This window comes from Brevibacterium sp. LS14 (assembly GCF_012027885.1).
Lineage (GTDB): Bacteria > Actinomycetota > Actinomycetes > Actinomycetales > Brevibacteriaceae > Brevibacterium > Brevibacterium casei.
The window spans coordinates 1-57,671 of record NZ_SJXG01000060.1 but is presented as its reverse complement, the minus strand read 5'-3'; the positions used below and the strand labels follow the sequence as shown (position 1 = coordinate 57,671).

The window sequence follows — 57,671 nt, the reverse complement described above, 5'->3', positions numbered from 1 at the left end:
TTCGAGAGGAAGTCGACGTGGGCGCCGTCGATCTCGCGGGTGCGCTCCCCGATCCACAGGAAGTGGCCGGAGACGTCGTAGGGCAGGCCGGTGCGGGAGTCGATGCGGGTGAGCGCCCGCTCGTACTCGAGCAGCAGCGCTTCGTGGGCGGAGTAGAACTCCGTCGTCCGCAGGGCGTCGAAGTCGGCGCCGCAGGCGTCCATGAAGCGGATCGCGCGGTCGATCTCCCGGGCGGTCTGCTCGTAGCGCTGGTAACCGGGGTTCGAGGCGAGGAAGCCGCGGTTCCATTCGTGGACGAGGCGCAGGTCCGCGAAGCCGCCCTGGGTGAAGGCGCGGATGAGGTTGAGCGTCGACGACGACACGTGGTAGCCCTGGAGCAGCCGCGCGGGGTCGTGGCGTCGGGACTCCTCGGTGAATTCGTAGCCGTTGACGATGTCCCCGCGGAACGAGGGCAGGGTCACTCCGTCGCGGGTCTCCATGTCCGCCGAGCGGGGCTTGGCGAACTGCCCTGCCATGCGCCCGATCTTCACCACCGGCATCGAACCGCCGTAGGTGAGGACCGCTGCCATCTGGAGGACCGTCTGGACCCGGGCGCGGATCTTGTCCGCCTGGGCACCGGCGAAGGATTCGGCGCAGTCGCCGCCGGCGAGGACGAACGCCTCACCGCGGGAGGCCGCCGCGATCCGCTGCTTGAGCACGTCGGCTTCCCCGGCGAAGATGAGCGGCGGGAGGCTGCGCAGCTTCGTCAGGGAGTCCTCGAGCGCCTCGGCGTCGAGATACGTCGGCTGCTGTTTGGCGTCCATCGACCTCCAGTCGTCGAGACCGGTGAGGTCGTCGGTGCCGGCTGCGGTGATGTCGGTCTGAGCGAAGACCGGATCGATGTGGAGGCTCACGCTAGTTCTTTCTTCATTGCTCGTCGCCGGTCTCGAAGTCCTCGGCGGAGACGTTGTCGAGGAAGTCGCGGAACTGGGCGACCTCCTCCTCGTCTGCTTCGGGCGCTTCGATGCCGGCGTCTTTGAGGAGGTCGGAATCGACGTAGACCGGGCACTCGGCTGTCAGGGCCAGGGTCACGGCGTCCGAGGGTCGGGCGGAGATCGTCCTGCCGTCCTCGGTGTGGAGTTCGGCGAGGAAGATCTGACCGTCGCGGCCGGTGATCGTGACGTCGGCGAGCTCGTCGTCATGGGCGGCGAGGACGTCGAGCAGGAGGGCATGCGTCATCGGCCGCGGCGGGGTGAGACCGCGCTGCGCGATCGAGAGCGCGTTCGCTTCGATCGCCCCCACCCAGATCGGCAGGTAGTAGGCGGGCTCGGTGGCCTTGAGCAGGAGGATCGGCTGATTGGCGGGCAGCTCGATGCGCACCCCGACGACCTCGACTTCGACGTTTGGCATTATCCCCTTCTCAGGAGCGCGGACGCTGCTGGAAGATCATCCGGAACTTCCCGATCTGCACGTCCGCGCCGTTCTGCAGTTCGATGGAGTCGATGAGCTGACGGCCGACATAGGTGCCGTTGAGCGATCCGGTGTCGCGCAGCGTGAACCCGCTCGGCGTGCGGATGAACTCCGCGTGCTTCCGCGAGACGGTGACATCGTCGAGGAAGATGTCGGCGTTGGGGCTGCGGCCGACGGTGACGACGTCGGTGTCGAGCAGGATCTGCGAACCGGAGTCCGGTCCGGAGACGACGACGAGGAGCGCATCGGTGTCCTGGAGACCGTCGAGGTCGGGCACCGGGTGGATCTCACCGGTGTGCGGATCGAGGATGCCCTGGAACGGCTGCCGACCCGAGTCGGTCATGCTCTGTCCACCGGGAACCGGGTACTGCTGCTGGTTGGTCTCGCCGCCCGAGCTCGGCTGCTGGGCGTACTGCTGCTCGCGGGGATCGTGACCCTGCTGGCCCGCCTGCTGCGGATAGCCGCCGTCCTGCTGGTACCCGCTCTGCTGGTACCCGCCTGGCTGCTGGTATCCGTCCTGCTGCTGGTATCCGTCCTGCTGGTACTGGGCATGGCGGCCCTGCTGGTCGTCCTGTCCCTGGTATCGGCCCTCGTCGTACCGGCCTCCGGGCGCCTGCTCACCGGTCGGGTGATCGGCGTGCCGGCCGTGGCCCTGCCCACCGTCCTGCTGGTGCTGTCCCTGCTGGTCGCCGCCGTAGTTCGGTGCCTGCGGGGCGCCGTCGACGGAGGGCTGGCCGTAGGCCGGCGTGTTCGGCCGGGCGTCTCCGCCCTGGTCCTGCGGGGCGCCGTCACCGGGGCCGAAGGGGAACTTCTTCGACTGCGGGACTTCGCCGTTGTCGTACCACGGCTGCGAGGGATTCCGGCGACCTTGGTCATTGTTCTGCGACATCATGCCTCCTCGCTCTGCACGAGCTTGTGGTACTGCTCCTCATCCATCAGACCGGTGACCTGCTCAGGATCGCTCGCCTCGACGAGGTACATCCATCCGTCCTCGTAGGGCGAGGAATTCACGGTCTCCGGTCTGCCTTCGAGGGCATCGTTGACGTGGGTGATCGTTCCCGACAGCGGTGCGATGAGGTCGGACACGCTCTTCGTGCTCTCCACCTCGCCACAGGACTCCCCCATGGTGATCGCATCTCCGACGGCAGGCAGGTCGACATAGACGACGTCGCCCAGCTGAGACTGGGCGAAGTCCGTGATGCCCACGCGGTAGACGGCGTTGTCCTCCGTGGTGTGGACCCACTCGTGGTCCTTCGAGTACAGGTAAGACACTGGAAAATCCAGTTCCGCCATGTCGACTCCTCTTAGCTTGTCGGTGTTCCAAGCATAGCCGCCTGGGGTGCTTGCATAACAATCGCGAAACAGAAATGTTACTGACCCCCTGAAAGGGAGTCCGCAGACACCTGTTTCTCCGGTGATTACCTGGGATGATACTAGTTTGTCGAAGGTCACGATCGGCAATTTTGGCAGTTGGACGACGATCGTTATAGGCTAGTTCTCGTTGCTTCGGCCCAGGTGCTGGACAACGGGCTATGGCGCAGCTTGGTAGCGCGCTTCACTGGGGGTGAAGAGGTCGTGGGTTCAAATCCCGCTAGCCCGACTTACTGATCGTTCGATCACTAACGCCTCGAACCACGGGTTCGGGGCGTTTCTGCTTTGCCGGCGGTCATCGACGAGTCGCCGGCCCGATCCTTGTCACGCATTCGCGGCTCACCCGTGATCGGCTGCCGCTCCCCGGCTCCCGGGACCGTCGAGGCTGGGTGCGAAGACCGCCGTGACCACCCCGATGAGGACGAGCAGCCCGAGCCCCCAGCGCAGGCTCGCCGCCGTCGCGATGATCCCGACGAGGGGACTCGTGGCGAGGAAGCCCGCCCGCATCATCCAGTTGACGAGCGTGACCCCGCCCGCACCGCCGACGCCCGGGATCCGTGAGGCCGCCGTGATCGCGTTCGGCACGAGGGTCGCCGCCCCATAGCCGAGGGCTGCGAGCGAGACGAGCAGCTGCACGGTCCCGGTGGACGTCGCCAGTCCGAGACCGCCGAGGGCGATGAGGATCCCGCCGAGGCGGCCGATCCGTCCCGCGCCGAAGCGCTGGACGAGGACGTCCCCGGAGAACCGTCCCAGGCAGTGGGCGCCGATGACGGTGCTGAAGGCGATGCCCGCCTCGGCCGCAGGCATCCCGCCGAGCTCGACGGCGGCGAGCGCCGACCAGTTGTTGGCGATGTCCTCGACCGCGATCCCGCACACCGCGACGACCGCCAGCGGCAGGGCGATGCGCATGATGGCGCGACGCCGACCGGGCATCGCCGTCGGGGTACCGTCCGCAGAGTCGTTCACGAGGCGCCTGCCCCACTGCCGTCCCTCCGCACCGAGAAGCAGTCGGCCGATGACGACGAGGACGATGCAGCCGAGCGCGACGACGACGAGGTGGAGGCGCATGTCGACCCCCGCGGCCGAGGCGGCCGTGGCCAGGGCTCCGCTGAGCAGACCGCCCAGGCTCCACACGGCGTGCATCGAGGAGAGGATGACGCGGTTCCGGTTCTCCTGCACCCCGATCCCGACGACGTTCTGGGCGACGTCGACGACGGCGTCGCAGACACCGGCGACGAAGAGGCACGCTGCCATCATCCACCCGTTGACCGACCACGGAGTGAGCGCGGCCGCGGCGACGAGGGCGACGGTGCCGCCGAGGACGACGGGATTGGGACCGAAGCGCGCGATGAGGCGGGCGGGCAGCACGGAGGAGAGGACGGCGCCGAGGGCGAAGCAGGAGACGACGAGCCCGAACTCGATTGAGTTCAGGCCCAGCCTCTCGACGAGCTGGGGATACCACGGGAGGAGACCGGCGAAGGCGGCGCCGTTCGACCCGAAGTAGATCCCGGCACCCGCGATGCCGGAGAATCCCGGCTTCCGCTGTCCGTCCACGCCCGCCTCCCTCCCGTCCCCTGCGTGGGGATTGCCGTCTCCGAGCACACTGCCGCCCACTCTACCCACGCCCCGGACACACCCGTTCACGTGCGCACCCCGCCCCGGGACCGCCTCGGCGAGGGACCCCAGCGGGAAATCCCCGCCGAGGATGTCGTCCATCACCTCCGACCTGGCGTAGCCTGGGGGACGATCCGCAGTCGGGACGCCCGTCCCGGCGACCACATGAGCCAAGGAGACCTCCCGTGTCCACGTCACCGAAACCAGCCGACGACCGGCTGCACGGAATGGAGCGGGTGTCCTCCCGCATCATCGGCATCTCGATCGCCGCAGCCCTCGGCGGGTTCCTCTTCGGCTTCGACACCGCCGTCATCAACGGTGCCGTCGACGCCCTCGCCGAGGACTTCTCCCTCGGCGCAGCCCTCAAGGGCTTCGCCGTCTCCTCGGCCCTCATCGCGTGCGCGCTCGGAGCATGGTTCGCCGGCAGCCTCGCCAACCGCTTCGGACGCCTGCCGGTCATGGTCGTCGCCGCGATCCTCTTCTTCGCCTCGGCGATCGGCTCGGGACTCGCCTTCGGGGTCACCGACCTCATCATCTGGCGCATGGTCGGCGGCCTCGGTGTCGGTGCGGCCTCGGTCATCGCCCCCGCCTACATCGCCGAGGTCTCCCCCGCCCGCGTGCGCGGCCGCCTCGGATCGCTCCAGCAGCTCGCGATCGTCACCGGCATCTTCGCCGCCCTCCTCTCCAACGCGCTCCTCGCCTCGGTCTCCGGCGGGGCGGCCGCACCGTTCTGGTTCGGCATCGACACGTGGCGGTGGATGTTCATGGTCGAGGCGGTCCCCGCCCTCGTCTACGGTCTCGCCGCCCTCGGCCTGCCCGAGTCCCCGCGCTTCCTCGTCGCCCGCGGACGCGAGGAGGAGGCCGCGAAGGTCCTGCGCGACTTCACCGGCGTCGTCGACACCGATGCCCTCATCGCACGCATCCGCGATTCGCTCAAGCGGGAGGAGCGCGAGTCCTTCCGCGACCTCCTCGGCAGGGCGTTCGGGCTCAAGCCGATCGTGTGGATCGGCATCCTCCTCTCCGTCTTCCAGCAGTTCGTCGGGATCAACGTGATCTTCTACTACTCGACGACGCTGTGGAAGTCCGTCGGGTTCGACGAGTCGAGCGCCCTGCTCACCTCCGTCATCACCTCGGTGACGAACATCCTCGTCACCATCGTCGCGATCCTCCTCGTCGACCGGGTGGGACGCCGGAAGATGCTGCTCGCCGGCTCCGCCCTCATGGGGCTGTCGCTGGCGACGATGGCGCTGTCCTTCTCCTTCGCCGAGCTCGTCACCGCCGCCGACGGCACGCAGAGCGCGGAACTCGGCGCACCGTGGTCGATCATCGCGCTCGTGGCCGCGAACCTCTTCGTCGTCGGCTTCGGCGCGACATGGGGGCCGCTCGTGTGGGTGCTCCTCGGCGAGATGTTCCCCAACCGGATCCGCGCCGCCGCTCTCGCCGTGGCCGCGGCCGCGCAGTGGGTGGCGAACTTCGCGATCTCGACGACGTTCCCCGTCTTCGCCGACATCAGCCTCACCTTCGCCTACGGCTTTTACGCGTTCTTCGCCGTCCTCTCCTTCTTCTTCGTGTGGTGGAAGGTCCCGGAGACGAAGGGGATCGAACTCGAGGACATGACCGAGGACGCCGCCCCTGTCCACCACGGGCGCGAAGGCTGAGCCCCGTTCCCCTGCGTCAGGGGTGTCCCCTTCCTCAGGGGTGCCGTCCCTCAGGGGCGTTGCCCCTTTCAGGGGGTGTCGTCGCCGGACCGCGCCGAGGCGGGGCCGGTCGCGGTCTCGTCCGTGCCCTCGGGTGCCGCGCCCGTCTTGCCGGGTGCCGCGTCCATGCCGCCGGGCGTCTCGTCCGTATCGCCGGGCGTCTCGTCCGGATCCTCCCCGTCCCCGCTCTTCGGTGACCCGTCCCCGCGCCTGAGGCCGATGACGAGGCCTGCGATTGCGAGGACGAAGAAGACGCCGAGGCCCACGGTCAGACCCGGAGCGGCGGCATAGGCCATCGCGAGGGCACGGAACCCGATGAGGCCGACGGTCGAGTAGATGAGCGCCCACAGCGACCCGCCGAGGATGAGGGCGGGGACATAGCGGCGCGCGCTCATCCCCGTCGTCCCCGCGGCGAGGTTGACGACGGTCTGGAGTCCGACGGTGAGGAAGGAGACGGCGACGACCGGGGCGCCGAAGCGTTCGATCATCGCCTCGGCCCTGCGGTATCGGGGTCCGGACATGATCCTCTCGACGCGGTCGATGCGCTGCATGCCCTTCCGGGCGAGGCGCCCGAGGAGGTAGGTGCCGCCGGCGCGGGCGAGGATGATGCCGAAGAGGATGAGCCAGGTGACGGCGATCGGCAGCGACCAGTCGAGGGGGTTCATCGGTGCTGCGTGCCTCCGTGCCGGGTGCGGTGTGCTCACACCGATTCTACGCCGATGTTAGCCTCACCTCACACCGCCCGGGAGCCGGCCTCGCCCGGTCGGCAGCGCGTGCTCAGACGCGGGTGCCGTCGAGCCAGACCTCGCTCACCCGGTCTTCGATGCCGCGGACGTCGTCGCTGCTCAGGTCCCCGTCGACGAGGACGAGGTCGGCGAGCGCGTCCGGGGCGATGCGCCCCCGGTCGTCGTGGCCGAGGAGGTCGGCGGCGACCGAGGTGCCTGCGGCGAGCGCCTCGGCGCTGCTCAGACCGGCCCCGGCGAGCAGGCTGATCTCCTCGAGGTTCTTCCCATGGGGTCCGACCCCGGCGTCGGTGCCCATGGCGATGCGGATGCCCGCCTCGTGTGCCCTGACGATCGACTCGTGATGGGTCTCGATGACGGCGTGGGCCTTGTCGATGACGGACTGGGGCAGGCTCGCCCCCGCCTCGGCGGCCTTGATGACGGCCCGCGGCGCCTGGAGGGTGGGGACGAGGAACGTCCCGTGCTCGAGCATGAGGTCGATGGCCTCGTCGTCGAGGTAGATCCCGTGTTCGATCGAGCGGACCCCGGCCCGGACGGCGTTCTTGATCCCCGGCGCCCCCTGGGCGTGGGACATGACGTGCGCTCCCTGGGCGGCCGCCTCGGCGACGATGACGGCGATCTCCTCCTCGGTGAACTGGGAGTGCCGGGGATCGTCGCGCGGGGAGAGCACTCCCCCGGTCGAGCAGATCTTGATGTGGTCGGCTCCCGCCCGCAGCAGCTCCCGGGTCTTGCGCCGGACCCCGTCGACGCCGTCGGCGACGCCGGAGGGCCGTCCCGGGTGCGGGGCGAGGAACGGGGAGTCGGAGCCGGAGACGAGGTGGAAGTCCCCGTGCCCGCCGGTCTGGGACATGATCGTCACGGCGATCGTCATCCGCGGTCCCCGGACGACGCCGGTATCGACGGCGACCTTGGCGCCGAGGTCGGTCCCGCCTGCGTCGCGCATGGTCGTCACCCCGCCCGCGAGCGTCTCCTCCATGTGACGGACGGAGGAGTAGAACGGCAGCGAGAAGGGGTCGTGGAAGGCCGAGGTGCTGGCCGCGCCGGCGCTCATGAGGTGGACGTGGCAGTCGATGATCCCGGGGACGAGGGTGCGCTCAGAGCAGTCGACGAAGGTGTCCGAGGCGTTGTGGGAGCCCTGCCCCGCCTCGGTGATCGCCGTGATCCGCCCACCGTCGACGACGACGTCACGACGGCCCGGGATGAACCGGGTCCCGTCGAAGACCTGCGCATTCGTGAACACTGTGACCATCGGCAATCTCCTCATCATCGGTGTCGGCTTCCTCACATCTATCACGTCCGGCGGGGCCGCGTCATGTTCACCGGTTCGACACCTTGACGCAGTATGATCAGGGCCGATACGGGTCGTCTGCCTCGGCACCGGCCCCTGGTCGCTCGATCCGGAAGAACTGTGACTGACTACGCCGCGCAATTCCCTGCTCAGCCTCGCCCGCGCGAGGACCGCACCCTCATCGACGTCCTCCTCGAGACGGCGGGTGCCCACGGTGATCAGCCGGCGATCGACGACGGGCACACCGTGCTCAGCTACTCCGAGCTCATCGTCGAGATCAGGGATCTCGCGCTCTCCCTCGCCGAGGCGGGCATCGGTCCCGGTGACAAGGTCGGCATCCGCGTGCCCTCGGGGTCGGTCGACCTCTACGTCGCGATCCTCGGCACGATGATGCTCGGGGCCGCGTACGTGCCCGTCGACGTCGATGACCCGGAGGAACGGGCGCGCACGGTCTTCTCCGAGGCGGCCGTGACCGGGGTGATCACCGCGGGACGGGTGATCGAGGCCCGCACCGACCGGGGACCCCTCGACCGTGCCGAGCTGCGCAGCCCCACCCCGGACGACGACTGCTGGGTGATCTTCACCTCCGGCTCGACGGGCACCCCCAAGGGTGTGGCCGTGAGCCACCGTTCGGCCGCCGCCTTCGTCGACGCCGAGGCGGCGCTGTTCTGTCAGGACGATCCGCTCGGTCCCGGCGACCGGGTGCTCGCCGGACTCTCCGTGGCCTTCGACGCCAGCTGCGAGGAGATGTGGCTGGCGTGGCGCCACGGTGCGTGCCTCGTGCCGGCCCCCCGCTCCCTCGTCAAGTCCGGAATGGACCTGGGCCCCTGGCTGTCCTCGCGCGGCATCACCGTCGTCTCGACCGTGCCCACCCTCGCCGCACTCTGGCCCGCCGAGGCGCTCGACGCCGTGCGGCTGCTCATCTTCGGCGGCGAGGCCGCCCCACCCGAGCTCGGGCGACGACTGAGCGAGGAGGGGCGCGAGGTGTGGAACACCTACGGTCCCACCGAGGCGACCGTCGTCGCATGCGGGGCGATCCTCGACGGCACGGAGCCCGTGCGCATCGGCCTCCCGCTCGACGGCTGGGCGCTCGCCGTCGTCGACGCCGCAGGCGTGCCCGTCGCCGAGGGCGAGACCGGTGAGCTCATCATCGGCGGCATCGGGCTCGCCCGCTACCTCGACCCGGCCAAGGACGCCGAGAAGTACGCCCCGATGCCCACACTCGGCTGGGACCGCGCGTACCGGTCCGGCGATCTCGTCGTCAACGACCCACGGGGACTCATCTTCGTCGGTCGCGCCGACGAGCAGATCAAGCTCGGGGGTCGGCGCATCGAACTCGGAGAGATCGACGCGGCCCTCCAGGCTCTGCCCGGTGTCGAGGGTGCGGCGGCCGCGGTGAAGACGACCCCGGCGGGAACGGACATCCTCGTCGGCTACCTCGCGACCACCTCGGCGGGGGCCGAGGAGAGGATCGACGGCTGGGAGGAGACGCTGCGGGCGGAGCTGCCGGCCGCGCTCGTCCCCCGGCTCGCCCTCGTCGACGAACTCCCGACGAAGACCTCGGGCAAGGTCGACCGCAACGCCCTGCCCTGGCCGATGGGCGAGACGGCCGAGGCCGAGGACTCCGCGGAGACCTTCGGCCCCGACGTCGAGTGGATCGCCGAACAGTGGACGGCGGTCCTCGGCACCCGGCCGGGATCGGACACGGACTTCTTCACCGTCGGCGGCGGCAGCCTCGCCGCCGCCCAGCTCGTCTCGCGTCTGCGCCTCGAGCACCCGAGCGTGACCGTCGGCGACATCTACGCCCACCCGCGGTTCGGGGCGCTCGCGACCCTGTGCCTCGGGGACGAGGGCGCCGCCGTCGCCGCAGGACCGCAGCGCGACATCGCACGGACTTCGAAGGGGATGCAGGCGTTCCAGACGCTGCTGGCCGTCCCCGTCCACATCCTCGCCGGAGTCCGCTGGGTCGTCATCGCCATGGTGCTCGCGAACCTCGCCGCCGGACTCGGCGCCGCGGTCCCTCACACCCCGTGGCCGGTCGTCATCACCCTCTTCCTCGTCTTCGTCACCGCGTGGGGGCGGATGCTCATCTCCGCCGCCGCAGCGAGGCTCCTCCTCTTCGGGCTGCGGCCCGGGGTCTACCCGCGCTCGGGCTGGGTGCACAAGCGCCTGTGGCTGGCCGAGCACATCGCCGACATCGCCGCCGCCGTCTCCGTCGCGAGCGCCCCCTGGGTGACGTGGTACGCGCGCCTGCTCGGGAATCGGGTCGGCTCGGACGCCGACCTCCACTCCGCCCCGCCTGTCACCGGCTTCCTCACCCTCGAGGCAGGGGCTGCGATCGAACCCGAGGTCGACCTCAAGGGCTGGTGGGTCGACGGGGACCTGCTGCGCATCGGGACGATCGAGGTCGGGGAGAACGCGACGGTCGGGGCGCGCTCGACGCTCATGCCCGGCACCCGCATCGGATCCGGGGCGCTCATCGAGGCCGGGTCCGCGGTGACCGGGAAGGTCCGGCGCAACCAGATCTACTCCGGTTCGCCGGCCGTGCGCATCGGCAAGGCGAAGAAGACGTGGCCGGCACCACCGGACCGGCGACGGCTGCCGTTCCTCTTCTACGCCGCCGGATCCCAGGTCAACGCCGCCCTGCCCTACCTCGCCGCGATTCCGGGGCTCTGGCTCATGGTCGCCGTCTCCGGCATCGACGTCGTGACGAACCCGTGGCTCGTCCTCGCGTGGTCACCGCTCATCGCATGCCTGTGGTTCCTCACCACGGCCCTCCTCATCCTCCTCTCGGTGCGGCTGCTCGCGATCGGGATGGAAGAGGGGGAATTCCCTGTCCGCTCGGCCCGCGGCTACCGGGTGTGGGCGACGGAGAGGCTGCTCGATCTCGCCCGCGACCTCCTCTTCCCCCTCTACGCCTCGATGCTCACCCCGTGGTGGCTGCGCGCGCTCGGAGCGAAGGTCGGTCCCGGCACCGAGATCTCCACCGTCGTCTTCGTTCCGAAGATGACGACGATCGCCGCCGGCGCCTTCCTCGCCGACGACACCATGGTCGCCAGCTACGAGCTCGGCCACGGGTGGATGCGCGCGGGCCGGGCGAAGGTCGGCAAGCGGGCGTTCCTCGGCAACTCGGGCATCGCCTCCCCGGGTCGCCGGGTGCCGAAGAACGCGCTCGTCGCCGTGCTCTCTGCGGCCCCGGCGAAGGCGAAGAAGGGCTCGTCGTGGCTCGGGTCTCCCCCGGTGCAGCTGCGCCGGGCCGCCGTCGACGCCGACGAGACGCTCACGTACGCCCCGAAGTTCGGGGTCAAGGCCGCCCGCGCTCTCTTCGAGACGATGCGGATCACCTCGGTGATGGTCGGCGGCGCCCTCGTCGCCGCCGTCATCCTCACGATCATCGCCCTGCTCGACCTGCCCGGCGGGATCGGCATCTCCGGGGAGCGGGGGAACTTCTTCGCCTCCGTCGGCCTCGCCCTCGTCACCTCCGGGCTGGTGATGTTGGCGGCCGGCGCGGTCGCGGCGGGACTCGCCGTCATCGCGAAGTGGGTCTTCGTCGGCCGCATCTCCCCTGGCGACCACCCGCTGTGGTCGTCGTTCATCTGGCGCGGCGAGGTCGCCGACTGCTTCGTCGAACTCGTCGCCGCCCCCTGGTTCACCCGCAACGCCGTGGGCACGCCCGCGATCGTGTGGTACTTACGCGCGATGGGCGCGAAGATCGGCCACGGTGTGTGGTGCGAGAGCTACTGGCTGCCCGAGGCCGACCTCGTCCGCCTCGGCGACAACTCCACGGTCAACCGCGGCTGCGTCGTCCAGACCCACCTCTTCCACGACCGGGTGATGAGCCTCGACGTCGTCGAACTCGAGGCCGGTGCCACGCTCGGCCCCAACAGCGTCATCCTGCCGGCCGCCACCCTCGGGGAGAACTCGACGGTCGGGGCGACCTCGCTCGTCATGCGCGGGGAGTTCGTGCCCCCGCATGCGTACTTCAGCGGCAATCCTGTCATACCCTGGGTGGATGCCCCAGAACTTCCCCGCGCCGAGGCGGTCGACACGATCCATGCCTGACAGCTACACCCCCGGAGTCGGCACCCCCGACCTCCACATCGACCACTACGACATCGACCTCGACTACCGGATCGGACCCAACCGGCTCTCCGGCCGCGCCCGGCTGACCGGGCGGGTGCTCACGGAGACGACGGCGATCCTCCTCGACCTCACGGGCATGCGGGTGACGAAGGCGAGCGTCAACGGGCGCAAGGTCCGCTTCGCCGCCCGCGCCGGGAAGCTGCGCCTGACCACGGAGCCGCTTGCCCGCAATCAGCCGGTGCGCATCGACATCGCCTACGCGGGCAACCCGCAGCCGGCGATCGGGACCTGGGGAGACATCGGCTGGGAGGAGCTCGAGGACGGAGTCCTCGTCGCCGGGCAGCCCATCGGGGCCTCGACGTGGTTCCCGTGCAACGACCACCCCTCGAACAAGGCGACGTTCCGGATCACGGTCCTCACCGAATCCGAGTACACCGTCGTCTCCAACGGCGACCTCGTCGAGAAGGTCCGCAGGGCCGGGCGCACCGCGTGGACGTTCCAGTCGGGCACGCCGCTGGCGACGTATCTTGCGACCGTGCAGATCGGCCGCTACCGGCAGGGCCCGATCGCCGTGCCCCTGAACTCTGCGCCGAGCCCCGTGCCCCTCGGGCTCTTCGCTGCCGAGCACTGGAACCGGGCGGCCCTGCGCCTGCCCGTCCAGCACGCCATGATGAACGCGTTCATCGAGCTCTTCGGGCCCTACCCGTTCGACCGCTACGACGTCGTCGTGACGAACGAGGAGCTCGAGATCCCCCTCGAGTCGCAGCCGCTGTCCGTGCTCGGACCCAACCACCTCGGACCCGAGTGGGAGTCCGAGCGCCTCATCGCCCACGAGCTCGCCCACCAGTGGTTCGGCAATTCGCTCACGCCGAGGCAGTGGTCGGACATCTGGCTCAACGAGGGCTTCGCATGCTACGCGGAGTGGCTGTGGTCGGAGGCCTCAGGTCGGATGAGCGCCGACGAGTGGGCGCTGCGCTGGTACGAGTCGCTCGCCGTCTCCCCGCAGGACATCGTCCTCGCCGATCCCGGGGGGCCGGGGATGTTCGACGACCGCGTCTACAAGCGCGGAGCAATGTTCCTCCATGCTCTGCGCGTCAACCTCGGCGACGCCGTGTTCTTCGACGGCGTCCGCGAGTGGACGACCCGGCACCGGCACGGCAGCGTCGACACGGCCGAGTTCATCGCGCACTTCACCCGCATCGCCGGGCGCAGCATCGCCGAGGTCGTCGACCCGTGGCTCTTTCGCACCTCCCTACCGCAGCTGCCGCACCATGAGGTCTGAGTCGCCGTTGCGCCCGACCGTGGCGAACCCCCGGTCGACGTAGAGGTTCTTCGCCCCGTTGCCGTCCTCGACGGCGAGGCTGACGGCCTCGACCCCGCTCATCCTCGCGAGTGAGAGGAGGACGTCGAGGAGCGCCGTGCCGATCCCTTCCCCCTGGTGGTCGGGGAGGACGGTGATCGAGAGCTCGGGGATGTCCGCTGCCACCCAGCCGTAGCCGGCGAAGGGCTCGGCAGTGTCCTCGGCGTCGTCGGTCGCGGTCTCAGGCCCCGCCTTCGCAGTCCCGGCATCCGCCTCGGCGGGGGCACTCTCACCGGAGGATCGGGACCGGTTCCCGGTGTCCTCGGCATCCGCCTCGGCGAGCACCTCGGATTCCACGGTCCGGCCCGCCTCGGCGGGATCCTCACTCAGCCCTGTCGCGAACGCGGCATCGGCAGGACCCTCATCGGGGGTCTCGACCCCGCCGCCCTCAGCCAGGCGCAGCCATGCGAGCCCGAGGATCTCCTCTCCGGACTCGTCGAAGCAGGCCACGGCCAGGTCGCCGGTCCGCCCCCAGTCGGCGAAGTAGTGCCGGGCGTCGGGACGGGTGACCAGCTCCTCGCGCGGGATCGTCGGGGCGTCCATCGACCAGTTGAAGCAGAGGTCGACGAACGGGAGGAAGGTCTCCTCGGGGGTGTCGGCCGGCAGCGGTCGGATCCGGGATCGGAGGTCGGCGGGTGTGTCGGAGCTGGTCATGTCAGTCCCTTCTTCACGGCGGTGCGGATCCACTGGTGGTTGCGGACTCGCCAGCCCAGCGTGATCGCGCGGAGGCCGATGAAGCCGAGGCAGAACGCCGCCCACAGGCCCTGTGCGCCCGGCCAGAGTCCGGTGACCGGAACGAGCAGGAGGGCGTAGCCGATCACCGCGACCAATTGTGCCAGAGCGAGGTAGCGAGCGTCCTCGGCACCCATGAGGACGCCGTCGAGGACGAAGACGTACCCGGCCACGGGCATGCCGAGGGCGAGGATGGGCAGGAGTCCGGTGAGGGTGGCGATGACGGCCGGGTCGGAGGAGAAGACGAAGGGGATGATCCCGGAGCCGGCGACGAGGACGAGGCCGACGAGGATCCCGAACCCGATGCCCCAGACGATGAGGCGGCGGTTGATCGCGGCGACGACGTCGACCCGCTGCGCCCCGAGCTGGAGGCCGATGAGGGCCTGACCGGCGATCGCGAGCGAGTCGAGGGCGAGCGCGAGGGCGAAGAAGAGGCTCTGGGCGACCTGGATCGCCGCGAGGTCCGTGGCGCCGAGCGCGGTGGCGAGGACGACGAGGATGATGAGGGAGGCGCGCAGGCTCGCGTTGCGCACGAGCAGCCAGCCCGAGGTCTTCGCCGAGGAGATCACCCCGGCCCAGTCGGGGCGGAAGCTCGCGTGGTGGCGGCGGGCGGCGCGCAGGGCGATGAGGATGTAGACGGCGCACATGCCGGCCTGGGTGAGGACGGTGCCGAGTGCGGATCCGGCCACGCCCATGCCGAGTCCGTAGATGAAGAGGGCGTTGAGTCCGATGTTCGCGACACAGCCTCCGGCGGCGACGACGAGAGGGGTGCGGGTGTCCTGGAGGCCGCGCAGCAGCCCGGTCGCGGCGATGACGACGAGCATGAACGGCAGTCCCCACCACGAGATCGCGAGATAGGCGTGGGCGCCGCTCGCGATCTCGGGTGTCGGTCCGAAAGCGCCGATGGCGGTGCCGAGCAGCGGCAGTCCGAGGGCGAGGAGGACGACCGAGGTGAGGAGCGCAAGCCAGATGCCGTCGAACCCAGCACCCACGGCTCCCCGGGTGTCCCCGGCACCCATCCGCTTGGCCACCCGCGGGGTCGTCGCATAGGCGAGGAAGACCATGAGCCCGAGGACGGTCTGGAGGATCGTCGAGGCGATCGCGAGCGATCCGAGGGCGCCCGCACCGAGATGGCCGACCATGGCCGTGTCGGTGAGGAGGAAGATCGGTTCGGCGATGAGCGCGCCGAGGGCCGGCAGCGCCAGCCGGAGTATGTCCCTGTCGATCGCTGCCACGCCTGGCAGTCTATCGAATCGCCGGCGAGGCGCGCGCCCTAGCCTCGGGCGCAGCGCGCGCCTCGGCGGAGGGGCAGGCGTCAGGCGACTTCGAAGAGTCCCGCGGCTCCCTGCCCGCCGCCGATGCACATCGTCACGACGACGTACTTGACGCCTCGGCGCTTGCCTTCGATAAGGGCATGGCCGACGAGGCGGGCCCCGGTCATCCCGTAGGGGTGGCCGACCGAGATGCCGCCGCCGTCGACGTTGTAGCGTTCGGGGTCGATGCCCAGCCGGTCCCGGCAGTAGAGCGCCTGGACGGCGAAGGCCTCGTTGAGCTCCCACAGACCGATGTCGTCGATCTTCAGCCCGTGGGCGTCGAGGAGCTTGGGGACGGCGAAGACGGGGCCGATGCCCATCTCGTCGGGGGCGACTCCGGCGACGGCCATGCCCCGGTAGATCCCGAGCGGGGTCAGTCCCCGCCGGGACGCCTCGGCGTCGGACATGAGGACGGAGGCCGAGGCGCCGTCGGAGAGCTGGGAGGCGTTGCCCGCGGTGATGCTCGGCTCCTTCGAGGCGACCCCCGGCTCGAGGACGGGTGTGAGCTTCGCGAGCCCCTCGAGCGTCGTCTCGGGGCGGTTGCCCTCGTCCTTGGTGAGCGTGACCTCCTGCTGGGACGTCTCCCCGGTCTCCTTGTCGAGAACGACCTTCGTCGAGGTCAGAGGGACGATCTCGTCGTCGAAGCGCCCTGCCTCCTGCGCGGCGGCGGTGCGCTTCTGCGATTCGAGGGAGTAGGCGTCCTGGTCCTCGCGGCTGACCCCGTAGCGCTCGGCGACGACCTCAGCGGTCGCGAGCATCGGGTAGTAGATCCCGGGAACGTTCTCCTCGAGCCACGGGTCCTTCGCCCGGTAGGTGTTCATGTGCTCGTTCTGGACGAGGGAGACGGATTCGACGCCGCCGCCGACAGCGATCTTCTGCCCGTCGACGATGATCTGCTTCGCCGCGGTGGCGATTGCCATGAGGCCCGAGGCGCACTGGCGGTCGACGGACATGCCGGCGACCGAGACGGGCAGTCCCGCCCGCAGACCCGCCTGACGGCCGATGTTCGTCGACTGGCTGCCCTGCTGGAGGGCGGAGCCGATGATGACGTCATCGACCTCGGCGCCTTCGACACCGGCGCGTTCGACGGCGTGGGCGATCGCGTGTCCGGCGAGCTCCTGGGCCTGGGTGTCGTTGAACGCACCGCGGTAGGCCCGCCCGATCGGGGTCCTGGCGGTGGAGACGATGACGGCATCGACCATGGTGTGGCTCCTTCGAAAGCAGTGCGGTGGGGTGGGGTGGTGGCGCGGATGGCGCGGGCGGCGCGGCGCGGGCGGATCAGTCCTTGGGTCCGCCGGCGACGTAGATGACCTGGCCGGAGACGAAGCCTGCGCCCTCGGAGACGAGGAACGAGGCGGTGTTGGCGATGTCCTCGGGCTTTCCCGCGCGACCGACGGGGATCTGGCTGATCGCGGCCTTCTTGAAGTCCTCGAAGTCGACGCCGACGCGTTCGGCCGTCGCCTTCGTCATGTCGGTCTCGATGAAGCCCGGGGCGATCGCGTTGGCGGTGACCCCGAACTTGCCGAGCTCGATCGCCCACGTCTTCGTCATCCCCTGGATCCCGGCCTTCGCGGCCGAGTAGTTCGTCTGCCCGCGGTTGCCGAGCGCCGAGGTCGACGACATCGAGACGATGCGCCCGAACTTCTCGGCCACCATGTGCTCCTGCACGGCCTTGGCCATGAGGAACGCCCCGCCGAGGTGGACGGAGAGGACCTTCTCGAACTCCTCGTAGGTCATCTTGAACAGGAGGTTGTCGCGGAGGATGCCGGCATTGTTGATGAGGACGGTGGGCGGTCCGAGACGATCGGCCACATCGGCGACGGCGGCGGTGACGGAGTCCTCGTCGGAGACGTCGGCGTTCAGTCCGATCGCCTCTCCCCCGGCTGCGGTGATCGCCGAGACAGTGTCCTCGGTCGGTCCCATGTCGAGGACGGCGACCCTGAGGCCGTCGGCGGCGAGCCTGGTCGCGATCGCGGCGCCGATGCCGCGTCCGCCTCCGGTGACGATTGCTGTGCGTGCCATGCGTGATCCTCCGGGGTAGGTGGTGTGCGACGCAGCGTGACTCCCGTCTCACTGCGGTCAGGTCTCACTCTAACCGAGAATCACTCCTGAACGAATGATTGCTCACTGGGCGAGAACGCGCCGCTCCGGACCGACCGACAGCACACCAACGCGGTGATCCAACGCCCGGCACGCCACCAACGCGGTGATCCGACAAAAACGCGGTCTGCAGACCGCGTTTTTGTCGGATCACCGCGTCGAAGCGGAGCAAGGCCGCGGGTCGAAGCGGAGGGGGCCGCCTACTCCTCGTCGAAGCGGGAGACGTCGCCGGCGCCGACGCGCGCGACCTCCGGGTACCTGCCGGTGAAGTCGATGACCGAGGTCGGCACGACGCCCGGCGTCCCGGACTCGATGACGACGTCGACGTCGTGGCCGATCTGGTCCATGACGTCGTCGGCCTCGGTGAGCGGGTCCTCGTCTCCGGGCAGGAGGAGCGTCGAGGAGAGGATCGGCTCCCCCATCGCCTCGACGAGGGCGAGAGCGGTCGTGTTCTGCGGGATGCGCGCGCCGACCGAGTGCTTCTTCGGGTGCATCATCCGGCGCGGCACCTCCTTCGTCGCCTTCATGATGAACGTGTACGGGCCGGGTGTCATCGACTTGATCGCGCGGAAGTCCGAGTTGTCGACGATGACGAACTGTCCGAGCTGCGCGAAGTCGTGGCACATGAGCGTGAAATGGTGCTTGGAATCGAGGTGGCGGATGCGCGTGATCCGCTCGATGCCCGCCTTGTTCTCGAGCGCACAGCCGAGCGCGTAGCACGAGTCGGTGGGATAGGCGATGAGTCCGCCGTCACGGAGCACCTCGGCGGCCTTCGTGATGAGTCGGGGCTGGGGGTTCTCGGGATGGATCTTCAGTAGTGTCGCCATAGTCCATGGTAATCACGGGTGCGCTCCGTTGGGAACGAGCAGCCGGCACCCGCGATCCGGTTCCGTGCCGAACCACGCCAAGCAGGGAAATCGACGCTCCCACGATCCGCCGCATCGCCGATCCACGTGGGGCCCGAAATCCGCGCCGCCCGCGACGCGGAAACCCGGCTCTGCGTTGATCGACAGAATTTCGCCGAGGTGGCCGACCAGAGTGCGTGCCCGTGCCGTCGCGGCGTGCCGGCGGCCGCGGACCCTCGCCGAGGCGGTCCGCCCGGCTCTGCGTGGATCGACGGTGCGTCGCCGAGGTGGTCGGGGTCAGTGGACGGGGGTGTGGGCGGTGCGCGGGTCGGAGGCGATGAGGATGTTCACCCACCGGGCCTTCGGGTCGGCGTCGACGAGGAGGGCCTTGAGAAGCAGGGTCGCGGGCAGTGCGAGGAGGGCGCCCAGCCATCCGAGGACCCACACCCAGAAGAGCAGGGAGAGGAAGGAGACGAGCGGGGTCACCCCGACCGACTCGCCGGTGAACTTCGGCTGGATGATCGCCTGGATGACGAAGTTGAGCACGCTGTAGGCGACGATCACCCACACGGCCGACTGCCACCCGCTGTCGACGAGGGCGAGCAGGGCGGGTGGGATGAGCCCGATGACGAAGCCGATGTTGGGGATGTAGTTCGTGAGGAACGCGAGCACACCCCACACCCACACAAGCGGGACGTCGATGATCGCCAGTGCCACGACGTCGAGGATCGCGACGATGAGGCCGAAGATCGTCGCGACCACCCAGTAGCGGCGCACACCGGACGCGAACCCGCCCAGCGACTGCGCGAGCGCAGGCTTGGCGTCCTTGAGCATCCCCATCCGCGACGACATCCCCATCGAGTCCATGGCGACGAAGAAGACCGCCATGATCACCGTCGTGAGCAGACCCGCCCCGAGCGAGACGTTGGTGAGCAGCGGGCTGACAGCGTCGAAGATCGAACGGACGTTGAACTGCCGCAGTTGCGCTTCGAGGACGTTCGAGGTCACGCCGAGCTCCCCGAGCATCGACATGAGGCTGTGATAGGTCGCCACAAGCTGGTTGCCGTAGCTGGGGATGAGCATGACGAGCTCGGCGATCGCCCACGCGGTGAGCCCGAAGAACCCGAAGAGCATGACGAGGACGAGGACGACGGAGACGCACGCGCCGAGCGCCCCCGGCACGCGATGCCTCGTCAGCCAGCGCTGGAGCGGGTAGACGACGATGTAGAAGTTGAGCGCGAGGAAGACCGGAGCGACGATCTCCTGGAGCCCGCGGAAGAACGTCAGGGCGTAGGCGAGCCCGGCGATCGTGAGGACGACAACGAGTGCTCTCGCCGGCGGCCTGGCGTGCCACGGAGTGACTGCCTGGGGCTCAGTGCCTGCGCTCAACTACCGACCTCGTCTCTTCTCCCTGATCCGCATCGAGACCTCGATCGGCGTCCCTTCGAAGCCGAACGTCTCGCGGAGTCGTCTGATGATGAAACGACGATACCCCGGTTCAAGGAATCCTGTGGTGAAGAGGACGAATTTCGGTGGGCGCGACTGCACCTGAGTGCCGAAGAGGATGCGCGGCTGCTTGCCTCCGCGCACCGGGTGCGGGTTCGCTGCGACGAGTTCGCCAAGGAACGCGTTGAGGCGTCCGGTCGGGATCCGCTTGTCCCAGTTCTCCAGCGCGGTCTCCATCGCCGGTACGAGCTTCTCGGCGTGTCGGCCGGTCTTCGCGGAGATGTTGACCCGCGGGGCCCATGCGACGTGGGCGAGGTCGCGTTCGATCTCGCGTTCGAGGTAGTAGCGGCGCTCCTCGTCGAGGAGGTCCCACTTGTTGAACGCGAGCACGATGGCCCGTCCCGCCTCGGCGGCGGTGGTGACGATCCGCACGTCCTGCTCGCTCAGCGGTTCCTGGGCTTCGAGGAGGACGACGGCGACCTCGGCGCGCTCGAGCGCGGTCTGCGTGCGCAGGGCCGCATAGAAGTCCGCGCCGCTGGCCTGGTGGGCGCGGCGGCGGATGCCCGCGGTGTCGACGAAGCGCCACTGCCTGCCGCCGAGTTCGATGAGCTCGTCGACGGGGTCGCGGGTGGTGCCGGCGACGTTGTCGACGAGCACGCGTTCGGACCCGACGAGCTTGTTGAGCAGGGAGGACTTGCCGACGTTGGGTCGACCGACGAGGGCGACCCGACGCGGACCGCCCTCCTCGATGCGGGTATCGACGGCGGAGACCTCGGGGAGGACGGAGACCGCCTCGTCGAGGAGGTCGGCGACGCCGCGACCGTGGAGGGCCGAGACCGACCACGGCTGGCCGAGGCCGAGCCCCCAGAGTTCGGCGGCCATGAGCTCGCCGCGTTCGTCGTCGACCTTGTTCGCGGCGAGGATGACCGGCTTCTTCTTCTTCCGCAGCATCTTCACGACCATCTCGTCGGTCGCGGTCGGTCCGGTCGTGGCATCGACGACGAGGACGACGGCGTCGGCCATGTCGACGGCGACCTCGGACTGGATCGCGATCCGCGAGGCCATGCCCTTCGAGTCGGAGTCCCAGCCGCCGGTGTCGACGAGGGTGAAGTCCTTGCCGTTCCACTCCGCCTGGTAGCTCACGCGGTCGCGGGTGACACCGGGGACGTCCTCGACGACGGCCTCACGGCGGCCGAGGATGCGGTTGACGAGCGTCGACTTGCCGACGTTGGGGCGGCCGACGATCGCGAGCACCGGGTTGGCGCCGATCGCCTCTTCGTCCTCGATCTCGAAGCCGAGGGAGTCGAGCAGCGCCCGGTCCTCGTCCTCGAGCTCGTAGCTCTCGAGTCCGGCCTCGAGCGCGGTGGCCCGCTGCTCAGCCTCTTCGTCGCTGATCCGCTCGAGACGCTCGGCGAGCGCCTCATCGGGGGTCTCGTGGAATTCCTCGTCGGTCATTCTGCGTCCTTCACCAGGTCGAGCACGGTCCCCACGACCTGCTCGAAGTCGAGATCGCTCGTGTCGAGGGTGTACACGCCCTCGGCGGCGGTGAGGAAGCTCGTCGTGGCCGAGTCCTTGGCGTCACGGCCGGTGACGAGCGACGCGGTGGCGGCGACCGCCTCGGCGTCGGCACTGCCGTGGACCTCCTTGGCCCGGCGGGCCACGCGGACGTCGTCGCGGGCGGTCATGAGGATGCGGACCTCGGCGTCGGGGGCGACGACGGTCGTGATGTCACGGCCTTCGACGACGATGCCGGGGGACGCTGCGGCGATGATCTCCCGCTGCCGTTCGATGAGTTCGGTGCGGGCGTCGGGGACCGCGGAGACGGTCTGGACGTTCTCGGAGACCTCGGCGCTGCGGATCTCCTCGGCGACGTCGATGCCGTCGACGGACACCGCGAAGTCGTCGGGGTCGGTGGAGATCTCGAGGTCGGCCCCGCGGACCTGCTCGAGGACGTCGACGGGATCGGTGACCCCGCGGCTGAGCGCCAGCCACGCCATCGCGCGGTACATCGCACCCGTGTCGAGGTAGGCGAAGCCGAGGCGGCGGGCGACCTCCTTCGCAGTGCTCGACTTGCCGACCCCGCTGGGTCCGTCGATGGCGACGACGCTCATGTGGTTCCTTCCTTCTCGATGGCGGATTCGGGGATCCGCCATCCCAGTGCTTGCAGTCCGGTCTCGAGTTCGTTCGCGTTCGCGGGCATCACGGAGACGTCGACGATGCCGAGCCGGCGCCCCGGGGCATGGTCCATCCGGAAGTCCTCGACGTTGATGCCGAGGTCCCCGATGTCCTTGAACAGGGAGGCCAGGGTCCCCGGGGTGTCGGGGATGAGGACCGTGACGACAGCATATGCGGTCGGGGCCTGTCCGTGCTTGCCGGGGATCCGGTCGTGTCCCTCGTTGCCGTGGGCGATGGCCCTGGCGATCGCCCCGGTCGACCCGGGTCCGAGGCTGAGCGCCTCGATGACGGAGTCGAGCTCCCCGCGCAGGGCGAGCAGCACCGTCCGGACCTCCTCGGCGTTGCCGGAGAGGATCTGCGTCCACAGTCCGGGGTCGGAGGCGGCGATGCGGGTGACATCCCGCAGTCCCTGCCCGGCGAGCGCCACCTCATCGAGCGGGGCGTGGCGCAGCTGGGAGGCGACGAGGGAGGAGACGACCTGCGGGACGTGGGAGACCTTCGCGACCGCGGCGTCGTGGATGCGCGGGTCGAGGTGGGTGACCGAGGCGCCGGTGGCCTCGGCCATCTCGACGACCTCCCGCAGCCGGGAGGCCGGCGTGTCGTCGTCGGAGCAGATCACCCACGGTCGGGCGGTGAAGAGGTCGGGGCGGGCGGAGATCGCCCCAGACTTCTCCCGTCCGGCCATCGGATGGCAGCCGATGTAGCGGTCGAGCTGGTCGGCGGTGACGAGACCGCGCACGGTCTCGAGCAGGCGGGTCTTGATGCTCGCGACATCGGTCACCGTCGCGCGCGGGTAGTTCCGAAGTGCTGCGGCGATGACGTGGGCTGCGACGTCGGGCGGGGTGGCGACGACGACGATGTCCGGGTCGATGCCCTCCCCCGCCGAGGTGGTCGCCCCCGGTGAGTCCCCCGCCGTTCCCGGCACGGCCGTTCCCGACCCGGGCGAGGCCGGGGCCACCGGCTCACCGGCGCCGAGGTCGGAGGCGAGCTGCTGAGCGGTCGGCGAGGTGTCCTCGAGGGTGACCGTGTGCCCGCGCCCGGACAGGGCGAGGCCGAGGCTCGCACCGAGCAGCCCGGTGCCGATGATGTGGACTCTCACAGGTCGACGGCCTCGAAGAGCTCGCCGATCTCATCCGAGCGCAGGGGTCGGATCTTGCCCTGCCGCTGCTCGGCGAGCGAGATCGGTCCGAACTGGGTGCGCACGAGGCGTTCGACGGGGTTGCCGATCGCCGCGAGGAGACGGCGCACGACCCGGTTGCGGCCCGAGTGGAGGGTGAGTTCGACGACGGAGCGGCCAGGCGTCGAGTCGACGAGCTTGAACTCGTCGACCGTGACGATCCCGTCGTCGAGTTCGATGCCGGCCTTGAGCCGGGCGCTCGCATCCTTGGCGATCTGCCCCTTGACCTGCGCGAGGTAGGTCTTGGGGATCTCGTAGCGGGGATGGGCGAGGCGGTTGGAGAGCTCCCCGTCGTTGGTGAGCAGGATGAGGCCCTCGGTGTCGGTGTCGAGGCGTCCGACGTGGAAGATCCGCTCGGCGCGGTTGCCGACGTAGTCGCTGAGGTTCTTGCGCCCCTCGGGGTCCTTCATCGTCGAGACGACCCCGGCGGGCTTGTTGAGCGCGAGGTAGACCTTCTGCGGGCTCGTCGAGATCCGCAGGGTGTCGACGTAGACGGCCTGGGTCTCCGGATCGATGCGGGTGCCGAGTTCGGTGACGATGTTCCCGTCGACCTCGACCCGGCCGTCGAGGATGAGCTGCTCGCACGCGCGACGGGACCCCAGCCCCGCCTCGGCGAGGACCTTCTGCAGGCGCACTCCCCCGCTGACGTGGGCATCCGAGGTCTCTCCCGTGCCGGTGGGGGCCTTCTTCGCGCTCGCACGCTGCTTTCGGCTCGGACGGTTGCTGCGCCCGCCGGGCGCCCTGGGATCGCGGTAGGGACTCATGGGGACCATTGTCTCAAATCAATCGTCCTCTGGTGACATTCCGTCCTCGACTGTGGCGAGGACCTCGGTCTCGTCGGCCCCGAACTCCTCGAGGTCGGCGTCCTCGGGCAGGTACGGGGCGATGTCGGGCAGCTCGTCGAGGCTGACCATGCCGAGGGCGTCGAGGAACTGGTGGGTCGTCGCATAGAGCAGCGCCGAGGTCGTCGCCTCCTTCCCCGCTTCGACGATGAGACCCCGCAGGAGCAGGGTGCGGATGACGCCGTCGACGCTCACCCCGCGGATCGCGGCGATGCGGGGCCGGGAGATCGGCTGTCGGTAGGCGATGACGGCGAGCGTCTCGAGCGCTGCCTGGGAGAGCTTCGCGCTCTGCCCGGCGGTGAGGAAGTCCTTGACGACGTCGTGGTAGTCCCCGCGGGAGTGAAGGCGGAAGCCGCCGGCGACCGCGCGGATCTCGAAGCCCCGCTGCCGCCTGGCGCCCTGCCCGTCGGGGCCGGCAGGGGCACCGTCGTAGTCACGGGCCAGTTCCGCGATCGCCTCGGTCACGGTGTCCTCGTCGATGCCGAGGGCCGTCGCGAACTCCTCGGCGGACACCGCGGAGTCGCTGACCATGAGCACGGCTTCGATGCCGGAGAGGATCTCATCGTCGATCATGCCTGGCCTTCCGTCGTATCGTCCCCGTCCGTCTCCCCCGCCGAGGTGGCGCCGTCGTCCGTCTCTCCCGCCGAGGCGGTGCCGGCCTCAGCACCGTCCCCGTCCTCCTCGGCGCTCCACGCGCCTTCGGTGCGCAGGTCGACGCCGTCCTCGGGGGTCTCGGTCCGCGTGATGACGAGCGGGCCGAGCGGTTCGGCCTGGTCGAAGTCGCAGAGGCCGACCTTGAAGAGTTCGAGGAGGGCCAAGAACCGGGCGACGACGACGAGCGTGTTCTCGGAGGTGTCGAGGAGGTCCTGGAACTCGACGTCGCCCGAGCGCAGCAGTCCGAGGATGAGTCCGCGCTGTTCGGAGACACTGACGAGAGGGAGGTGGATGTGGTCGACGGCGACCGTCGGCGGGGTGTGGTCGCGTTGGAGGACGGTCGCGAAGAGGGAAGCGAGCTCACCTGGGCCGATGCTCAGCTCGAGCGGGGGCAGGACGTCTTGGAACTCCTCCTCGAGGCCGACCGAGCGGGGGACGCGGATGGAGCCTGCGGTCATCGCCTCGGAGAGGAAGCCGCTCACGGCCTTGTACGCCTTGTACTGAAGCAGGCGGGCGAAGAGGAGGTCGCGGGCTTCGAGGAGTTCGAGGTCGAGTTCCTCCTCCCCCTCCTCGTGCGGGAGCAGGCGCGCAGTCTTGAGGTCGAGGAGGGTGGCGGCGACGAGGAGGAACTCGGAGATCTCGGCGAGGTTGGACCCGCTGCCCCCGTCCTTCTCCGACAGTTGCGTCGTGTACGCGATGAACTCGTCGGTCACCTCGGCGAGCGCGATCTCCGTGATGTCGAGGCGACGCTTCGAGATGAGGCCGAGGAGCAGATCGAAGGGGCCGGAGAAGTTCTCCAGCTCGACCTGGAAGCCGTGCCCGTCGTCGGCGACGGCATCGTCGTCGGCGACGGTCTCGACGGCGGTCTCGCTCAGGGTGCGCCTCCGCGGGCGATGAGCTCCCGGGCCAGGCGCCGGTAGGCCTCGGAGCCGGGGTGCTTGGGCGCGAACGAGGTGATCGGCTCGGCGGCGACGGAGGCGTCCGGGAACTTCACGGTGCGGTTGATGACGGTGTCGAAGACCTTGTCGTCGAAGGCCTCGGAGACCCTGGTCATCACCTCTTTCGAGTGCAGGGTCCGCGAGTCGAACATCGTCGCGAGGATCCCGTCGATCTCGAGTGAGGGGTTGAGCCGGTCCTGAACCTTCTCGATCGTCTCGACGAGGAGGGCGACGCCGCGCAGGGCGAAGAACTCGGTCTCGAGCGGGATGATCACGCCGTGGGAGGCGGTGAGCGCGTTGACGGTGAGCAGGCCGAGCGAGGGCTGGCAGTCGATGAGGATGACGTCGTATTCGCCGGCGACCTTGGCGAGCGCCCGGGAGAGGACCTGTTCGCGGGCGACCTCGCCGACGAGCTGGACCTCGGCGGCGGAGAGGTCGATGTTCGCCGGCAGGACGTCGATGTTCTCGAAGTCGGTTTCGACGATGACCTCGTGCGGGTCGAGGCGCGGGTTCATGAGCAGGTTGTAGACGCTGATGTCGAGGTCGTACGGGTTGATGCCGAGCCCCACGGACAGGGCGCCCTGCGGGTCGAAGTCGACGAGGAGCATCTTGCGTCCGTACGCGGCCAGGGAGGCGCCGAGGTTGATCGACGACGTCGTCTTCCCCACCCCGCCCTTCTGGTTGACCATGGCGATGATCCGGGCGGGCCCGTGCGAATCCAGGGGTGCGGGTTCGGCGAAGTCCTCGGCTCCCGCCGTCGGGGTCGTCGCTGTGGGGAGATCCAACGCCTGCTGCGGATTCATCACTCGGTCGGCCACCTTTCGTTGCGTGCTGGAACCAACCCTACCGCGCCCTGGGGTGCGAGGTGGCGTAGACCTCGCGCAATGTTTCCTCCGACACCTTCGTATAGATCTGCGTCGTCGTCACCGAGGCGTGGCCGAGCAGCTCCTGGACGACGCGGATGTCCGCCCCGCCCTCGAGGAGGTGCGTGGCGAACGAGTGGCGGAACGTGTGCGGGGAGACCTCGGTCTCCAGTCCGGCGAGGCTGCCGGCGCGTCCGACGATCTTCCACGCCGTCTGCCGCGACATCCGCGTGCCCCGCGCGTTGAGGAACAGGGCGCCTGCCGGAGTCCCGGACCTCGCCTTCTCGGCCATCGTCGGGCGCACCCGGGTCACCCACGCCCCGAGGGCGACGGCCGCATGGGAGCCGAACGGGACGATCCGCTCCTTGCCGCCTTTGCCGTAGAGCCGCACGAGCCGGGTCTCGAGGTCGAGGTCGTCGAGGTCGGCGCCGACGGCCTCGGAGATCCGGGCCCCGGTCGCGTAGAGGAGTTCGAGGAGGGCCGCCGCCCGGATCTGGGCCGGCTCCTCCCCCGCCGTCGTCGCGAGCATCGCCTCGATTGCGGAGAGCGAGAGCGCCTTCGGCAGCCGCAGCCCCTCCCTGGGCGGGCTGACCTCGGAGGCGGGATCGGTGTCGGTGAGACCGTCGGCGAGGGCGAAGGCATGGAACCGGCGCACCGCGACGAGGGCGCGGGCCCGGGTCCGCGGGGCGAGCCCTGAGTCCTGGAGGTGGAGCGCGAAGTCCTCGACGTGGGCCCGGGTCACCCCGCCGAGGCGGTCGATCCCGGCCTCGGCCAGCCAGGTCCCGTACCTGCCGAGGTCACGGGCGTAGGCGTCGATGGAGTTGAGCGAGAGTCCGCGTTCGAAGCGCAGAGCCGAGAGGTACGAGCCGATCGCGCGGGCGATCTCGGCGGGAAGGTCGGGAAGGAGTTCGGCGCCGTGACGGGCCATGGGGTCTCAGGCGTCCGTATCGTCGGCTGCGTCGCGGCGGTCGACGAGGAGCCGGGGCGCATCGACAAGACGGGTGCGCACGGGTCGGCCGGCCGCCTCGGCGGCAAGGACGTTGCTCACCTGGAGGACCGCGAGCTGGGCGACGGAGTTGGTGATCCGCCCCGCGGCGATCGCGTCGAGGGCCTCGGGCACGCTCACCCACCGGTAGACGAACCCGGCCTCCTCGTCGCTGCGGGCATGCTGGTCGGCAGCGGGCACCTCGGCGAGGTCACGGGCGAGGTAGAGCCGGATCGTCTCGCTGCTGCCGCCCGGTGAGAGCGCGGAGTCGGAGAGGACCTCCCAGCGGGCAGCGGTGAGGTCGGCCTCCTCGGCGAGTTCGCGCTTCGCAGCGGTGAGCGGATCCTCACCGGGGATGTCGAGGAGCCCGGCCGGAACCTCCCACAGGCGGGCGCGGACGGGGTGACGGTACTGCTGGACGAGGAGGATCTCGCCTGCCTCGTTGAGGCAGGCCACCGCCACGGCCCCGGTGTGGGCCATGAGGTCGCGGACGAGGCCGGTCGCCTCGGGCAGGTCGAAGGTCTCCCGCCGGATCGTCCACACGGCGCCCCGATACACCTCGTCGGAGGCAGTGATCTCCGGGGTGAACGGGACGTCGTGCAGATCGCTCACGGTCAGCTCACTGGCGCTCGAGTGCCGCGGCGACGAGGCCCGCGAAGAGCGGGTGGGGCTTCGTCGGGCGCGACTTGAGCTCGGGGTGGGCCTGGGTGGAGACGTAGTACGGGTGTTCGCTGCGCGGGAGTTCGACGAACTCGACGAGCTCGCCGTTGGGCGAGGTGCCGGAGAAGACGAGTCCCGCCTCGGCGAGGTCGTCGCGGTAGGCGTTGTTGACCTCGTAGCGGTGACGGTGGCGTTCGCTGATGTCCGTCGACCCGTAGGCCTCGGCGACGACGCTGCCCTCGTCGAGCTTCGCCCGGTACGTGCCCAGGCGCATCGTGCCGCCGAGGTCGCCCTCACCGTCGACGATCGACATCTGCTCGGCCATCGTCGCGACGACCGGGAACTTCGTGTCGGGGTCGAACTCGGAGGACGAAGCGCCCTCGATGCCGGCCTTGTGGCGGGCGTACTCGATGACCATGCACTGCAGGCCGAGGCACAGGCCCAGCGTCGGGATGCCGTTCTCGCGGGCGAACCTCAGCGCTCCGACCTTGCCTTCGATGCCGCGGATGCCGAAGCCGCCGGGGATGCAGATCGCGTCGAGACCCGCCAGTGCCGCGGCGGCGTCCACATCGGACTCGCAGACATCGGACTGGATCCATTCGATGCGCACCTTGGCGTCGTTGGCGAAACCGCCGTGGCGCAGCGCCTCGGTGACGGAGAGGTAGGCGTCGGGCAGGTCGATGTACTTGCCGACGACCCCGATGGTCACCTCGTGGGCGGGCTGGTGCGCGCGCTCGAGCACCCAGTCCCACTTCGTCCAGTCGACGTCGCGGAAGGGCAGGTTGAGGCGGCGGATGACGTAGACGTCGAGGCCGCCGTCGTGGAGGACCTTGGGGATGTCGTAGATGCTCGGCGCATCGACGCACGAGACGACCGCTTCCATGTCGACGTCGCACGAGGAGGCGATCTTGCCGCGGATCGAATCGGGCAGTTCCCGATCGGAGCGGAGCACGATCGAGTCCGGCTGGATGCCGATCGAGCGCAGTGCGGCCACCGAGTGCTGGGTCGGCTTCGTCTTGAGCTCTCCCGAGGGTCCGAGGTAGGGCACGAGGGAAACGTGGATGAAGAAGACGTTGTCGCGGCCGACGTCGTGGCGGACCTGGCGGGCCGCCTCGAGGAACGGCTGCGACTCGATGTCGCCGACGGTGCCGCCGATCTCGGTGATGATGACATCGGGACGGTCCTCGGCGGGACGCTCGGCCTGCGCCCGCATCCGGGCCTTGATCTCGTCGGTGATGTGCGGGATGACCTGGACGGTGTCGCCGAGGTAGGCCCCGCGGCGCTCCTTGGCGATGACCGAGGAGTAGACCTGACCGGTGGTGACGTTGGCCGCCCCGTCGAGGTCGATGTCGAGGAAGCGCTCGTAATGGCCGATGTCGAGATCGGTCTCCGCACCGTCCTCGGTGACGAAGACCTCACCGTGCTGGAACGGATTCATCGTGCCCGGATCCACGTTGAGGTAGGGATCGAGCTTCTGCATCGCGACCTTGATGCCGCGCTGGGTGAGCAGGTGTCCGAGGCTCGATGCCGTGAGACCCTTGCCGAGAGAGGAGGCGACGCCGCCTGTAACGAAGATGTGCTTGACTGTGTTCGGCTCGTGAGCCCCGATTCGATTCACCACGGAATTTGATTCTATCAAACCCGGCTTGCCGACTTCGACAGGGCCTCGACCTCGGCGTAGAGACCGAGGAGGCTCGCGGCGATCTCACCGGGGTTGTCGACGTCGATGACCCGCTTCTTCGCGGCGATCGCCTGCGCACCGCGGGCTGCCGGATCGTCGAGGAGATGATTGATCTCACGCAGCAGCGCGTCGGTGTCGTCGGCGGGGACGATGTCGGCGGCCTCCCCCCAGATGCCGGCGCGGCGTTCGGCGCCGATGAAGACGGTCGGCTTGGCCAGCTGCATGAGGTCCTCGTGGCTGAGTCCGGTCATCTGCTCGCTGGCGATGACGACGTCGGAGGCGGCGGCGACGTCGACGAGGTCACCGGCAGGGGCGACGATGACGCCGCGGTCGGCGAAGGCGGAGGCGATGGTGCGGCGGTCGCGGCCGGTGCCGGTGAGGACGAAGACGACCTTGCGGTCGGGCCGGCGCCTGTTGATCTGGTCGGCGGCGTCGAGGACGGTGGCCAGGGCCGTGTGGTCCTTCAGGGCGATCGGGCTCGCGACCATCCACGTGCCCTCCCCGATGCCGAGTTCACGGCGCACCTGCGCCCGGGAGGCGGTGACGGTGAGGTCGGTGTCGATGTCGGGGGTGACGAGTTCGGCGCGTTCGACGAGCGGAACGGAGCCTGCGAACCATTCGACGACGGGTTCGGTCGTGCCGAGCACTCCGCGGGCGGTGCGGGCGACGATCTCCGCACCGGTCTTCTCGATGACGTCGGCGGGGGCGAAGTTCTCGACGGTGGCGACCGCGGTCGGGCTCAGGCGGGCGGGCAGGCCGGTGAAGCCGAGGCCGGTCAGCGTCGCGGCGTGGAGTCCGTGGCCGTGGACGATGTCGACGTGGGGGTAGATCTTGTGGAGCGTGAAGGCCGAGGCGGGATCCGAGGGTGAGAGCCGGCGCTTGGCGCTGAGCTCGATCTCGCGGTAGTTCCCGATGAGGTCCTCGGGGACGTCGAGGCGGTCGAGGATCGACCGGTGGGCGGCGAGACCGACCTGGTGACCGGCCCGGAGGTGACCGATGACGGCGAGCTTGGCCACCTCGGCGACGGGGTCCGTCGTGTCGGCGAGCACGTGAAGGATCCGTGCGTCGGTGCTCAGCGGCTGGATCTCGGCGGTCTCGGTCATTCCTCATCCCTCTCAGTCGTGTGTCTCTAGCCTACCGGTCTCCCCCGGCCTCTTCGGCAGCGGCCGGGGCCGTGTTCGGCACGGTGTCCGCGCTGGTCGTCGCCGGGGTCGTCGGGGTCGTGCGGACCCCGGTTCGCCGAGGCGGGAGTTCAGTCCCGCGGTGACGGCTGGGTCTCCGCGTAGACGGCGAGCAGCTCGGCGGCGACGTCGCCTTCGTCGGGCAGCTCCCGTCCTCGGGCCCTGGCCCGCTCCCCGAGTTCGGCACGCAGCGCGGGGTTCTCAGCGAGCGTGCCGATCGCATCGGCGAGCGACTCGTCGTCGTCGGAGTCGATGAGGACGCCTGAGTCCCCGACGAGCTCCGGGGTGCCCCCGGTGGCCGTGGCGACGATCGCCTGCCCGGTCATCAGCGCCTCCTGGAGGACAAGGGCGCGGGCCTCCCAGACGCTCGTGAGGACGTAGACGTCCGCGGCGGCCAGGAGCGCGGCGACGTCGTCGCGGGCTCCGAGGAAATGGAGGGCCGGAAGCGCCGAGGCGGTCGCGGCCTCTGCATACTGCGCGCGGACCTCGGCGAGCACCGCCTCATCGGCGGCCCCAGCGACGAGGACGACGATCTCGCGGGGTGCGGCGGCGTCGGCCGGTGCGGCGGCGTCGGTCGGTGCGGCGGCGTCGGCCGGTGCGGCCGGAACTGTGTCGCCGAGGCGGGCCAGGGCACGGACGAGCATGCCGTAGTTCTTCTGCGGGGCGACGCGGCCGACGGCGAGCACGATGACGGCGTCCTCGCTGAAGTCGTACTCGGCGGCAAGGGCCGCCCTCGTCGCGCGGGCCTCGGCGGCGCCGACCTCCCGGATCGCGGGGGCCGCTGCCGGAGAGAAGCGGGCGTCGCGGGCACCGAGGTCGTGGGCGCGGATGACGAGGTCGGTGCTCGCGGCCAGCGTGAGATCGGCCCCGCGAGCAAGCAGCCGTTCGATGCCGGTCTCGACGCTCCCGCGGATGCCGGTGCCCGAAGCCTGGTTGTGGAGGCTTTCGATGAAGGTCGGCCGCGGGCGCAGCAGACGGGTCGCGAGATGGGCGATGAGTCCGGCGCGGAAGCCGTGGGCGTGGACGATGTCAGGGCCGAAGCCGCGCAGAATGCGTCGCAGCCGGGTGACGAGGACGGTGTCGCGCAGATCGACGCCGGTGCCGACATCGAGGGCGGCGAAGCGGACCCCGGGGAGGGCGGAGAACCCGAAGTGCTCGTCGGTCTGGGCCGGGCCGATGACGCCGACCTCGTGGCCGGCGGCGGCGACGTCGCGGGCGAGTGCCCGCACGTGCGTGCCGACTCCGCCGGTCGACGTGCCGATGACGTAGACGATCCTCATGGTCTCTCCTCCTCGTTCTGCGGTGCGGGGCCGGGTCGCTGGGGTGCGGCTCCGGGGGTCGAGGGTGGGATGCCCGGCCCGTCGTGGTCGGGACCCGGCTCCGGGGCGGTGGGCACGGTGGGGTCGGCGGGTCCCTGGGTCTGTCGGCGGGAGGCGAGCATGCCGCGCACCTCGGCGACGTAGCCGCGGTCGAGGACGAGGATGCCGGCGAAGACGAGGCAGCCGACGAGGGCTGCGAGGATGCCGACGATGACCGAGGGGACGGCGGCGGTGCCGATGAGACCCGCGAGCCACCAGGCGGCCAGCGCGCCTGCGGCGGATCCGAGCGCTGCGGCGAGGAGCGAGTGGAGGCCGCGGCGAAGGATGCCGCGCAGTGCGTCCGAGCCGAGGACCCGGCGGATTGAGACGAGGAGCGCGGCCGCCGCGGCGCTCATCCCGAGCACATAGCCCGCGCAGATGGCCACGAGCGTGCGCTCGGGGCTGCCGTTCGCCTCGGTGAGGGCGATCGCCGCGACCATGCCGACGATGACGAGGATCCACCCGGTCGTCGTCGCCGCCGCCGCGTGGCGGGAGCGTTCGAGGGCGTAGAAGATCCGTGAGCCCCACGCGATGAACGACCAGCCGGGCACGGCCAGGGCCATGACCATGATCGCGGTGCGCATCGCCGAGAACGGGGCGGCGTCACGACCGCCGACGGCATCGATCGAGGTGAAGAACGATTCCAGCGGTCCGGCGGCGCTGAAGAGGATGACGGTGCCGAGCAGTCCGATGGTGACGATGACCGCCGAGGTCGTCGCCGTCATCGCGCGCAGCCGCACTCCCGCCGCCTCACGGTCGGCCGCCTCGGCGTCGTCGTCCTTCGTCCGGCCCACCCACGTCGACAGGGTCGGGAACATCACGGTGACGACGGGGATCGCGAGGACCGCGTAGGGCAGGAGGTAGACGGCGTTGATGTAGTTGAAGAGGACGAACGTGCCGGTGCCGCCCGAACGGTTGGAGAGGACGAGGGTGACGAGCACGGCTCCCTGCTGGGCGAGCAGTGCGGCCATGCCGGCCCCGGCGAGGCGCAGCGCCCGGTGGGCGACGCCGGGTGGGAACGACCACGTGGGGCGGATGCGCAGCCCGGTCGAGCGCATCGGCAGGGCCAGCGGCAGGGCGAGGGCGGCGACACCGGCGGTCGTGCCCCAGCCGAGCCATCCGATGTGGGTCTCCCATGTCGCGTCGGTGCCGCCGACACCGCGGTAGGTGATGTAGGAGCCGATGACGACGAGGCTCGAGAGCAGCGGGGCGAACGCCGGCCAGAGGAACTTCCGGTGCGCCTGGAGGACGCCGGTGAGGACGGCGCCGATGCCGTAGAGGACGAGCTGCGGGGAGAACATGAGGAGGAAGGAGGCGGTGGCGACCTGTTCGTCCCCGGCGGAGTCGACGAGGAGGGTCGCGATCGGCTCGGCGAAGACGGCGAGGACGATCGTCAGGGGCAGCGTCACGGACACCGCCCAGGTGAGCAGCGCCGAGGTGATCCGCCCGGCCGTGTCCCGGTCGGCGCGGGCGAGCGGGATCGCGAGCAGGGGGATGACCGCTCCCGCCAGTGCGCCTCCGGCGACGACCTCGAAGAGGATGTTCGGCACCTGGTTGGCACTCTGGTAGGCGGTGCCGACGGTGCCGGCCCCGACCGTGCTGGAGAAGACGAGCCACCGGAGGAACCCGACGAGCCGGGTGATCAGGGTGATGATCGAGACGAGCAGCGCCGCGGAGGCGAAGACCCGGAGGAGCCGGTTCACTTCACCGTGCGCCCGAAGGCGTCGATCTCACGCAGTCCGGGGGTGGATTCGATGACGGATGTGAACGAGACCTTCTCCGAGGCCAGGGTGAGGCCGGCGAGGACGGCGAGGAGGACCGCGCGCGTTCCGGCGCTCGTGTTCGCCGCCACGGTCGTGCCGATGGCAGCCCCGAGGGCGTTGGCTCCGGTGTCGCCGAGCATGACGGACCCGTCGAGGTCGTCGGGCCACGCGGCGAGGCTCGTGCCGGTGACGACGGCGGTCGGCACCCAGGTGAGCTGCCGCTGATGCGGCATGAGGCCGAGGACGAGGAGACCGGCCTTGAGTGCGCGTCCGGGGCGAAGGTCGAGGAGGTTGAAGAGGTTCGCGGTGCCGGCGATGACCCCGCCGGCGACGACGGTGTCGATGCTCGCCTTCCACCACGGTGCCGTCTCAGCGGGGCGGAAGGCGTCGAGGAGTCCGTGGTGGCGACGGTTGTCGGGGCCGAGGATCGCGGCGGCGATGATCGCGGCGACGGGGATGCCGGTGACCTTGATCGCCCCGGTGGTGACCTGTCCGTGGGCGAGGGCGCTGAGGTGACCGCGCAGGCCCTTCGACGACCCGGACTCGAGGAAGTCGTCGACGGCGCCGAGGACGCCGGAGACCGAGGTCGCGAGCAGGGTGGCCGCCCGCTGCCGCGGATCTTCGATGAGGGCGCTGCCGGCGAGCAGTCCTGCGGTCACGGCCGGGCCCTCGACGAGGGAGACGTCGCGTCCGGCATGGTTCGTCCGCACCGCGCGCTCATGGCGACGCAGCGGGGAGTTCAGCACGGCCTTCGTCACGCCGTATCCGACGAGACCGGCGACGGCGGAGCTGACGAGGGTTCGGATCATGTCATTCCCTTCCGGGCAGGATCGATTCGGCGTCCGAGGCGAAGCCGAAGTGGCCGTGGGTGCCGGCTCGGCCGGCGGCGATCGCGCAGACCGTGATGATCGCCCCGGCGCCGAGGCCGAGGCCGTCGACGGTCGAAGCCCGGGACTTCCCGGTGCGGAGCACGGAGACGAGGCCGTTGGCCGCCGAGGCGGCGTCGCCGGCGACGACGACGGACGTCGCCTCGTTGGTGAGCGCGTTGACGAACTCGGTGACGGCGTCGCGGGAGGCCATGTCGCCGGTGGCCTCAGGGCTCGGTTCGGTCTCCTCGGCGAGCTGGGAGTTCTCGTCGTCGATGATGACGAAGAGGTCCGTCGTCTTGTGGTCGGTGTCCGTGCGCAGGCGCCCGGCGTCGACGAACGCGTTGAAGATCTCCTCGGCCTTCGCCTCGGCGTCGTCGCGGTCCTTGCCCTCGGCGAGCATCGAGGCCTTGCCGGTGAGCGCGATGACGAGGGCTGCGCGCAGCGCGGTCGCATCATCGGCGGGCAGGGCGGGGACGAGTCCGCGCAGGGTGGTCATGAACTCTCCGGCGCCGCTGACGCTGAGCGCATCGTCGACGAAGGAGACGTCGCTGGCGATCGTTCCGCCGGCCTCCTTGATCCGGTTCGTCACCTCCTCGACCTGCTGGGGGTCGGCCTCGGGGGCGGAGATGACGGTGACCGTCGCATCCTTGAGGGTGTCGCCGATGAGCTCGGGGGCCGCGGCGGTGACGAACTCGTTCTGCTTCTCGATGTTGCCGTTGGCGGCGTCGAGCTTCGTGCGCAGGTCGTCGCGGTCGGCGCGCAGGGCGTCGACCTGGCTCTGCAGGGACTCGCCGATCGGCTCCTTGAGGGGGCCGGCGCCGAGGACGATGCCGACGGCCAGGGCGAGGAACACCGAGACGAGGGAGACGAGGTGGTAGCGGAAGTCGATCACGAGAGAGTCCTTGAGTCGAGTCCGGCCCAGATCGTGCCGGCGGATTCTGAGGTCGCGGCGGGATCCCCGCCGAACAGGGAGCCGATCCAGCCGAAGACGCCGTCGAGCTGGGCTCCGATGAGTCCGAGGAACGTCTGCCCGGCGGCGGTCGCCGCCATGGCGACGCCGAGCGCGACGAGTCCGGCGATGATGAGCACCGCGAGCTGCAGGCTGGAGATCCGCTGCCGGTAGAGCAGGGAGACGCCCTTGGCGTCGATGAGCTTCGACCCCACCCGCAGACGGGTGAGGAACGTCGAGGCCATGCCCTTGCGTCCCTTGTCGAGGAACTCCATGAGCGTGTCATGGGTGCCGACGGCGACGATGAGGTCGGCGCCCTTGTCGTCGGCAAGGAGCATCGCGATGTCCTCGCTCGTGCCCGAGGCGGCGAAGGCGACGCAGTCGCCGCCGAGGGCCTTGACCCTCTCCGTGCCCGGCGCGTGTCCGTCGCGGTAGGCGTGGACGACGATCTCCGCGCCCGAGGTGAGCGCGGAGTCGGACACGGAGTCCATGTCGCCGACGATCATGTCCGGCTTGTAGCCGGCTTCGAGGATCGCATCGGCGCCGCCGTCGACGCCGATGAGCAGCGGCCGGTACTCGCGGATGTAGGAGGCGAGGATCGCGAGGTCCTCTTTGTAGTGGTAGCCGCGGACGACGATGAGGGCGTGCCGGCCGGCGAAGTCGGTCCGCACCTCGGGGACGACGAGTTCGGCCGAGAGCAGGTCGGAGTCCTTGCGGATGTACTCGATCGTGTTGTCGACGAAGTCGACGAGCACGGAGTTCATTCCTGCCTCGGCCTCGTTCATGTCCTCGGCGATGGTCTCCGGGGTCTGGAAGACGCCCGAAGCCACCTCGGTGCCGTTCCGGTAGACGATGCTGCCGTCGATGCTGATCTCGTCGCCTTCGCTCACCGTGTCGAAGATCTCAGGTCCGGTCGCGTCGATGAGCGGGATTCCGGCGTCGACGATGATGCCGGGGCCGAGGTTCGGGTACCGGCCGGAGATCGACTTGTCCGCGTTGATCACGGCGACGGGGCGGCACGCGACGAGCGCCTCGGCGGAGACGCGGTCGATGTCGGAGTGCTTGATGATCGCGATGTCACCGGCGGCCAAGCGCTTCGTGAGGTCCTTCGTCCGTCGGTCGAGCTTGGCCGGGGCCGCATCGGACCGGGTCGGGACAGGGGTGTTCTCCCGTAGTCTGCGCGCTTTCATGGTTAGCCTATTCTCTCATGTTGCCGCAGCGGCACCGGCCTTGACCTGCCGCGCGGAGTCGAGGAGTTCGGCTGCGTGGGCCTTCGCCGAGGCGGAGTCCTCCATCCCGGCGAGCATGCGGGAGAGCTCGACGACCCGGTCGTCCTCGCTCAGCTCCCGCACGCCTGAACGCACGGTCTCCGCGTCGTCATCCTTGACGATCGTCACGTGCGTGTCCGCCCAGGCCGCGACCTGCGGCAGGTGGGTGACGACGATGACCTGGGCGTGGCGGGCGAGCTTGGCCAGGCGTCTGCCGATCTCGACGGCGGCGCGACCGCCGACGCCGGCGTCGACCTCGTCGAAGACGTAGGTGGGCACGCCGTCCTCGGCGGCGCGGACGACCTCGATGGCGAGCATGACGCGGGAGAGCTCACCGCCGGAGGCGATCTTGGCGATGTCGTCGCCGGTCGAGGAGTCGTGCGGGGCGAAGGTGAGGCGGATGTCGTCGAGGCCGTGGACGGCGGGTTCGCGTTCGGTGATCTCGAAGCGCACCTGCGCCTTGGGCATCGACAGGGCGGTGAGCTCCTCGCTCACGGCGGCCGAGAACGACTCCGCGGTCGACCGGCGCAGAGCGCTCAGGGCGGCGCCGGTCTCGCGCATGGCAGCCTCGGCGGCCTCGAGTTCGCCGTCGAGCTGGTCGAGGTCGCGGTCCTCGGCTTCGAGCTCGGTGAGTTCGGCGGCCGCGCGGGTCTCGAAGGCGAGGACCTCCTCGACGGTCTCGCCGTAGGGGGCGAGCGAGCCGAGTTCGGCGCGTCTGGCTTCGGTCTCCTCGAGCGAGGTCTCCCCCAGTTCGTCGAAGCCCGAGAGGTAGGAGCTCAGCTCCGCGGCGGCGTCGGAGAGGCGCAGCACGGTGTCGGAGAGGCCCTCGCGGATCCGGACGAGTTCGGGGTCGGAGGACTCGACGTCGCTGAGTGCGCTGATCGCCTCGTGGACCCGGTCGACGGCGGCCCCGGTCTCGTCGATGTCCGAGCCGAGCAGAAGGTCATGGGCACCGCCGACGGCGCGGGTGATGTCGGCGGCGGCACCGAGCTTCGCGGCAAGTGCGCTCAGCGCCTCGTCCTCGCCGGGGACGGGGCGGACGGCGTCGATCGCGTCGAGGCAGCCCTGCAGCCAGAGGATGCGCTCGCGGCGGGCGGCGGTCGAATCCTTGATCCGCTGGACGCGGGCTTCGGTCTCGCGCCAGTTCTCGAAGGCCCGCGAGTACTGTGCGGCCGCCTCGGCGAGGTCGGGTCCCCCGGCGGCGTCGAGGAGCCGGCGCTGGGAGGCCTGGCCCTTGAGTTTGAGCTGTTCGGACTGGCCGTGGAGGGTGATGAGGTCGTCGGCGATCTCGGAGAGCACTCCGATCGGCACGGTCCGGCCGCCCGCTGTCGCCCGGGCGCGGCCCTTGGCGGCGACGGTGCGGGAGATGATCGCCTCGTCGTCGGCACTGCCTCCGGCTTCCTCGATGCGGGTCTGCACGGTGCCCGGCACCTCGGTGAAGATGCCTTCGACCTCGGCCTTCTCCGCGCCTTTGCGGACGACCCCGGCTCCGACCTTCTCCCCCATGAGGAGGCTGAGGGCGGAGACGAACATCGTCTTGCCGGCACCGGTCTCACCGGTGACGACGGTGAAGCCGGGGGCGAGTTCGACCTCGGCCTCGGCGATGACGCCGAGGTGGGAGATGCGCAGTTCGGAGATCATTCAGCCTCCTTCGATCGGTCCCCGCCATCCGGAGACGGGCAGGCGGAACTTCGCGACCAGCCGGTCGGTGAACGGACCGGTGTGGAGACGGGCGAGCTTGATCGGCGATTCCGAGCGCTTCGCCTCGACGCGTGCCCCGGCGGGCAGTTCGAGGGCGCGGCGGCCGTCGCACCAGAGGACCGCGGCGAAGTCGGGATTCGACGGGGAGATCTCCACGCCGAGGCGGGAGTTCGGGTTGACGACGAGCGGTTCGGTGAAGAGCGCGTGGGCGGAGATGGGGACGAGGAGGAGGGCCTCGACCTCGGGCCAGACGATCGGTCCGCCGGCGGAGAACGAGTACGCGGTCGACCCGGTGGGGGTGGCGAGGATGACGCCGTCGCAGCCGAACGCGGAGACCGGGCGGGAGTCGACGCCGAGGACGACGTCGATCATCCGCGCCTTCGAGGTCTTCTCCACGGTCGCCTCGTTGAGCGCCCAGGCCGAGTAGATCTGTTCACCCTCATGCCACACGGTGACGTCGAGGGCGAGCCGCTCCTCGACGAGGTAGTCGCGGGCCGAGGCACGGTGGACCGCCTCGGCGAGGTCCTCCCTCTCGCTCTCGGCGAGGAATCCGACGTGACCGAGGTTGATGCCCATGAGGGGGACGCCGGAGCCGTGGAAGCGTTCGGCGGCGCGGAGGATCGTGCCGTCGCCGCCGAGGACGATGACGAGTTCGCACTTGGACTTCCAGGTCGCGAGCTGGCTGGCGCTGATGATCACGCAGCGGGAGAGGAGGTCCTGGTGGACGTCGGGGTACGAGCTGCGGGAGGAGATGTCGAGGATCTCCTCATCGAGGACGACCGGGGTGATGCCGTCGTCGAGGAGCGCCCTCCACACCTGCACGGCCGCCACCGCGGAATCCTCGCGGTTCGGGTGGAGCAGCACCATGATGTACCGGCTCACGACTCTCCTTCCAAACTCTGGGCTTCCATGTTCTGGGCCAGCATGATCGCGTCGAGGCGGTCGGGGATCTCCGCCGTGACGAGCCTATCGGACGCACCCGGGGTGGATTCGGGTCGAACACGCAGGAAGTACTCGCGGTTTCCGCTCGGTCCCGGCAGCGGTGAGGCGGCGATGTCGCTCACGCGGGCGCCGGCCTCGGTGATCGCGGCGAGGACGGATTCGACGGCGCGCCTGCGGTCGGCGGGCTTGGTGACGACGCCGTGCTTGTCGAGGACGGAGCGGGCGAGTTCGAACTGCGGTTTGACCATGAGGAGGAGTTCGCCGCCGGGACGGACGACGCCGAGCAGTGGTTCGACGAGCAGGCGCAGGGAGATGAACGAGACGTCGGCGACGACGAGGTCGACGCTGTGGGCGGGGACGTCGGAGTCTGCGAGGTCGCGGAGGTTGAGGCCTTCGCGGACGTGGACACGCGGGTCGTCGCGCAGGGTCGCGGCGAGCTGGTCGTGGCCGACGTCGACGGCCCACACCTCATCGACACCGCGGCTGAGGAGGACCTGCGTGAAGCCGCCGGTCGAGGCTCCGGCGTCGAGGGCGGTGAGCCCGTCAAGGCGGTCGATGCCGAAGTCGTCGAGTGCGCCGAGGAGTTTGTGGGCGCTGCGCGCGACCCAGGGGTCGGGGTCGCTCACGGTGAGTTCGTCGGTGTCGGCGACCTCAGTGGACGGTTTGGTCGCTGGAGTGCCGTTGACGCTCACGCGCCCGGCGGCGACCTCGCGGGCGGCGCGGGAGCGGGAGGGCAGCAGACCGCGGTCGACAAGGGCCCGGTCGAGTCGGGTCCCGCCCGGTCGGCTCACAGGGAGCCCACCTGCGTCTCGAGGTCGTCGAGGAGGGCGGAGAGTGCCGTATGGCGTTCGGCGGCCGGGGCCTCGGCCGTCTCGGCGAGGCCGCGCTTCCACGCTTCGGCGGGAACCTCCTTGTTGACACTGCCCGGGGTGGGGGCTGGGGCGGGGGCTGGCGTGGGCGCTCCTGGGGTCGGCCGGTTGCCTGGGGTGGGCGCGTCAGTCATCGATCCTCCTCGGCAGATTTCCCGGCTCTATGCTCTCACCTGCGTCGATCGCCTTCCAGGCGAGCCGCAGCGCCGCTTCGATCGCCGCCGGGTCGGTGCGGACCGCCTCGGCGAGGTCGAGAGTCCAGTCGCCACCAGTCCCCCGCGATTTGCTGGTCGCTGCGCCGAGGTCCGCGGGCGATTTCGGCGCATTCTCCTCGGCAGGGTGACCAGAGAATCGCATCGTTGCGGCCTGCACGCTTCCACCGTCCCCGTTTGCGGTCGGAGAATGGTGGTCGACGGGCCGATTCTGCGTTTTCGCCTCGGTTTTGCGACCACTGTCGGGCGCGGTGGAACCGACCGGCCGACTCGCCGCGGCCTCGAGGACGCGCGGAAGGTCGGCGAGTGTCGGGAGGATGAAGGTCGGGCGTCGGATCGGGTCGGCGGTGAGCGCATCGTGGAGGTCGTGGACGCCGGTGAGGACGAGCGCGGTGTCGAAGCCGGCGCGGTTGCCGCCCTCGATGTCGGTGTCGAGGCGGTCGCCGACCATGAGCGGTCGCCGAGCGCCGAGCCGCTGTCCCGCATGCGTCATGACATCCGGGGAGGGTTTGCCGACGATCCGCGGCTGACGGTCGGTGAGGCGGGCGAGCATGTCGACGAAGGCACCGTTGCCGGGGACCCGGCTCGCGCGGCCGACCATCGAGTAGTCGGGGTTCGTCGCCCACCAGTCGAGGCCGGTCGCGATCGCCTCCGCGGCGCGGACGATGCCCGCGTAGTCGATGTGCGGGTCGAGGCCCTGCGCGAGTGCGACCGGTTCGTCGGCGAGCGAGTCGACGATCGTCAGTCCCGCCTCGGTCAGCGCTGTCGAGAGTCCCGTCGTGCCGATGAGGAGGATCTTCGCCCCTGTGCCGTACTCCTCGCCGAGGCGGGCCGCGAGCACCTGCGAGGAGGTGATGACCTCGTTCGGCTCGGTCGGGATGCCGAGGTCGGAGATGTGGTCGGCGACCACCTCGGCGGTGCGGGTCGCGTTGTTCGTCACATAGCCGACGGGGATGCCGCGGTCGTGGAGACCAGCGATCCCGTCGACGGCGCCGGGGATGGCGTCGGGGCCGTGGTAGACGACGCCGTCGAGGTCGAAGAGGACGCCGTCGATCGGCGTCCCCGCGGGGACGCCGAGGTCGCGGGCCTGCTCAGCGGCCTGTGTCACCGATCTCCGTTCGCCTGGTCCGATCCGTTCGGGTCCTCGGCAGCATCGGCGCTGGGGGCGGCGTCGGCATCGGCGGTGTCAGCGTCGGAGGCGTCGGTGTCGGTGGCGTCGGCGGTGTCAGCGGTGCCAGCGGCGGGGGCGGCGTCCGAGTCGTCGTCCGAGTCGGCGTCAGCCTCGGCGAGGATCTCGTCGAGTTCGGCCTCGATCTCGTCCTCGGAGACCTTGACCTTCTTCAGCTCCTTCTCGGAGACGTGCGTCTTCGCGGACTTCGCCGGCGCGGCTGCCGAATCCTCGGCTGCGGCCTGGTCAGCGGCGGCTTCGTCAGAACCCGCATCGGTCGCACTGCCGTCGGTCGGGGCGATCGAGCTGTCCCCAGCGCCGGAGGTGGCAGAAGCAGTTGATTCGTCGGCGCGCTCTGCGTCGCCGGACTTCGCAACGTCACCTGAGTCCGCGTCGTCGTCAGGCGCCGAATCGCTCACCGCACCGGTCGGGACACCCACCGACTCGGACGAGTCGGTCTCTGCCGCCTCAAGGTCGTCTTCGGGGGCAGCGTCGGCGTCATCACCCTGACCACCGGTCTCGGCAGGTGCCTCGCCCTCGAGTTCCTCGTCGGGGATCTCTTCGATGGTCTCGATCTCGACGCCGAAGTTCGGGTCGGGCTCCTCATCGCCGAACAGGGTTCCCGTGGCCTTCGCCGTGCGGCGGGAGAGCTCTTCGTACTTGTCGGCGAGTTCGGTCTCACCGTGGAGGCGCAGCACCTCGGCGTAGGCGGCCATCAGGCGCACGAGGGCGCCGCTGGGCCGCTGGGTGAAGTCCTCGGCTTCGATGAGCCTGCGCGCGGCGTCGATGTCGCCGAGGTCGGACTTGGCTCCGGCCGCGACGATGACGAGTTCCGTGCGGGTGTCGTTGTCGAGCTCGGCTTCCTTCGACCATTCGAGGAGTTCGAGGGCCTTCTCCGGTTTGCCGCGACCGCGTTCGGCGTCGGCGATGAGCGCGATGTTCTCATTCGAGCCGGAGATGCGACGGTGGGTGCGCAGTTCGCGGACGGCTTCGTCGTACTTTTCGACGTGGTAGGCGGCGATGCCGAGTGCTTCGCGGACGAGGCCGACGCGTCCGGCGCGGGCCATCGCGGCCTTCGCGTGCTCATAGGCGCGTTCGGGATCGACGTCGAGGAAGCCGCCGGTCGCGACGAGGTGCTTCGCGACGGTCTCGGCGTTCTCCTTGTCGAGCGAACGCAGCTGGCCGCGGATCTCCTTGTCGAGTTCCTTGCCGGTGATGTCCTCGGGGATTTCGGGTTCCTGGAGGCGAGGGCGGCGAGAGCGCTGTTCCCGTGCGTAGTCACCGGTGTCGGTCGCGCGGGAGGCGCGACGGTCGTTGTTGTTCCGACCGTAGCCGCCGCGGTCGCCTTGGTATCCGCCGCGACGGTCGTCGTCGCCTCGGCGGTCCCCGCGGTATCCCCCGCGGGTGTCGTCTCGGCGGTTGCCGCCGCGGTAACCGCCCTGACGGTCGTCGTCACGGCGATTGCCCTGGTAGCCACCTCGACGCTCACCGTCGTTACGGCGATCCCCGCGGTATCCGCCCCGGTTGTCATCGCGACCTTCTCCGCCGCGGTAACCACCCTGACGGTCGTCGTCCCGGCGGCCCTGGAATCCTCCACGACGATCGCCGTCACGGCGATTGCCCTGGTAGCCGCCGCGGCGCTCACCGTCGTTGCGTCGGTCCCCGCGGTAACCACCCCGGTTGTCTTCGCGACGGTCCCCACCGCGGTAGCCGCCCTGACGGTCGTCATCGCGTCGGCCCTGGAATCCTCCGCGACGATCGTCGTCACGGCGATTGCCCTGGTAACCGCCTCGACGCTCACCGTCGTTTCGGCGGACTCCGCCGCGGTAACCGCCCTGGCGGTCGTCATCGCGTCGGCCCTGGAATCCTCCGCGACGATCGTCCTCGCGGCGATTGCCCTGGTAACCGCCTCGACGCTCACCGTCGTTGCGACGGTCCCCGCGGTATCCACCCCGGTTGTCATCACGGCGATCTCCACCGCGGTACCCGCCCTGACGGTCGTCGTCCCGACGGCCCTGGTAACCGCCCCGACGGTCATCGTCGCGGCGATTGCCCTGGTATCCGCCTCGGCGGTCGGAGTTTCGCGGCCCGCGCTCACCACGCGATGACGGTGAGTCCTGTCGACGATTGCGACTGCCTCCGCGATCGTCGTCGCCCGAGCGGCGGTTGTGCTGGCTGTCTCGCGAATCCCCTTGGGCCACGATTCTCCCTATAAAGACTTTTCAATGATTCCGCCCCATTCTAGTCCACGACCGCCTCAGACTCCCTGTGGGCGCGGACACGTCGGACCAGTCATCTTGCCGTGCAGCCCCGCGAATTCGGGGCATCCCACCTCGGAGTCCGCAGGAAGTGCTCTGTTAGACTCGTCGCGAACCGATCAGTGAGCCCCGAGCATGGGGCGACCACCCATTCGCACGCAGTCAGTGGGGTACTCATGGCCGCAGAGACGACAGATGTCGTGAAACTGCACCTGCGTCGGAATCCTCGCGGCCACCGCTGTGTCGGATCAAGCCGCCTCCGTGTCAGACCAGACGGCATCACCCCCGCCTTCGCGAACTCGTCGGGTGTGCAGGCCTGCCTCGTCCGGTCACCCGCCTCGGCGCCCTCGCCCACGACGACCGCCTCGGCGAGCATCGCTGTCCACCCCGGTGACGGTTCACCGGACGGACCGCACCTGCGCACCCCGCTGTCGACTGCCCCCGCCATCGGCTCAGCCCGATGGCGGCTATGATCGCTGTCCGCACGACCGCACTCGAACGATCGCATCAGGAATAGGAGACATCGTGCCCAACACACTCTTCATCGATGGCAAGTGGGTCTCTGCCCAGGACGGCAGGACCCGCGAGATCCACAACCCTGCCGACGACACGCTCGTCGCCGTCGTCGACGAGGCGAGTCCGGCCGACACCGAACTCGCGATCGCCGCCGCGCGCCGCGCCTTCGACTCCGGCGTGTGGTCGAGCAGGCCCGCGAGCGAACGCGGTGACTTCCTGCTCCGCTTCGCCGCGGTGCTGCGTGAGCGCAAGGAGGAGTTCGCCGTCGCCGAGTCCCTCGACACCGGCAAGCGCATTGTCGAGTCGCGCATCGATATGGACGACATCGCCAACTGCTTCGACTACTTCGGCAAGCTCGCCGCCAACGATGCCGGACGCATCGTCGACGCCGGCTCGGACTCCGTCGTCAGCCGCATCTCCTACGAACCCGTCGGCGTGTGTGCGCTCATCACGCCGTGGAACTACCCGCTGCTCCAGGCCGCGTGGAAGATCGCCCCGTGTCTGGCCGCCGGCAACACATTCGTCCTCAAGCCCGCCGAGCTCACCCCGCACACCGCGATCATGACGATGCAGGTCATGGAGGAGCTCGGGCTGCCCGCGGGAGTCGGCAACCTCATCCTCGGCGCCGGTGCCGACGCTGGTGCCCCGCTGTCGACGAGCGAGGACGTCGACATGGTCTCCTTCACCGGCGGGCTCGTCACCGGTCGCCTGCTCGCGGCCAATGCCGCGGCGACGGTGAAGAAGGTCGCCCTCGAACTCGGCGGCAAGAACCCCAACGTCGTCTTCGCCGACGCCGACCTCGACGCAGCCCTCGACAACGCCCTCAACGGCGCGTTCGTCCACTCCGGCCAGGTCTGCTCGGCCGGTGCCCGGCTCATCGTCGAGGACTCGATCGCCGAGGAGTTCGTCGACAAGCTCGTCGAGCGCGCCTCGCAGATCCGCCTCGGCGGGCCCTTCGATCCCGATGCCGAGACCGGTCCGCTCATCTCCGCCGCCCACCGCGACAAGGTGACGAAGTACGTCGAGAAGGGCATCGCCGAGGGCGCGCGCCTGCGCTGCGGCGGCAAGTGGGGCGAGGGCGAACTCGAGAACGGCTACTACTACCTGCCGACCGTCCTCGACAACGTCGAACGCGGCATGTCCGTCGTCTCCGACGAGGCCTTCGGTCCCGTCGTCACCGTCGAGACGTTCTCGACCGTCGACGAGGCGGTCGCGACTGCCAATGACACGATCTACGGTCTCGCGGGCGCCGTGTGGACCCAGGACGCGGGCAAGTGCCAGGAGGTCGCGGCGAAGCTGCGCCACGGCACGATCTGGATCAACGACTTCCACCCGTACCTGCCGCAGGCCGAATGGGGCGGCTTCAAGCAGTCCGGCTTCGGCCGTGAGCTCGGACCCACCGGCATGGCCGAGTACCAGGAGGCCAAGCACATCTACCACAACCTCGAACCCGCCGTGACCGGTTGGTTCCCCGTGCACACCGAGAGCGAATGATCGCAGCGAGAGCGAAGAAGGAGATTCCCGTGGACACCACCCACAGCTTTGACTACGTCGTCGTCGGAGGCGGATCGGCCGGAGCCGCCGTCGCCGCTCGCCTGAGCGAGGATCCCACCGTCACCGTCGGTCTCCTCGAGGCCGGCCCCACCGACGTCGACGAGGACGTCATCCTCCGCCTCAACCGATGGATGGAACTCCTCGAGTCCGGGTTCGACTGGGACTACCCGATCGAGAAGCAGGAGCACGGCAACTCGTTCATGCGCCATGCGCGGGCGAAGGTCCTCGGCGGCTGCTCCTCCCACAACTCGTGCATCGCCTTCTGGGCGCCCAAGGAGGATCTCGACGAGTGGGAGACGAAGTACGGCGCGACCGGCTGGGGTTCGAAGGACACCTTCGGCCTGTACAAGAAGCTTGAGAACAACGAGCTCCCCGGCGACCACCACGGCCATGACGGTCCGGTGCGCCTGATGAACGTGCCTCCGGTCGATCCCTGCGGCATCGCGCTCCTCGAGGCGTGCGAGCAGGCGGGCATCCCCACGGTGCAGTTCAACGAGGGCGAGACCGTCATCAACGGTGCGAACTTCTTCCAGGTCAACCGCAAGGACGACGGCACCCGGTCGTCCTCCTCGGTGAGCTACCTCCACCCGATCCTCGACCGCGAGAACCTCACGATCCTCACCGACACCCAGGCCAAGGAGATCGAGTTCGACGACGAGAACAACGCCACCGGCGTCCTCGTCGTCAACAACGCCTTCGGCAAGACGCACCGCATCGAGGCGAAGAAGGAGGTCATCGTCTCCGCGGGTGCGATCAACACCCCGCAGCTGCTCATGCTCTCGGGCATCGGACCGAAGGACCACCTCGCCGAGGTGGGGATCAAGTCCCGTGTCGACGCTCCCGGAGTCGGGGAGAACCTCCAGGACCACCCCGAGGGCGTCATCTCGTGGGAGGCGAAGAAGCCGATGGTCGAGGACTCGACGCAGTGGTGGGAGATCGGCATCTTCTCCCCCACCGAGGATGGCCTCGACCGCCCCGACCTCATGATGCACTACGGGTCGGTGCCCTTCGACATGCACACTGTGCGCCAGGGGTACCCGACTTCCGAGAACACGTTCTGCCTCACTCCGAACGTCACGCATGCTCGCTCGCGCGGCACGGTGCGTCTGCGCTCGTGCGACTTCCGCGACAAGCCGCTCGTCGATCCGCGCTACTTCACGGATCCCGAGGGCCACGACATGCGCGTGATGATCGCCGGCATCCGCAAGGCCCGTGAGATCGTCTCGCAGGATGCGATGTCCGAGTGGGCCGGCCGCGAACTGTTCCCCGGCAACGACGCCCAGACCGACGAGGAGCTCGAGGACTACATCGTCCGTACCCACAACACCGTCTACCACCCGGTGGGCACGGCGAAGATGGGCGCTCCCGACGACGACTCGGCTCCGCTCGATCCGCAGTTGCGCGTCAAGGGCGTGAACCGTCTGCGCGTCGTCGACGCCTCGGCGATGCCGGAGATCACCACGGTCAACCCCAACATCACGGTGATGATGATGGGCGAGAAGTGCGCGGAGATGATCAAGAACGGGCAGTGATGTCGATGGTCTGAGGCGCGTGACGCCGGCCGGGGGTCTGGTTTGCGTGACGCGACCCGGCGATCCGGCAGGGTGCTGACGGGCACTGACCACAGCGGAGGGCCGGTCGCACACCACATTCGGTGCGCGACCGGCCCTCTTGCGCGAACGATTCACTTTTCGCCCGATCGGTCGGTTCGAAACCCGACCATCTCGGCGGAAAGTGACTCACAACGGCGCGGCTGGCCTGCCGCCCCGCTGCCCGGCGCAACCTCCCCCGCCGGAGGCGCCCCCTACTCCCGCTGGGGCCGGGCCTTGCTGCCGGTGCGACTGGCGAGCGTGCTCTGCCGCTTCGGCTTCGCCTTCGGTGCGTCGACGTAGGGGTCGCGGAACTCCGGCGCAGGCTCGTCGGCCTCAGGGGCGACGACGGTCTCCTCCGAGGCGTCGTACTCGTCGTTGAACGCGTCGTCGTCATCGGCCCTCCGCTCGGCCTCCTCCGGCGGGAGCACCTTCTTCCACCGGCGCATGCGCACCCGCGGCGGTTCGCCCGCGTCTTCGCGCAGCGCGCGCATGAGCGCGTAGATCTGGAAGTAGGCGATGACGAAGAACGGCAGCCCGACGAGGATGATCGTCGACTGCAACGCCTCGAGGCCACCCGTCCCGGAGAACACGAGAAGGGTCGCGGTGACGACGGCGATGGCAAGCGCCCAGAAGATCCGCTGCGCCAAGGGGTTGAAGTCCTCGTGCCCGTTGTTCATCGTGTCGACGACGAGCGCCGCCGAGTCGACGGAGGTGACGAAGAAGATGACGACGAGCATGATCGCGATGACCGAGATCGGACCGGCCAGCGGGTAGTTCTCGAGGAAGGCGAAGAGCGCACCCGGAATGTCGCCCTGATTGACGACTCGATCGACGAGACCGCCGCCCTTGTTGAACTCGATGTCGAACGATGCGTAGCCGAAGACGCCGAACCAGATGATCGAGAATGCCGAGGGGATCGCGAGGACGCCGATGACGAACTGCCGGATCGTCCGTCCGCGCGAGATGCGGGCGATGAAGATGCCGACGAACGGCGACCACGTGATCGTCCACGCCCAGTAGAAGACCGTCCAGCTGCTCTGCCACCCGGTGTCGGCGAACGTGTCGTTCCACAGCGCCAGCTGCGGCAGCTGCTGGATATAGGTGCCGAGGGACTCGAAGATCCCGCGCGCCATGAACAGCGTCGGCCCGACCACGATGATGAAGACGAGGAGCAGCACGGCGACGACGATGTTGATGTTCGAGAGCACCTTGATGCCCTTGTCGAGACCGAGCGAGACCGAGATCGTCGCCAGTCCGCAGACGACGCCGATGATGATGAGCTGCCACAGCGCGTTCTCCGGGATCCCGAAGAGCTGCGCGAGTCCCCCGTTGATCTGCAGGGTGCCCAGTCCGATCGAGACGGCGACGCCGAAGACGGTGCCGATGATCGCGACGACGTCGATCGTCTTCCCGATCGGCCCGTGGATCCTCTCACCGAGGATGGGCTGGAAGATCGAACTCACCCGCGGCGGCAGGTTGCGCTTGTGGATGAAGTACGCGAAGCACAGCGCCGGCAGCGTGAAGATCGTCCATGTGTGCAGGGTGAAGTGGTAGTACGTGAAGTTCATCGCGTCCGCCGCGGCCTCGACCGTGCCCGGTTCGATCCCGGTGCTCGCCCGGGGCGGATCGCCGAGGTGGCTGACCGGTTCCGCGACACCCCAGAACATGAGGATCGACCCGATGCCCGCGGCGAAGAGCATCGCGAACCACGCACCGTTGGAATGCTCGGGCGGTTCGTCGTCGGGTCCCAGCTTCGCCCGTCCGTAACGGGAGGCGGCGATGTAGATGAGGAAGACGAGGAAGACGGTGACGCCGAGGATGTAGAACCATCCGAGGTTGCGCAGCAGCCAGTCGGAGGCGGCGGAGACCCCGGTGTCGAGGGCGTCGGTGAAGAGGATCGTTCCGAGGACGAAGAGAATGATCACAGCGGCTGAGGAGAAGAAGATGACTGGGTTCGTCCTCAGCCTGAGAGCATCGTGCAGACGGTTGAGCATGTGCTGTACCTTCCATTGATGTGTGCTCACCACGCTATCGAAGTTCGCAGATATGACAACAACGCCGATTGCGGCCACGGAATGCCAAGCGCCCACCACGACCGCCGAGAATGCCCAGATCACGGGCTCAGCGCACCCCGCAGCACCCTGAAGGATCGCCGCCCGACTGCAATGATCGCAGGCGGTGTAAGTGCTCCGGGAACACGCACTGCGCGCCGCTCACGTGCCCCGAGATTGATAACGTCAGCGTCTCAATCGAGACGCAATCGGCTCTTTAAGTCATCCGTGATCGGGCCTACTGTGACTACTGACAGCACCGGCTGACACGGCCCGACAGCGCAGCCTCGACGGAGAGGGAGACCGATGACGATCGCACCGATGAGCGTTGTCCCATGATGATCGAGACCCGCCAGCTGCAGTACTTCGCCACCGTCGCCGAGGAACGCCACTTCGGCCGGGCCGCGGAGCGGCTCAACCTCGCCCAGCCCTACCTCTCGCAGCAGATCAGGAAGCTCGAACGCCAGCTCGACACCGCTCTCCTCAACCGGACGACGCGCTCGGTCTCACTGACGGAGGCGGGCAAGCACCTCCTCGACGAGGCCCGCCGCGTCCTCGCCGACCTCGAAGCCCTCGGCACCGAGGTCCGGCTCATCGGCGACGGTCTCCAGGGTCCGCTGCGGCTCGGCTTCACCGGGTCGACGACGTACGGGATCATGCCGCAGGTCGTCCGGCGGACCGCCTCGGCGGCACCGGCACTGCGGCTGACCGTCAGCGGTGAGATGATCACCCCGCGCCTCATCACCCGGCTCCTCGACCACACGATCGACATCGCACTCCTGCGGTCGAACTCGCGGATCCCGGGGCTGACCTACGCTTCGCTCGGCTTTGAATCCTGTGTCCTCGCCGTCCCCTCCGACTCCCCACTGGCCGACCATGAGACCGTCCCCGCCGCCGAGGTGGGAGCGCACGCCCTCGTCGGCTACCCCGAGAACTCGGTCATGGCGGCCGCGACCCAGCGGCACCTCTCAGCGCACTCCGCCCACCCCGAGTACACGGTGCGCGCCTCGGAGACCTCGACCCTGATGTCGCTCGTCGCCGCCGGACTCGGTGCCGCCGTCATCCCGCGCACCGCCACCGCCCTCGGCCTGCCCGGGGTCCTCTTCCGCGAGCTCAGTGACGCCCCGCGCACCGAACTCGCCCTGGCCTGGCGCAAGGACGAAGACACCGCCGCCATCGCCCGGATGTCCGACATCATCGCCGAGGTGGTCGCCGACGTCATCGACGACCCGGCCTCCGCCGAGGAGGCGAGCGCCTGATGCGCATCACCGCCGTCGAGACGATCCCCTACCGGATCCCCATGCGCAAACCCCTGCGCTTCGCCAGCGGCGAGGTCGACCACATCGAGCACGTGCTCGTGCGCCTGCGCACCGACGACGGGCTCGTCGGCACCGCCGACATCCCGCCTCGCCCCTACACGTACGGGGAGACTACCGACTCCGTGACAGCGATCATCGGGGGTGTCTTCACCGAGGCGCTGCTCGGCGCCGATCCCCTCGACCGTGCGCTCATCCACGCCCGCCTCCACCGCACCGTCGGCAACCAGACAGCGAAGGGCGGCATCGACATCGCCCTGTGGGACCTCATCGGCCAGGCCCTCGAGACCCCGGTCCACCGCCTCCTCGGCGGGTTCGCCCCGTCCCTCGAGGTCTCCCATATGCTCGGCTTCTCCCCCGCCGAGGCGGTCGTCGACGAAGCCCTCGCCTGTGTCGAGTCGTACGGGGTGCGGGCATTCAAGATCAAGGTCGGCCGCCGTCCGATCTCCCTCGACGTCGAGGTCGCGATCGCCCTGCGCGAGGCCCTCGGACCCGAGGTGCTCCTCTACCTCGACGCGAACCGCGGGTGGACGGCGAGCGAGGCCCGCCGCGTCCTCGAGGCCACCGCCGACCTCGACCTGCGGTTCTTCGAGGAACCCGATGACGCCGCCGAGGTGCTCGCCCGCAGGTCTCTCGTCTCCGCCTCACCGATACCGATCGTCGCCGACGAATCGGCGTCCACCCTCGGCCAGGCGGCACGGGAGATCCACACGGGAGGGGCAAGCGCGCTGTCGATCAAGACGGCGCGGACCGGGTTCACGGAGTCGGCGAAGATCCTCGGATTCGCCGAGGCGCTCGGCATCGACGTGCTCATGGGCAATCAGATCGACACGCAGCTGGGCAGTGCGGCGACGGTGACGTTCGGGGCGGCGTTCGAGCACTCCTCGCGGTATCCGGCGGAGCTGTCGAACTTCCTCGACATGGGCGATGACCTCATCGGCGAGCCGCTGACGATCGTCGACGGTCGCCTCCCGGCACCGACTGTGCCCGGCGTCGGGACTGCGGTCGATGAGGACAAGCTCGCCCGCTACCGCCTCGACTGACCCGGCAGCTGCGCCGACTGGCATCCGAGCCGACGACCACCGACCGCGACCCCGACCGATGACCACCGACCCAACCCCCGACCACCGACCGACGACGAACCGCAATTGGAGGCGACGATGCTCTACCTCGTGAGGATGGATGTGACCCTGCCTGAGGGTCAGAGCCCGGAAGAGAGAGCCGAGCTGCTCGCCCGGGAGAAGGCCTATTCGCAGGACCTGCAGCGCGACGGCAGGTGGAAGGAGATCTGGCGGATCGTCGGCGAGTACGCGAACTACTCGGTCTTCGACGTCGCCGATCACGACGAACTCCACGGCCTCCTTGCCGGGCTGCCGCTCTTCCCGCACATGCGGATCAGCGTCACGCCGCTGGCCACGCATCCCTCCCACATCTGACCACGATCCCACCACCCGAACACGCACTCACCACCCGAACCGCCGGCAGAGCCGGCTCGTCACAGAAGAGGAACAGCAATGTCTGAGAACAGTTTCACCGAAGAGGTCACCGCCAGGGCCGCGGATTCCGGGGCGAACGCCTCGGCGCGGTTCCAGGAGCGTCAGGCCAAGGCGGCCGGCGGAGTCGTCGACCATGAGCGGGTCGCTCTGCTCGCCGGGAAGGCGGTCAAGGCGCTCAACGACCTCGTCCTCGAGGAGCAGGTGACCTATGAGGAGTACAACGCGTTCAAGGCGTGGCTGATCAAGGTCGGCGAGGACGGCGAATGGCCGCTGTTCCTCGACGTGTGGCTCGAGCACTCAGTCGAGGAGGTCGCCAACCAGGACCGCGAAGGATCGAAGGGCACGATCGAGGGCCCGTACTACCTCGAGGGCTCACCGGAGCTGCCATGGAACGGGACCATCCCGATGCGCCCGGACGAACCGGGCACACCGTTCGTCTTCAAGGGCCAGGTGACGTCGACCGACGGCGCTCCCCTGCCTGGGGCGAAGCTCGAGCTCTGGCATGCCGACAATCTCGGCTTCTACTCGCAGTTCGCGCCGGGGCTGCCCGAATGGAATCTGCGCGGGACCTTCGTCGCCGACGACGAGGGTCGGTATGAGATCCACACGATTCGGCCTGCGCCCTACCAGATCCCCACCGAGGGAGCGTGCGGCCAGCTCATCGAGGCGGCCGGATGGCATGCGTGGCGTCCCGCGCACATGCACTTCAAGGTCCATGCGCCGGAGCATCAGCTCATCACCTCGCAGCTCTACTTCCCCGGCGATCCGCACAACGAGGACGACATCGCCTCGGCGGTCAAGCCCGAGCTCATGCTCGATCCCCAGCCGAACCCGGACGAGGAAGGCGAGATCACCGTCTACGACTTCGTCCTCGACCCGGCCCGCTGAGAAGGCCCGTCGCTGAGGAGGCGTCCACGACCGCGGCCGCGGCAGCAGCTCACCGAGCTGCTGCCGCTCAGCCATGTCACCACCTCGGCGATGCACCACCTCGGCGAGTGACCACCCCACGAATCCGACGTCTGATGGGAACTGGACGATGATGGAGAACCTCGACCTGCGGGCGGTGCCGAGCACGTTCATCCAATCGATCGATCGTGCGCTGATCATCCAGAAGATCCTCCGGGACTCCGTGCCGCTGCACCTGCAGGAGATCAGTGCGCGCACGTCCCTGTCGCCGTCGACGTGCCATCGCATCCTGCAGATGCTCGTCTACCGGGACTTCGCGACCCAACTCGATGACCGTCGGTATACGGTCGGGCCGGCGGTCACGGCTCCGTTGCCGGTCTCCGATGATCTCGACGCACTGCAGGAGAGTGCTCGGCCGCGGATGGATCGCCTCGCGGAGGAGGTCGGCGAGACCTGCCACCTCATGGTGCGCACGGGCAGCACGGTTCGTGTCCTCGTCTCGAGCCCGGGCAGCCTTGAACCCCGCGTGGGCAGTCGGGAAAACGCCGTCCTGCCGGCGGCGACGACCTCGGGCGGTCTCGCGCTGCTGGCGCAGATGCCCGATGAGTGGCTCATCCGGGTCTTCTACCTTCAGCAGTCGGGGCGTTCGTCCCCGGTGACCGAGCACTTCCCGACGGCTGCGGACTTCCAGCGGACCATGGAGCGCATCCGTCGCGACGGCTTCGCCCAGGTGTCCGGGCTGACCGAACGCGGCGTCGATGCGTTCGGGATCGCACTGCGGGGCGCCGAGGCGGTCGCACCCGTCGCACTGAGTGTGGCCGCCCCGACGGTCAGGGCGGCCACACTCTCAGCCTCGGCGACGCGGGAGGCTATCCTCCGATGCGCTGCGGAGATCGTGGAGCGGGCCCCGCAGGCGCAGGCTCAGTCGCAGGCCGGGACTCAGGCTGGGACTCGGACCGAGCCGCAGCCTCGGTGACGGTGCGGATGGGGGCGGTCGGCGAGGTGCCGTCGGCACCGCTGCCCGACTCCAGACCGAACAGTCGTGCCGCGTTGCCCGAGGCGATCTTCTCCTTGTCCCGGTCATTGAGCTCGACCGCGTCGAACCACCGTGCCGGCTCCTCCATCGACTCGAACGGGTAGTCGGCGGAGAACATGATCCGGTCGGCGCCAACCTCCTGGATCGCGTTGAGCAGTGCGGGAGTGCGGAAATTGCCGCTCGTGGTGAGGTAGAAATTCGTCCGCAGGTAGTGGCCGAACGAGTGCTCGACGTCGAGTCCGCGCGGTGCCACTGCGAGACGGTGATCGGTGCGCCAGATGTTGAAGGGCAGCAGTTCGCCGAGGTGGCCGAGGATCACCCTCACCCCCGGGTGCCGGTCGAAGAGGCCGGAGCCCATGAGCCGCAGCGCGTGCGTGCCGGTCTCGACGGAGAACGGCCACGAGGACCCGTAGAGCCAGGGATGCCCGTCGTACTGGGGGCTCTTCGAGACGAGCGGATCGCGGGGGTGGAGGTAGACGGGAACGTCGAGTTCGGCGACGGTGGCCCAGAAGTCCTCGTAGCGTGGGTCGTCGAGGTAGACGACCGTGTTCTCGTCATCGACCTGGGAGAAGCCGTTGATGAGCGCCCCGAGGAGACCGAGTTCCTTCACCGATCGTCGCAGCTCCTCCGTGGCAGCATCCGGGTCCTGCATGGGGAGAGCGGCGAAGGAGGCGAAGCGGGCGGGGTTCACCGCGACCTGGTCGGCGGCGTAGTCGTTGAGGCGGTGCGCCCAGTCGACGGCGTGAGCCCGATCGTGGAGCGACTGGATTCCCGGCGCGAGGAGGGAGAGGATGACCTTCTCGATCTCGAGGTCGTCCATCTGCTGCAGGCGGGCCTCGTGGATGTCGAGCAGCGCTGCTCGCCGGGCCGGCCACGCGTCGGGGGTGAAGTGCTCGGCGGACTGCTCGACGATGTTCGGGTCGGAGGCGCCGAAGTGTTCTTCGAGGGCGATCTTCTTCATGGTGTTCTCTGCTCCTTGCTGGTGATGGTGCGGATCGTGGGGCGTCGTCGCCTCAGGGCTGGGATGTGGCGGGTGCGGCGGAGGTCCGGTCATCGGCGTTCGCGGCGACGGTGGGCAGCGCGGCTCGGCGGATGACGACGATGAGGATGACCATGACACAGGCGGCGAAAAGCGCTCCCCCGGCGAAGGCCGAGTACACCGCGGCGACACCGGCGGCAGTGCCGATGAGCAGACCTCCGGTCTGCGGGGCGAGCACCGCGCCGAGGCGGCCCACCCCGAGTGCCCATCCGAGGGCGGTTCCGCGGATCGCCGCAGGGTAGGTGTTGTTGATCGCGCCGATGATGAGGCAGAGCGACCCGTGGGTGCCGATGCCGGCGACGACGAGCAGCAGGTAGGTGACGAGGGTGGGCAGTTGGTCGGAGATCATGATGACCATGGCGATCCCGGTCAGGGCTGTGGCCACCGAAGCGGCGGCGAGGGCTCCGAAGCGCGTGCCGGCCCAGGCGGTGAGAATCGACCCGATGACCGCGCCGAGGTTGAGCGAGAGAGTGAAGGTGAGCGCGGATCCGAGGTCGTAGCCCTGGGTTTCGAGGAGACGGGGAAGCCAGGTGCCGAGCCCGAACCATACGAAGAGCACGGCGAGGGCGGAGACGGCGAAGAGGACGGAGATCATGGCGTAGCCGCCTGTGAAGAGGGTGCTCGTCTCCTTGCGTGCGGATTCGAGGCGTCCTTCCTCCTGCCCGCGTGTTGGCAGGTACTTCAGGGCGAAGGGGATGATGAGCAGGGAGACGAGGGTGAGGAAGAACATCCAGCGCCAGCCGAGGGTGGGGATGACGATGAGGCCGGTGAGGGCTGCGAGGACGCCGCCGACGGGCACGCCGGACATCATGATCGTCGCGACTGTGGCGCGCCACCGGGGTGCGACGAGGCCGGCGACGAGCGCGTTCGAGCTCGGCAGCAGTCCGCCGAGACCGACTCCGGCGAGGAAGCGGAGGATGCCGAAGAGGATGGGGCTGTCGACGGCTCCACAGAGGGCGTTGAGGCAGGTGAAGAGGATCGTGCAGACGATGACGGTGCGCTTCTGGCCGAAGCGGTCGCCGAGGCGGCCGCCGGCAAGAGCGCCGATCATCATTCCGACGAATGCCAGGGAGCCCAGCGTCCCGATCGACGCGTTCGTCAGTCCCCACCCGGTGGTTTCGATGAGCGAGGTCTGGACGGTGCCGAAGACGATGAGGTCGTAGCCGTCGGAGACCACGAGCAGCCAGGCCACGAGGATGGCCATCGTGGGCACGACTTTCGCCGTGGTGGTGGATGTGGGTGCGTCGGGTCGGCTGTGACCGGTCGGGTTGCTCATGTCCGTCTCTTCTCGATTCCTCACCGTTGAGGTGTGCGGCAGTATCTCTGCGACGAGTTGGACGTTAGGGGGGAAGCGACGGATGGCCACGCGGATCCGCGTCCAATTCCATATCGTGAAAAACCACGGTCACGGCAGTGGTCGTGAATGCAGAAAAGGGGAACCCCACCAGGTCCCCCGCCATCCACCCACGCATCAACGAGGGTCAACGAACACAAGTCAACCACGGCCAACGACCGCATTGCCGGTGAATGTAAAAAGTGGGGGCACCCCTTCGAAAAGGAGTGCCCCCACCAACAATTATTGCGGCAGTCACTTACTCTCCCACAACCACC

50 protein-coding genes and 1 tRNA gene (1 of these 51 running past the window's edge) are annotated in these 57,671 nt (G+C 69.3%); 13 read left to right on the top strand and 38 right to left on the bottom strand.

The features are described 5' to 3' along the window. The 4 genes in view from EZE58_RS14770 to gcvH are tightly spaced (at most 52 nt apart) and all read right to left on the bottom strand, a layout consistent with a single transcriptional unit that may run on beyond the window. Positions 1–854 carry the 5' portion of a 3-deoxy-7-phosphoheptulonate synthase class II gene (locus tag EZE58_RS14770; RefSeq protein ID WP_040342221.1) on the bottom strand. Its footprint begins 502 nt before the window's first position, so 854 of the gene's 1,356 nt are visible here — the first part of the coding sequence; it begins with the start codon at positions 852–854; the stop codon falls past the left edge of the window. Between the two features lie 52 nt (positions 855–906). Continuing rightward, the gene (locus EZE58_RS14765; protein ID WP_009379973.1) at positions 907–1,389 is read right to left on the bottom strand and encodes a bifunctional nuclease family protein; all 483 of its coding nucleotides are present in this window, start codon (positions 1,387–1,389) and stop codon (positions 907–909) included. Between the two features lie 10 nt (positions 1,390–1,399). Further along, positions 1,400–2,338: an FHA domain-containing protein gene (locus EZE58_RS17265; RefSeq protein WP_009379974.1), complete on the bottom strand. Its 939-nt coding sequence runs from the start codon at positions 2,336–2,338 to the stop codon at positions 1,400–1,402. Next, the gene (gcvH, locus tag EZE58_RS14755; RefSeq protein ID WP_220087120.1) at positions 2,338–2,721 is read right to left on the bottom strand and encodes a glycine cleavage system protein GcvH; all 384 of its coding nucleotides are present in this window, start codon (positions 2,719–2,721) and stop codon (positions 2,338–2,340) included. The genes EZE58_RS17265 and gcvH overlap by 1 nt, the downstream gene beginning before the upstream one ends. A 254-nt stretch (positions 2,722–2,975) precedes the next feature. Between gcvH and EZE58_RS14750 the strand changes: the two genes are divergently transcribed. Continuing rightward, positions 2,976–3,049: transfer RNA gene (locus EZE58_RS14750), tRNA-Pro, on the top strand. A gap of 110 nt (positions 3,050–3,159) precedes the next feature. On the opposite strand, the gene EZE58_RS14745 is transcribed toward EZE58_RS14750, so the two are convergent. After that, positions 3,160–4,374, bottom strand: coding sequence for an MFS transporter (locus EZE58_RS14745; protein WP_223289883.1), 1,215 nt, complete (start codon positions 4,372–4,374; stop codon positions 3,160–3,162). Between the two features lie 287 nt (positions 4,375–4,661). Between EZE58_RS14745 and EZE58_RS14740 the strand changes: the two genes are divergently transcribed. Next, positions 4,662–6,092, top strand: a complete 1,431-nt coding sequence (locus EZE58_RS14740; RefSeq protein ID WP_176472497.1) for a sugar porter family MFS transporter — start codon at positions 4,662–4,664, stop codon at positions 6,090–6,092. Positions 6,093–6,160: 68 nt separating this feature from the next. On the opposite strand, the gene EZE58_RS14735 is transcribed toward EZE58_RS14740, so the two are convergent. Further along, on the bottom strand, positions 6,161–6,835 hold the full coding sequence (locus EZE58_RS14735) for a VTT domain-containing protein (protein ID WP_342474427.1): 675 nt from the start codon (positions 6,833–6,835) through the stop codon (positions 6,161–6,163). Between the two features lie 73 nt (positions 6,836–6,908). After that, complete coding sequence (locus EZE58_RS14730) at positions 6,909–8,123, bottom strand: amidohydrolase family protein (RefSeq protein WP_009379979.1); 1,215 nt, start codon at positions 8,121–8,123, stop codon at positions 6,909–6,911. Between the two features lie 159 nt (positions 8,124–8,282). Between EZE58_RS14730 and EZE58_RS14725 the strand changes: the two genes are divergently transcribed. Then, on the top strand, positions 8,283–12,224 hold the full coding sequence (locus tag EZE58_RS14725) for a Pls/PosA family non-ribosomal peptide synthetase (protein ID WP_167560833.1): 3,942 nt from the start codon (positions 8,283–8,285) through the stop codon (positions 12,222–12,224). Then, a complete protein-coding gene (locus EZE58_RS14720) occupies positions 12,217–13,527 on the top strand; it encodes a M1 family metallopeptidase (RefSeq protein WP_167560831.1) in 1,311 nt (436 codons plus the stop codon). Before EZE58_RS14725 ends, EZE58_RS14720 begins: the two co-directional genes overlap by 8 nt. Here EZE58_RS14720 and EZE58_RS14715 read toward each other — a convergent pair. From EZE58_RS14715 to EZE58_RS14660, 12 genes are all read right to left on the bottom strand, one after another. Further along, on the bottom strand, positions 13,498–14,259 hold the full coding sequence (locus EZE58_RS14715) for a GNAT family N-acetyltransferase (protein ID WP_101623659.1): 762 nt from the start codon (positions 14,257–14,259) through the stop codon (positions 13,498–13,500). The genes EZE58_RS14720 and EZE58_RS14715 overlap by 30 nt on opposite strands. Next, on the bottom strand, positions 14,256–15,572 hold the full coding sequence (locus tag EZE58_RS14710; protein ID WP_063250857.1) for an MATE family efflux transporter: 1,317 nt from the start codon (positions 15,570–15,572) through the stop codon (positions 14,256–14,258). The genes EZE58_RS14715 and EZE58_RS14710 overlap by 4 nt, the downstream gene beginning before the upstream one ends. Positions 15,573–15,652: 80 nt before the next feature. Beyond that, entirely contained in the window at positions 15,653–16,852 is a 1,200-nt protein-coding gene (locus EZE58_RS14705) for an acetyl-CoA C-acyltransferase (protein ID WP_063250858.1), read from the bottom strand. A gap of 76 nt (positions 16,853–16,928) precedes the next feature. Further along, on the bottom strand, positions 16,929–17,672 hold the full coding sequence (locus tag EZE58_RS14700; RefSeq protein WP_009379990.1) for an SDR family oxidoreductase: 744 nt from the start codon (positions 17,670–17,672) through the stop codon (positions 16,929–16,931). Between the two features lie 278 nt (positions 17,673–17,950). Further along, a complete protein-coding gene (locus EZE58_RS14695) occupies positions 17,951–18,577 on the bottom strand; it encodes an L-threonylcarbamoyladenylate synthase (protein ID WP_009379991.1) in 627 nt (208 codons plus the stop codon). A gap of 315 nt (positions 18,578–18,892) precedes the next feature. Further along, positions 18,893–19,984, bottom strand: a complete 1,092-nt coding sequence (locus tag EZE58_RS14690) for an AI-2E family transporter (protein WP_009379992.1) — start codon at positions 19,982–19,984, stop codon at positions 18,893–18,895. Beyond that, positions 19,985–21,496 (bottom strand): ribosome biogenesis GTPase Der, encoded by a 1,512-nt coding sequence (der, locus tag EZE58_RS14685; RefSeq protein ID WP_063248823.1) that lies wholly within the window; start codon positions 21,494–21,496, stop codon positions 19,985–19,987. After that, positions 21,493–22,152 carry a (d)CMP kinase gene (gene cmk, locus EZE58_RS14680; RefSeq protein WP_009379994.1) on the bottom strand — a complete coding sequence of 220 codons (660 nt, stop codon included), beginning with the start codon at positions 22,150–22,152 and terminating at the stop codon, positions 21,493–21,495. The genes der and cmk overlap by 4 nt, the downstream gene beginning before the upstream one ends. Beyond that, positions 22,149–23,315, bottom strand: a complete 1,167-nt coding sequence (locus EZE58_RS14675) for a prephenate dehydrogenase (protein WP_167560829.1) — start codon at positions 23,313–23,315, stop codon at positions 22,149–22,151. The genes cmk and EZE58_RS14675 overlap by 4 nt, the downstream gene beginning before the upstream one ends. Then, positions 23,312–24,157, bottom strand: coding sequence for a pseudouridine synthase (locus EZE58_RS14670; RefSeq protein WP_040342229.1), 846 nt, complete (start codon positions 24,155–24,157; stop codon positions 23,312–23,314). Before EZE58_RS14670 ends, EZE58_RS14675 begins: the two co-directional genes overlap by 4 nt. An 18-nt stretch (positions 24,158–24,175) precedes the next feature. Further along, complete coding sequence (gene scpB, locus EZE58_RS14665) at positions 24,176–24,808, bottom strand: SMC-Scp complex subunit ScpB (protein WP_063248821.1); 633 nt, start codon at positions 24,806–24,808, stop codon at positions 24,176–24,178. Then, positions 24,805–25,602, bottom strand: a complete 798-nt coding sequence (locus tag EZE58_RS14660; RefSeq protein ID WP_009379998.1) for a ScpA family protein — start codon at positions 25,600–25,602, stop codon at positions 24,805–24,807. Before EZE58_RS14660 ends, scpB begins: the two co-directional genes overlap by 4 nt. Between EZE58_RS14660 and EZE58_RS14655 the strand changes: the two genes are divergently transcribed. Continuing rightward, entirely contained in the window at positions 25,570–25,809 is a 240-nt protein-coding gene (locus EZE58_RS14655) for a hypothetical protein (RefSeq protein WP_040342215.1), read from the top strand. The genes EZE58_RS14660 and EZE58_RS14655 overlap by 33 nt on opposite strands. Here EZE58_RS14655 and EZE58_RS14650 read toward each other — a convergent pair. The 16 genes from EZE58_RS14650 to EZE58_RS14575 form a co-directional block, all read right to left on the bottom strand. After that, positions 25,761–26,630, bottom strand: a complete 870-nt coding sequence (locus tag EZE58_RS14650) for an AAA family ATPase (protein ID WP_009379999.1) — start codon at positions 26,628–26,630, stop codon at positions 25,761–25,763. The genes EZE58_RS14655 and EZE58_RS14650 overlap by 49 nt on opposite strands. 40 nt (positions 26,631–26,670) lie before the next feature. Next, positions 26,671–27,618, bottom strand: a complete 948-nt coding sequence (gene xerD, locus EZE58_RS14645; RefSeq protein ID WP_063248819.1) for a site-specific tyrosine recombinase XerD — start codon at positions 27,616–27,618, stop codon at positions 26,671–26,673. A 6-nt stretch (positions 27,619–27,624) separates the two neighbouring features. Then, positions 27,625–28,287, bottom strand: a complete 663-nt coding sequence (locus EZE58_RS14640) for an NUDIX hydrolase (protein WP_119297011.1) — start codon at positions 28,285–28,287, stop codon at positions 27,625–27,627. A 7-nt stretch (positions 28,288–28,294) separates the two neighbouring features. Further along, a complete protein-coding gene (locus tag EZE58_RS14635; protein ID WP_167560827.1) occupies positions 28,295–29,974 on the bottom strand; it encodes a CTP synthase in 1,680 nt (559 codons plus the stop codon). Further along, positions 29,971–31,119: a glycosyltransferase gene (locus EZE58_RS14630; protein WP_009380006.1), complete on the bottom strand. Its 1,149-nt coding sequence runs from the start codon at positions 31,117–31,119 to the stop codon at positions 29,971–29,973. Before EZE58_RS14630 ends, EZE58_RS14635 begins: the two co-directional genes overlap by 4 nt. 149 nt (positions 31,120–31,268) lie before the next feature. After that, the gene (locus EZE58_RS14625) at positions 31,269–32,477 is read right to left on the bottom strand and encodes a glycosyltransferase (protein ID WP_131247817.1); all 1,209 of its coding nucleotides are present in this window, start codon (positions 32,475–32,477) and stop codon (positions 31,269–31,271) included. After that, entirely contained in the window at positions 32,474–34,258 is a 1,785-nt protein-coding gene (locus tag EZE58_RS14620) for a lipid II flippase MurJ (protein ID WP_119297008.1), read from the bottom strand. The genes EZE58_RS14625 and EZE58_RS14620 overlap by 4 nt, the downstream gene beginning before the upstream one ends. Next, positions 34,255–35,127 (bottom strand): hypothetical protein, encoded by an 873-nt coding sequence (locus tag EZE58_RS14615; RefSeq protein WP_119297007.1) that lies wholly within the window; start codon positions 35,125–35,127, stop codon positions 34,255–34,257. Before EZE58_RS14615 ends, EZE58_RS14620 begins: the two co-directional genes overlap by 4 nt. Position 35,128: 1 nt before the next feature. After that, on the bottom strand, positions 35,129–36,079 hold the full coding sequence (locus EZE58_RS14610; RefSeq protein WP_119297006.1) for a copper transporter: 951 nt from the start codon (positions 36,077–36,079) through the stop codon (positions 35,129–35,131). Next, complete coding sequence (gene steA, locus EZE58_RS14605) at positions 36,076–37,326, bottom strand: putative cytokinetic ring protein SteA (protein WP_119297005.1); 1,251 nt, start codon at positions 37,324–37,326, stop codon at positions 36,076–36,078. Before steA ends, EZE58_RS14610 begins: the two co-directional genes overlap by 4 nt. A gap of 15 nt (positions 37,327–37,341) precedes the next feature. Then, positions 37,342–39,045 (bottom strand): DNA repair protein RecN, encoded by a 1,704-nt coding sequence (gene recN / locus EZE58_RS14600; protein WP_119297004.1) that lies wholly within the window; start codon positions 39,043–39,045, stop codon positions 37,342–37,344. Further along, positions 39,046–39,987, bottom strand: coding sequence for an NAD kinase (locus tag EZE58_RS14595; protein ID WP_009380021.1), 942 nt, complete (start codon positions 39,985–39,987; stop codon positions 39,046–39,048). It abuts the gene before it with no gap. Beyond that, positions 39,984–40,838: a TlyA family RNA methyltransferase gene (locus EZE58_RS14590; protein WP_131247819.1), complete on the bottom strand. Its 855-nt coding sequence runs from the start codon at positions 40,836–40,838 to the stop codon at positions 39,984–39,986. The genes EZE58_RS14595 and EZE58_RS14590 overlap by 4 nt, the downstream gene beginning before the upstream one ends. Then, entirely contained in the window at positions 40,835–41,050 is a 216-nt protein-coding gene (locus tag EZE58_RS14585; RefSeq protein ID WP_095376822.1) for a hypothetical protein, read from the bottom strand. Before EZE58_RS14585 ends, EZE58_RS14590 begins: the two co-directional genes overlap by 4 nt. Then, positions 41,043–42,236: an HAD-IIA family hydrolase gene (locus EZE58_RS14580; protein WP_095376821.1), complete on the bottom strand. Its 1,194-nt coding sequence runs from the start codon at positions 42,234–42,236 to the stop codon at positions 41,043–41,045. The genes EZE58_RS14585 and EZE58_RS14580 overlap by 8 nt, the downstream gene beginning before the upstream one ends. Further along, positions 42,233–43,363: a hypothetical protein gene (locus EZE58_RS14575; RefSeq protein ID WP_095376820.1), complete on the bottom strand. Its 1,131-nt coding sequence runs from the start codon at positions 43,361–43,363 to the stop codon at positions 42,233–42,235. The genes EZE58_RS14580 and EZE58_RS14575 overlap by 4 nt, the downstream gene beginning before the upstream one ends. Positions 43,364–43,375: 12 nt before the next feature. Between EZE58_RS14575 and EZE58_RS14570 the strand changes: the two genes are divergently transcribed. The 3 genes from EZE58_RS14570 to EZE58_RS14560 all read left to right on the top strand — a co-directional run bounded on the left by EZE58_RS14570 (position 43,376) and on the right by EZE58_RS14560 (position 48,156). After that, positions 43,376–44,404: a hypothetical protein gene (locus EZE58_RS14570; RefSeq protein WP_167560813.1), complete on the top strand. Its 1,029-nt coding sequence runs from the start codon at positions 43,376–43,378 to the stop codon at positions 44,402–44,404. Positions 44,405–45,079: 675 nt separating this feature from the next. After that, the gene (locus tag EZE58_RS14565) at positions 45,080–46,564 is read left to right on the top strand and encodes an aldehyde dehydrogenase family protein (protein ID WP_009380034.1); all 1,485 of its coding nucleotides are present in this window, start codon (positions 45,080–45,082) and stop codon (positions 46,562–46,564) included. Between the two features lie 29 nt (positions 46,565–46,593). Next, positions 46,594–48,156 carry a GMC family oxidoreductase N-terminal domain-containing protein gene (locus tag EZE58_RS14560; protein WP_346773192.1) on the top strand — a complete coding sequence of 521 codons (1,563 nt, stop codon included), beginning with the start codon at positions 46,594–46,596 and terminating at the stop codon, positions 48,154–48,156. Positions 48,157–48,428: 272 nt separating this feature from the next. On the opposite strand, the gene EZE58_RS14555 is transcribed toward EZE58_RS14560, so the two are convergent. Beyond that, positions 48,429–50,210, bottom strand: a complete 1,782-nt coding sequence (locus EZE58_RS14555; RefSeq protein ID WP_009380042.1) for a BCCT family transporter — start codon at positions 50,208–50,210, stop codon at positions 48,429–48,431. Between the two features lie 392 nt (positions 50,211–50,602). Here EZE58_RS14555 and EZE58_RS14550 point away from each other — a divergent pair, with 392 nt between their 5' ends. The 5 genes from EZE58_RS14550 (at position 50,603) to EZE58_RS14530 (ending at position 54,961) form a co-directional block, all read left to right on the top strand. Beyond that, entirely contained in the window at positions 50,603–51,526 is a 924-nt protein-coding gene (locus EZE58_RS14550; RefSeq protein ID WP_167560823.1) for a LysR substrate-binding domain-containing protein, read from the top strand. Beyond that, positions 51,526–52,626: an enolase C-terminal domain-like protein gene (locus EZE58_RS14545; protein ID WP_167560821.1), complete on the top strand. Its 1,101-nt coding sequence runs from the start codon at positions 51,526–51,528 to the stop codon at positions 52,624–52,626. The genes EZE58_RS14550 and EZE58_RS14545 overlap by 1 nt, the downstream gene beginning before the upstream one ends. A gap of 117 nt (positions 52,627–52,743) precedes the next feature. After that, a complete protein-coding gene (gene catC / locus EZE58_RS14540; RefSeq protein WP_009380045.1) occupies positions 52,744–53,019 on the top strand; it encodes a muconolactone Delta-isomerase in 276 nt (91 codons plus the stop codon). A gap of 78 nt (positions 53,020–53,097) precedes the next feature. Then, on the top strand, positions 53,098–53,967 hold the full coding sequence (gene catA, locus EZE58_RS14535) for a catechol 1,2-dioxygenase (RefSeq protein ID WP_009380047.1): 870 nt from the start codon (positions 53,098–53,100) through the stop codon (positions 53,965–53,967). A 148-nt stretch (positions 53,968–54,115) separates the two neighbouring features. Then, the gene (locus tag EZE58_RS14530) at positions 54,116–54,961 is read left to right on the top strand and encodes an IclR family transcriptional regulator C-terminal domain-containing protein (RefSeq protein WP_167560819.1); all 846 of its coding nucleotides are present in this window, start codon (positions 54,116–54,118) and stop codon (positions 54,959–54,961) included. On the opposite strand, the gene EZE58_RS14525 is transcribed toward EZE58_RS14530, so the two are convergent. Further along, the gene (locus EZE58_RS14525) at positions 54,855–55,982 is read right to left on the bottom strand and encodes an amidohydrolase family protein (protein ID WP_167560817.1); all 1,128 of its coding nucleotides are present in this window, start codon (positions 55,980–55,982) and stop codon (positions 54,855–54,857) included. The genes EZE58_RS14530 and EZE58_RS14525 overlap by 107 nt on opposite strands. 52 nt (positions 55,983–56,034) lie before the next feature. Further along, the gene (locus tag EZE58_RS14520) at positions 56,035–57,336 is read right to left on the bottom strand and encodes an MFS transporter (protein ID WP_167560815.1); all 1,302 of its coding nucleotides are present in this window, start codon (positions 57,334–57,336) and stop codon (positions 56,035–56,037) included. Positions 57,337–57,671: the final 335 nt, after the last annotated feature.

Excerpts from the sequence above, each read along its gene's own strand:
- EZE58_RS14520 (WP_167560815.1), bottom strand. The coding sequence starts at position 57,336 with ATGAGCAACCCGACCGGTCACAGCCGACCCGACGCACCCACATCCACC.
- EZE58_RS14625 (WP_131247817.1), bottom strand. The coding sequence starts at position 32,477 with ATGAGGATCGTCTACGTCATCGGCACGTCGACCGGCGGAGTCGGCACG.
- cmk (WP_009379994.1), bottom strand. The coding sequence starts at position 22,152 with ATGAGCGTCGTCGCCATCGACGGACCCAGCGGGGTCGGCAAGTCGAGC.
- EZE58_RS14630 (WP_009380006.1), bottom strand. The coding sequence starts at position 31,119 with ATGACCGAGACCGCCGAGATCCAGCCGCTGAGCACCGACGCACGGATC.
- EZE58_RS14740 (WP_176472497.1), top strand. The coding sequence starts at position 4,662 with ATGGAGCGGGTGTCCTCCCGCATCATCGGCATCTCGATCGCCGCAGCC.
- EZE58_RS14530 (WP_167560819.1), top strand. The coding sequence starts at position 54,116 with ATGATGGAGAACCTCGACCTGCGGGCGGTGCCGAGCACGTTCATCCAA.
- EZE58_RS14525 (WP_167560817.1), bottom strand. The coding sequence starts at position 55,982 with ATGAAGAAGATCGCCCTCGAAGAACACTTCGGCGCCTCCGACCCGAAC.
- EZE58_RS14715 (WP_101623659.1), bottom strand. The coding sequence starts at position 14,259 with ATGACCAGCTCCGACACACCCGCCGACCTCCGATCCCGGATCCGACCG.
- EZE58_RS14555 (WP_009380042.1), bottom strand. The coding sequence starts at position 50,210 with ATGCTCAACCGTCTGCACGATGCTCTCAGGCTGAGGACGAACCCAGTC.
- steA (WP_119297005.1), bottom strand. The coding sequence starts at position 37,326 with ATGAAAGCGCGCAGACTACGGGAGAACACCCCTGTCCCGACCCGGTCC.
- EZE58_RS14670 (WP_040342229.1), bottom strand. The coding sequence starts at position 24,157 with ATGAGTCCCTACCGCGATCCCAGGGCGCCCGGCGGGCGCAGCAACCGT.
- EZE58_RS17265 (WP_009379974.1), bottom strand. The coding sequence starts at position 2,338 with ATGTCGCAGAACAATGACCAAGGTCGCCGGAATCCCTCGCAGCCGTGG.
- der (WP_063248823.1), bottom strand. The coding sequence starts at position 21,496 with ATGACCGACGAGGAATTCCACGAGACCCCCGATGAGGCGCTCGCCGAG.
- EZE58_RS14650 (WP_009379999.1), bottom strand. The coding sequence starts at position 26,630 with ATGAATCCGCAGCAGGCGTTGGATCTCCCCACAGCGACGACCCCGACG.
- EZE58_RS14695 (WP_009379991.1), bottom strand. The coding sequence starts at position 18,577 with ATGGCGACACTACTGAAGATCCATCCCGAGAACCCCCAGCCCCGACTC.
- catA (WP_009380047.1), top strand. The coding sequence starts at position 53,098 with ATGTCTGAGAACAGTTTCACCGAAGAGGTCACCGCCAGGGCCGCGGAT.
- catC (WP_009380045.1), top strand. The coding sequence starts at position 52,744 with ATGCTCTACCTCGTGAGGATGGATGTGACCCTGCCTGAGGGTCAGAGC.
- EZE58_RS14765 (WP_009379973.1), bottom strand. The coding sequence starts at position 1,389 with ATGCCAAACGTCGAAGTCGAGGTCGTCGGGGTGCGCATCGAGCTGCCC.
- recN (WP_119297004.1), bottom strand. The coding sequence starts at position 39,045 with ATGATCTCCGAACTGCGCATCTCCCACCTCGGCGTCATCGCCGAGGCC.
- EZE58_RS14705 (WP_063250858.1), bottom strand. The coding sequence starts at position 16,852 with ATGGTCGATGCCGTCATCGTCTCCACCGCCAGGACCCCGATCGGGCGG.
- EZE58_RS14730 (WP_009379979.1), bottom strand. The coding sequence starts at position 8,123 with ATGGTCACAGTGTTCACGAATGCGCAGGTCTTCGACGGGACCCGGTTC.
- EZE58_RS14545 (WP_167560821.1), top strand. The coding sequence starts at position 51,526 with ATGCGCATCACCGCCGTCGAGACGATCCCCTACCGGATCCCCATGCGC.
- EZE58_RS14720 (WP_167560831.1), top strand. The coding sequence starts at position 12,217 with ATGCCTGACAGCTACACCCCCGGAGTCGGCACCCCCGACCTCCACATC.
- EZE58_RS14615 (WP_119297007.1), bottom strand. The coding sequence starts at position 35,127 with ATGATCCGAACCCTCGTCAGCTCCGCCGTCGCCGGTCTCGTCGGATAC.
- xerD (WP_063248819.1), bottom strand. The coding sequence starts at position 27,618 with ATGGCCCGTCACGGCGCCGAACTCCTTCCCGACCTTCCCGCCGAGATC.
- EZE58_RS14550 (WP_167560823.1), top strand. The coding sequence starts at position 50,603 with ATGATGATCGAGACCCGCCAGCTGCAGTACTTCGCCACCGTCGCCGAG.
- EZE58_RS14585 (WP_095376822.1), bottom strand. The coding sequence starts at position 41,050 with ATGACTGACGCGCCCACCCCAGGCAACCGGCCGACCCCAGGAGCGCCC.
- EZE58_RS14575 (WP_095376820.1), bottom strand. The coding sequence starts at position 43,363 with ATGGCCCGCGCCGGACGCGTCGGCCTCGTCCGCGAAGCACTCGGCATC.
- EZE58_RS14700 (WP_009379990.1), bottom strand. The coding sequence starts at position 17,672 with ATGGCACGCACAGCAATCGTCACCGGAGGCGGACGCGGCATCGGCGCC.
- scpB (WP_063248821.1), bottom strand. The coding sequence starts at position 24,808 with ATGATCGACGATGAGATCCTCTCCGGCATCGAAGCCGTGCTCATGGTC.